The organism is Nocardioides immobilis, from assembly GCF_003515065.1.
Lineage (GTDB): Bacteria > Actinomycetota > Actinomycetes > Propionibacteriales > Nocardioidaceae > Nocardioides > Nocardioides immobilis.
This window is the reverse complement of sequence record NZ_QXGH01000010.1, coordinates 278626-335962: the sequence shown is the minus strand read 5'-3', so window position 1 is coordinate 335962 and position 57337 is coordinate 278626. Positions and strand designations below refer to the sequence as shown.

Below are 57337 nucleotides of genomic sequence, written 5' to 3'. Positions count from 1 at the left end.
AGCGCGAGAACCGGTGCGTAACCCATCAGCCCGGGCCCCATCGCAGCGGTGGCGACGTGCTCGAGCGCGACGAGCCCGGAACGACCCCTGTCGCGGGCGACGGATTCGCGGGCCAGCACCAGCGCGGCGGCCCCGTCGTTGATCCCCGATGCGTTGCCCGCCGTGACCGAGCCGCCCGCCTGGAACGCGGGTCGTAGGCCTGCCAGGACCTCGATCGTCGTGTCCGGCTTCGGGTGCTCGTCGACCGAGACCGTCGCTGGACGTCGGCCACCCAGTTCCACGGGCACGATCTCATCCGCGAACGCGGACCGGGCAGCATCCGTGGCGGCGCGCCGCTGCGACTCCACCGCGAAAGCGTCTTGCTCCTCGCGCGACACTGCGTATTTCGCGGCCACGTTCTCGGCTGTGACCCCCATGTGAGTTCCGCCGAACGGGTCGGTCAGCATCGAAACGGTCCCGTCGACCAAGGTCCGATCGCCTAGACGCCGCCCGGCCCGCGCCTCGAAGTCGTAGAACGGCATCCGCGACATCGACTCGTCGCCGCCGGCGACGGCCAGATCGAGGCCGTTCCATCGCATCTGTTGAGCGGCCGACCAGACCGCCTGCAGGCCGCTGCCGCACAGGCGGTTCACGGTGAACGCCGGCACGTGCTCGGGCATCCCTGCCGCGAGCGCCACTCTCCGTGCGTTGTACGCGTCGGGGCCGACCTGGCCGATGCAGCCCATGACGACCTCCGACGGCTCCGCTGCGTCGACGTCGGCACGTTGCAGCGCAGCGACCGTCGCCGCGGCCCCGAGCTCGTGCGCCGGCACACCTGACAGGGCGCCCCCGAAGCTCCCGATCGGGGTCCGCGCGCCGTCCAGAATCACAATTCTGTCATCAGTCGTCATGATGTTCCTCTCGAATGTGGGGCGCATCTGGTCGAGCTGCACGCCTTTGCCGGGCTACTGAATCCGGCCTGTTCGGCCACCTTGAGCGATGGCGTGTCAAGACCCGGGGGCGCCACCGTTCGCATGTCGATGTGAGAGGCCGTGCCCGTGCGCCCGCGCTCGATCCCACGACGCCTGGCCTTCCCGTGCCGCTCGGCGTCTCGCCCGTCCGCGGGTGGCAGGTGCAGGGACGTAGCCGCGCTCGTCGCTCATCTGCCCGGGCATCAAAGGTGGGAGTGGAGGGGCTTGCCGGCCAATACGAGCGCGGCCTCGCCGAGGGACTCGTTCTGCGTGGGGTGCGCGTGGATGAACGACACGTCGTCCGGCAGCATCGCGCGGTGGACGATGAGGGCGGCTTCGCCGACCTGCTCACCGAGGCGACTGCCGATCATGTGTACGCCGACGATGGGACCGTCCTTCTCCCGAACCATCTTGACGGTGCCCGCGGTTTGAAGAATCTGGCTCTTGCCGTTGCCGCCCAAGCTGTACTCGACGACTTCAACGTTGTTGTCGCCGTACTTCTCGCTGGCCTGCGGCTCGGTCACACCGACGCTGGCCAGCTCGGGCTCGCAGTACGTCACGCGCGGGATACCGGTGTCAAGGACTGGTCGGGGGTTCATGCCCGCGATCTCCTCGGCCACGAAGATGCCGTGCGCGAACCCTCGGTGGGCGAGCTGCAAGCCTGGAACGAGGTCGCCGACGGCGAAGACTCCTTGGACGTTCGTCGCGAGGCGCTCGTTCGTAAGAACCCAGCCACGGTCGGTTGCGATGCCGGCCTCCTCGAAGCCGAGGCCCTCGCTGCGCGGGCTGCGGCCCACGGCGACGAGCACGAGGTCAGCCTCGATCGTGTCGCCGCCCTCGAGCCAGACTGTCACCCTGGAGTCGGTCTGCTCGACGCCGGTGACCTTAGTGCGGGGCTTGAATGCGATCTTGCGCTTTCGGAACGCTCGCTCGAGCTGTTTGCTCAGCGCCGGGTCTTCGAGTGGCACGAGCGTGGGGAGAGCTTCGATGATCGTGACGTCTGTGCCGAACGAGTTCCAGACGCTGGCGAACTCGACGCCGATGACAGAGCCGCCGATGATGACGACGCTGCTGGGGACGTCGGTCATCTCCAGCACCTCGTCGGAGGTGAGGACGCGGTCGCCGCAATCCAGGTCTCGCGGCGTGCGCGCGTAGGAGCCGGTCGCCAGGACGATGTTGCGACCCGTGTACTGCTCATCATCCACCTCGATGGTGCCTCCGCCATCGGCATGCGTCGCGACGAGTTTGCCCTCGCCCTCGACGAGGGTGATGCCGGCCGACTTGATCAGGCCGTGCAGACCTTTGTAGAGGCGGTCGACGACGCCTGACTTGAAAGCGTTGACGGCCTTCATGTCGATCCCCGCGAGGGACGCCTGGACGCCAAAGGTCTCTGCCTTGCGGGCCGCGTCGGCGACCTCGGCGGCGTGCAGGAGCGCCTTGGTCGGGATGCATCCGCTGTGGAGGCACGTGCCGCCCAGCTTGCCTTTCTCGACCAGGGCCACCGTCAGCCCTAGTTGGCTGGCGCGCAGGGCCGCGGCGTATCCGCCGGATCCCCCGCCCAGAATCACCAGGTCATGCGTGGAGGCCATCTCGCTCCTTCTGGTCGGTGTCGCGCGCATTGAGAGCCTGTTGGTAGAGGCGGCCAGCTCGATACGACGAGCGGACGAGCGGCCCGGACATGACGCCCGCGAAGCCGACCGTTAGGGCCTCGTCCGCGAGCTCGACGAACTCCTGCGGCTTGACCCACCGTTCCACGGGGTGGTGCCGGTTGGAGGGGCGTAGATACTGGGTGATCGTGATGATGTTGCAGCCTGCTGCATTCAGGTCACGCAGCGCTTCGGAGACCTCCTCACGGGTCTCGCCCATGCCGAGGATCAGGTTCGACTTCGTGATCAGGCCGTAGTCGCGTGCCTGCGTCAGGACATCCAGGGAGCGGTCGTAGCGGAATGCCGGGCGGATCCGCTTGAAGATGCGCGGCACCGTTTCGAGGTTGTGCGCCAACACCTCGGGGCGCGACTCGAACACCTGAGCCAGCAGTGCGTCGCTGCCGTTGAAGTCCGGGATGAGGTTCTCCACGTCCGTGTCGGGGTTGAGCGCGTGGATCTGGCGGACCGTCTCGGCGTATAGCCAGGCACCGCCGTCGGGCAGGTCGTCGCGTGCGACGCCGGTGATGGTGGAGTACCGCAGCTGCATCTTCCGCACGCTCTCGGCGACCCGGCGGGGCTCGTCGCGGTCCAGAGCGGCGGGCATGCCGGTGTCGATCTGGCAGAAGTCACACCGCCGGGTACACCTTCCCCCGCCGATGAGGAAGGTTGCCTCGCGGTCCTCCCAGCACTCGAAGATGTTGGGGCAACGCGCCTCCTGACACACGGTGTGCAGGCCCTCGCTGCTCACCAGGCCGGTGAGCTCGAGGTACTCAGGGCCAACCTTCGCCCGGCTCCGGATCCACTCGGGCTTCTTCTCGAGCGGGGTTTCGGCATTGCGGGCCTCGAGGCGCAGCAACCTGCGTCCTTGGGGCGCGATCGTCACGTGGCGTCCTCACGTTGGGCGGCTCGGCCGCGGTGAGCCGAAGGCGGCGCATCGGCACGACGGCTCATTCGGTTCTCGCCTCCTTGCGGAGCTCACCCTTCGCGACCTTGCCGATCGAGGTCTTGGGAAGCGCATCGCGGATTTCGATGACTGTCGGGATCTTGAAGGCGGCAAGCCGCCCTTCGCAGTGTTCCCGGACGTCTTCCGCTGTCAGACGGCTGCCCGGCTCGAGCACAAGGACTGCCTTGACCGCTTCGTCGCGCAGCGGGTCGGGTACGCCGATGACGGCGACCTCGGCGACCTCGGGATGCTCGACGATGACAGACTCGACCTCGACGGTCGAGATGTTCTCACCGGCACGTTTGATCATGTCCGACCGCCGGTCGAACCAGTAGAAGTACCCGTCATCGTCGGCGTAGGCGTTATCGCCGGTCCAGAGTTCCCCGTCGCGGAGCGCGTCAGCAGTGGCCTCGGGGTTCCTGTAATAGCCCTTCATGAGGGTGCGGCCAGGAACGCCGTGGATGACGATCTCGCCAACCGTCCCTACCGGCACGTCGTTGCCGTCGGGGTCGACCAGCCGGATCGTGCGGCCCACTAGCGGCTTGCCGATCGATGGCCACTTCTTGGGGCCGAAAACCGGTGCGAGTGTCGCCAGAGTCATCGCCTCGGAGAGTCCGTAGGCGTTGATGAGCTCAACGCCGTAGCGGTCTTGGAACGCGTCCTTCTCCTCGGTCGAGATGTTGAGGGCGTAGAACGTGCGACGAAGCGCGTGGCTACGGTCGGTCTCTCTCTCGGGCTGCGCGAGAAGCGTGCGCACCTGCATGGCGACCAGGCTCGTCTGGGTCGCGCGGTGGCGACGCAGCTGGTCCCAGTACTTCGTTGCGCGGAACTCCTCCAGCACAATGCATGTGGCGCCCACCGTCAGGCTCGACAACATCGTGATCACCTGGGCGTTGACATGGAACAGCGGCAACGAGGTCATACAGCGGTCGGTGTCGTCGAGCAGCAGGCCGCGGGACTCACGCTCACCCCCGTGTAGGGCATTGGCATGAGTCAGCAGCACGCCTTTCGGGCGCGCGGTTGTCCCGGAGGTGAAGAGCATCTGCACGACGTCCTCGCTGTTCACTTTGGGCCGCGGAGCGACAGTCGTGGTGGACACCAGGTCTTCTAGGAGCAGCGTTCCGGGTGCCGCGGTGGCGGTCCTGGCCAGGATGCGGTGCCTGACTGCTGGCACCTCGTCCACGGCGGTGCTCACGGTCGACAGGAATGCCGGCTGGGTGACGATCGCGACGGCGCCGGAGAAGTCGAGGAGGTACTCGAGTTCGCCCGGCGTGTTGGCCGTGTTCGACGGCACCATCACGGCACCGAGCGTGCCGAGCGCGAACCAGACCTCGAGGATCTCCGGGCAGTTCGCGAGGTGTACTGCCACCTTGTCGCCTGGCCCCACCCCCAAGTCGGTCAGTCCTGCGGCCACCCGGTCGACGCGCGTCTGGAAAGCAGAGTACGTAGCCTCGCTGACGTTGCCGTCCTTGTCCTCGAACACGAGGAACGGCTTGTCGCCGTAACGGGCCACCCGTTCGTCCAGAAGGTCGCGCAGCGTGCGGTTCCCGACGATGTCCATGTCAATCCTCCAAGACTTCAGCTAAGCGTGCGCGCGATCGACCGGTCCTCCGGGCGAGCCGTCCAACGCTTCGTCGACCCACAAGAGGCCGTCGGGTTGCTCCACGGACCGGCAGATCTCCCCGAGGGCGCGGGCCGCGTCAGCGCCGTCGGTTGCGGCGTGGTCGAAGCTCAGGCTGAGCCCGATGTTGCGGGTCTCGGCAACCTGACCGTCAACGACGACGAACTCTTTCCGCACCGCTCCGACACCGAGGATCGCGAGTTGCGGCGGGTTGACGATGGGCGAGAACAGTTCGATGCCCAACGGCCCGAGGCTTGAGACCGTGAATGTCGCCCCCTCCACGTGCTCCGGGCGCAGGCTGCCGCTGCGTGCTACCTCGGCGAGCTCGCGGGTGCGTGCTGCGAGACCTGCCACCGACAGGTGGTCTGCCGCGTGGACAACGGGCACCAGGAGGGCACCAGCGACGTCGACAGCGACCCCGAGGTTCACAGACTGGTGAAGTCTGATTGTTCGGTCGGCCACCGTCCCGTTGACGCGGCTCGAGCGGAGGCCGCGCGCGATCGCGGCGAGCAACGCCGCAGAGAACCCCAGGTCGGCGTCATGATGGCGTGCCTTCGCCCCGGCGAGACTGGACTCGAGTCGCGTGACATCCGCGCGCCGGTGCAAGGTGACCTGGGGCTTGGTGATCACCGACTCGGTCATGCGTCGCGCGGTGGTGCGGCGGAATCGGTCGTAGACCAGCTCACGCACTGCCTCAGTCATCGGCCAGCCTCGCGACGACCTGACCTGGCACGACGTCGATGTTCTCCTCAACGAGGAGCTCTGTGACGGTTCCCGCGAAAGGCGACTCCAGCTCCGCAGTGGTCTTGTCGGTCTCCAGTTCGGCGATGGGCTCGCCTTCGTCGACGTGGTCGCCGACCTCCTTCAACCACGCGACGAGCGTGGCTTCCTCCATGGTCAGTCCCCACTGCGGGACCACGATGTCGCTCATGATGCCTTCCTCACGGTCTTGACGGTCTCGAGCACAGCGGAGGCGATGTCCTCCGGTTGCGGCAGGTAGGCGGCCTCGAGCTGGGGCGCGAAGGGCGCCGGCGCGTACGGCGCGCCGAGGCGCCGCACCGGCGCGCGGAGTTCGTCGAAGCACTCTGCCGCGACGGTCGCGGCTATCTCGGCACCGACACCGAACTCGACAACTGCGTCGTGCACCACAAGCAGGCGGCCCGTCTTGCGGACCGACTCGAGCACCGTGTCACGGTCCCAAGGGGAGATCGTCCGCAGGTCGATGAGCTCGACTCCCACGTCTTCCATCTGCTCTACTGCCGTGGCCGCGCGCGGCGCTGCGCCGCCCCACGTGACGAGCGTCAGGTCGTCACCCTCGCGTCTCACTGCGGCAGATCCGATCGGCACGATCTCGTCGTCATCTGGCACCTCCCCCCGGGTCGACCACTCGGCGAGGCTTTCGATCACATAGACCGGCCCGTCGTCGCGGATCGCGGCCTTCAGCAGGCCGCGCGCGTCCGCGGGGGTCGAGCCCCACACGACCTTGAGTCCGGGGACATGAGCCAGCCACGCCTCGAGGTTCTGCGAGTGCTGCGGTCCGGTGCGGCGTCCGCTCGCACAGATCGAGCGGATAACCATGGGTGCGGCGAAGTTGCCGGCAGACATGTACGACACCTTCGCGGCCTGATTCACGACCTGGTCCATGGCTACGGTGACGAAGTCGAGGAACATGACCTCGACGATGGGCCGATAGCCGGCCATGGCCGCTCCGAGAGCGGTCCCGACGATCGCGGCCTCGCTGATGGGCGAGTCTCGCACCCGCTCCGCGCCGAACGCCTCCAGCAGGCCCTTCGACGCCCCGAATGGTCCACCGGGTTCTGCGACGTCCTCACCGATCAGCAGCACGCGGTCGTCGCGTGCCATCTCCTCGTGCAGCGCGCGGTTGATCGCCTGCCAGTACTTGAGCGCGGTCATCTTGCAGCCTCCGGGTATACGTGTCGCGTGAGTCCGGCGGGGTCACTCGGTGCCATCGCCTCTGCTTCGGCCGCCGAGGTCAGCACGCGGTCGCGGATCTCAGCGTCGATGAGGTCGAGGTCGTCGCGCGTGAGGCCGTGCTCGCTGGTCAGCGTGGCGTGCCACATCTTCAACGGGTCTTGCTGACTCATGACGTTGAGCTCGTCGCGATGGCGGTACTTCTGGGGGTCTCCTTCGAAGTGCCCCCTCCATCGGTTGGTTCGCGCCTCGATGAACGAGGGCCCTTCTCCGGCACGGGCACGAGCAACGGCCTTGTGTGACGCTGCGAGTACGGCAGCGACGTCGTTGCCGTTAACCTTCACCGCCGGAATCCCGTACACGGCGGCGAGCGCTGCGACATCTGGGTTGGCCAGATGCACGCTCACCGGGGTCATCTCGGCATAGCCGTTGTGCTCGCAGACGAAGACGATGGGCAACTTCCACAGTGCCGCGATGTTGAGGCACTCGTGAAGCACCCCCTCGGCTGCCGCACCATCGCCGAAGAATGACACCGAGACCTGGCCGTCGCCCGTCAACTTCGCGGCAAGTGCGCCGCCGACCGCCATCGGGATGCCTCCGCCGACGATTGCGTTAGCCCCGAGGATCCCGACAGAGTTGTCTGCGATGTGCATCGAGCCGGAGCGCCCAAGGGCATAACCACCTTCGCGGCCGAACAACTCCCCCATCATTTCCCTCATCCGGCCACCCTTGGCGAGACAATGCCCGTGGCCGCGGTGGGTGGTCGTGATGTAGTCGGAGTCCTCAAGGGGCGCGCAAACCCCGGCCGCGACGGCTTCCTGCCCGATCGACAGGTGGATAAATCCGGGCAGCTTGCCGGCGGCGAAGAGATCTCCGGCAGTGGTTTCGAACTGACGGATGGTGCGCATGCTGCGGTACAGATCGATGGCGGTGTTCCGGTCGATGCCCGTCTCTGGGTCGTGGACGATCGTCATGCGACTTCCTCCTCGCGGGTCAGACGGACGACGGCACGCCCCGGAGCACACACCACGCCGTCCTGGTTGCTTGTCTTCAGTTCGAGCGTCCGGAGGTCACCGTCCGCGGCGGCCACCCGCCCGGTCACGGTCAGTGTGTCGCCGGTGGTCGCGAAGTGCCGGTTCTCCCAAGAGAAGCTCTCGATCCGGCCTTTCTCGCCTAACCATCGGTTGACAGCGGAGATCAACCAGCACCCGTGGAGGTGGCCCTGGACAAGCACTCCTGGGTACCCCTCGGTCGCGGCGTACGGCTTGTCGTAGTGGATACGGTGCGGGTTCCAGGTCACCGAGCTGAATCGGAAGAGGGAAATCTCCGTCGGGCAGATCTCGAGTTCGGGCAGTGTGGTCTCTACGTCAGCGAAGCTCATGCGAGGGCCTCCCGCCCCAGGAATGTCTCCCGGCACTCGATCACGAGACCGGTCTCGTCGAAGTACCTGCGATCAACGGACAGGACGAGCAGCGGTCCGCTGCTGGCGGGCTTGAGGTCTGCACCCGAGAGCTCGACCTCGACCGTCATCGACGCACCGGGCACGAGTTCGCGGTGAAAGACGAGCGCCTGCCCGCCGGCCATCAGCCGAAGACCCGCGACGTCGAACCCTGAGAAGGGGTCGGCGGCGTTGCCGTCGGGCAGAAGTTCAGACTCGTCCGGCCCAGCACCCCAGACGAGAACCGACGACAAGAACAAAGGTGTGGCGAGCCCGCGGACGTCCTCGCGCACGCTGCCGTCGACTGCGACGGCGAACCGTTCGAGATGGAGGGGGTCGATGCGGCCGAGGGCGGCCTGGCGCGACAGGCCTAGATTGTCCTTCGCCGCTCGCCAGACGCGCTCGATCAGGGATGGCTCGGTCACGACATCTCCCCCGCTGCCTGAGGATTCACCAGCAACTTGCCGAACACCCGCCGCTCCTCGAGGAGTCGTTGCGCGTCGGTGATGCCCTCCAACGGAAAGACCTGCTGAATGATCGGGCGCACGATCCCTCGGGCGGCAAGGCCGAGGATCGTGAGGAAGTCGTCACGGGAACCGGCGTAGGAGCCGATGATCGTGTGCTCCTTGATGAACAGGTGCCAAAGGTTGATGTCGACGTCGAAACCCGAGTGGCCACCGGAGGTCACCAGGCGACCGCCGCGTGCCATCGCGGCGAGGCTCCCCTTCCACGTGCTGAGGCCGACGTGTTCAAAGACGAGGTCTGCCCCATGGCCGTCGTTGAACGCTTTGACCTGTTGAGGCCACGTGGGGTCGAAATGGTCGACCACGAGATCGGCGGGGAGCAGGTCCCGCGCCTGGCGCACCTTTTCCGGACCGCCCACAGTCACGACGACCTGAGCGCCGCTGTGATGTGCGACCTGGGTGGCGAGGGTGCCGATGCCTGACCCCGCTGCGATGACGAGGACCGTCTCCCCGGCGCGCAGGTGGGCCCGGGTGTGCATCATGTGCCAAGTGGTCGGCCCGGTGACTGCGATGGCCGTCGCCTCGTCGTAGGACAGGGTGTCCGGAATGGGCAGCACCTGGCGGGCCGGCGCCACCACGTACTCGGCGTAGCCGCCCGGAGTCTGCACACCGAAGATGCGGCTTTCGCGGCACATGTTGGTCTGCCCCCGGAAACACGGCCGGCAACTGCCGCAGGAGAGGACGGGGTCGACGACGAAGCGGGACCCGAGGACCGAGTCGTCGACTCCCTCACCGATGGCGACGATGTCCCCTGCCACCTCGGTCCCGGAGATGTGCGGCAGCGGTACTGCCTGGGGGGTCTGGCCGGCTCGAGTCAGGAGGTCGACCTGGTTCAGGCCGCAGCTGCGTACCTTGATCAGCACCTCTTCCGCATTACAGGGCGGCACCTCGACGTCTTCCTCGACCCGTAGCACGAGTTTGCCGTCGTCGTCATGGAGACGGGCTGCCCGCATCGTCGCGGGGACGGCCTCGACCGTCCGCGGCTCAGCCACGATCACGGTCTGCTCCAAGCTTGGTGAGGTAGGCCTTCTTCTTGGCGGTGAACTCCGCGGACTGGAATGCCAGTCCGTTCGCGATCGCCTCGACCTGGAGTTGCTCGTGCAGGCTCGAGGTCGCGCCGAGGCGGACAACCGTCTTGAGCATTCGCACGGCGTCGGGTCCCTGCTCGCTCAGCCGGCCGAGGACCGCGTCGACCGCCGCCTTGAGAGCGTCGGCGTCTGCGAACACCTCGTTGACAAGGCCCCAGTGCCTGGCTTCCTCGGCCGTCACGCGATAGCCCATCAATGCCATGTGGAGCGCGCGGGACGGACCTACCTGACGCTGGACCAGCCAGGACAGTCCGAAGTCTTGCACCACGTCGAGTGCTCCGGGGACCATCCAGAATCGCGCGTCGGCCACCGCGAACCGCAGGTCGCAGGCCATCGCCAGTCCCAGACCGCCACCACCGCAGGCGTCGCCGTTTAGTGCAGCGATCGTCGGGATCGGCAGGTTGTAGATCGCCTCGATGACCTCGTGTTGCCAGTCCAGCAGGCGCTTGCCCGAGTACACGGACGAGTCGTCGACATGCTCCATGAAGAAGGGGGTGTCAAGATCGACGCCCGCCGAGAAGAGCCGGCCGCGGCCCGTGAGCACCAGCGCATTGGTCTCACTGCGCGCCACGGTCCCCAGAGCCTCCAACAGCTCTTCGAGCATCTGCGGGTCGAGCGCGTTGAGGCGCTCTGGCCGGTTCAGCGTCAGCAGCGCAGCCCCTGGCCGCAGTTCCAACTCGATCCGAGCATCACTCATCATCTGACTCCTTGACCATCCGCCACCGCACACGCCTCCTTCTAGCCCGACCGACTAGTCGGTCGATACCCACGGACACTAGTCCGCCCACTACGCGCCGTCAAGCAGGCGTCGGAAGGCCCAGGTCGACCGCCACTCGGCCAGCAGTTTGGCCGGACTCAACGGCGGCCACCGCCTCGGGCACGCACGCGAAAGAGACGACGCTCGAAACCACAGGGCGAATCCCTGCCTCACCCACGACCGCAACGAGCCGCTGGTACTCCTCAACGACAACGTCGGGCGCTTTGTCGCGGTACAGCCCCCAATGCAGCCCGACGACGGAGTAATTCTTGACCATCGCGAGGTCGGCCCTCACCGCCGGTACCTGCCCACTGGCGAATCCCACGATCACGATCCGGCCGTCGAAGCCGACCACACGCTCGGAGACGGCATGTGCAGCACCGCCGACCGGGTCGACCACGACGTGGACTGAGCCTCCCGCGGTCTCCTTGACGCGCCCGACGAGGTCGTCCCCGCCGCGCAGCAGAACCTCCGCGCATCCGGCCGCTTTCGCGACCTCGCGTTTCGCCTCGTCCCCGACAATTCCGATGACCCGCGCGCCAGCGGCATGCGCGAGCTGCACCGCGGCGAGCCCGACGCCGCCGGCAGCCGCGTGCACGAGGACGACATCCCCCGCCCTGACCCGGCCGCGGACGTGCACGGCGAACCACGCCGTCTGGAACGCAACGGGGAAGCAGGCGGCCTCCGGGTAGCTGTAGCTCGGCGGTGGGGCGAAGACACTGGCCCGATCAAGCACCGCGTACTCGGCGAAGGCCCCGACCAGTCCGGTCGTCAGACCCGCGACACGTGTGCCGGCCGAAAGGCCGGTGGCCGGGTCGTCACCTAGCGTTTCCCCGGCAACCTCCATCCCGGCGACCGCCGGCAACGGTGGACGGAGCTGGTAGGTACCGCGGACGATGAGGGCGTCGGAGAAGTTGACCGAGGCCGCCCGGACCCGGACCAGCACCTGTCCAGGACTGGGTTGAGGTACCGGAAGGTCCCGGAGGGCGAGCACCTCGCGAGGGTTCCCGGTGCGTTCGAACATCCATGCCCGCATGCGCGCGGGCGGCGACTCAAGCACTTGCGTTGACCTCCTCAAGAAGCGCCGGCAGATCCGTCTTGCGGAGTCTTCCCGGCGGCGAGTGCGGAAGGACGCCAACCGAAGGAACGCGAGGCAGACGCTCGTGGCCCTCGAACGGCCCAGGGCAGTGTTCGGCGTGTGCCGACCGACGACTGGCGCCGCCTACCGCAGCAACGACCGCCGCCAGGGCGAGGCGAACGGGTCGCGAGCTTCCCATGCGACCATGATCGATCACCGGACGTGATTGTGCGGCCCAGATCCTGCTCACCGGGCCGTCCGATGGCGTGGGGTGAGGATCCATGTGCGCGGGCGCACGGCACCCTTCGTGCCGGTCATTCAGAATGACCGACCCAGGCCAAAGGACTCTGCGATGAGATTTTTGCCCATCTCGTTCGTGATCGGCCCGATCCGGTAGAGGCGGACGTCGCGCCAGTACCTCTGCATGTCCGTCTCCTGGGCGTAGCCCATGCCGCCGAGGATCTGGATGCCGAGGTCGGCAGCCTTGGTGGCATAGTCCGAGGCGATCACCTTCGCCATGGTCGCCGCGGTTCCTACGTCCTGGCCGGTCTGCTGCAGCCAGGCGGCTCGATAGATCGCGAGCTCGCTCTGCATCTGCCACATCGCCATGTCGGCGACGTAGTGCTGCAGGGCCTGGAACTGGCCGATCGGCCGGCCGAAGGCGTGACGCTCCTTCATGTACTGGACCGCGTCCTCCAGCACGCCGTCGAGGACGCCGAGGCAGAGGGAGGAGACGATGATGCGCTCGTTGTTCAGGCTGGTCAGGATGCCCCGCCATCCGTCGTGCACGTCGCCGACGATGTACTCATCCGGCACGAAAACATCGTCGAGGAAGACTTCGCAGGACCCGACGGCCCGCATCCCGAGCTTGGGGATCTGACGGATCTCCAGCCCCTTCGACGGATTGGGGATCAGGAACAACGTCATCCCGCGACTCGGCCGTTCGGCGTCCGGGTCGGACTTCGCGAGGACGAGGAGGTAGTCGGAAACGTGAGCCGCGGTGGACCAGATCTTTTGGCCCCGGACCAGCCACCCGCCCTCGACCTTGCGCGCTGTGGTACGCATGCTGCCGAGCAGGTCGGTTCCGCCGGACGGCTCGGTCACGGCAATCGCGATCTTGATCTCGCCTCCGGCGAGACGTGGCAGCAGGTCGGCCTTCAAGGCCTCCGACCCCGACTCGGCGATGGATCGAGCGCAGAACGACGACAGACCCCAAATCCAGACGAGCCCACCGAGCGTGCGCGACAGCTCCCGACCGATGATGACCTGGGAGAGCACGTCGACCCCAGAGCCTCCGTACTCTTCCGGCAAACCGACGGCGTGCAGCCCTTGTTCGGCCATCAGGTCCCAGAGCTCGACCGGGTATTCGTGCTCGCGCGCCTCCCACTCGCGCGCTGCCGCCTTCGGCAGCTTGCTGTCGACCCACGAGTGCAGGTGGCGCTGGAAGTCGGCGAGCTCGGGCGTCAGGGAGAAGTCCATTTCAGTGTCCTTCGGTTTGTCGATGGGGGTGGTGTTGGGCGAGGGCTGGGTTCTGGCGGCGAGCGCGGCGGCGAATGCTGGCCGCCCCGGTCACGGCGCCACGACGGCACCCACGAGATCGGCGGCAGGGGCGTCGAGCGAGCCGAAGACGCATTCGACCAGAACCGTCAGGTCGATGCCGTCCGCCACTTCCTGCTGGAGCCGAGACAGACTGGCGCTCAGATCGTCACGGCCCCACGCCGCGGTGCTGCCGTCGCCGACGAGGCGTACCCAACGACCGTCGGTCCAGGTCACCTCGAGGACGAATTGGCGAGGTGCCAGATGCGGATCCGCGACGACCCTGACGCGACGTGTCGTGTCGATCCGCTCCGGCTCGGCCGACCGGAAGAGGTCGTCGACCGTCACGCCACCCCGGGTGAGCGCGGTCGCGACACAATAGGGCGCGCTCATCAGGGCGGCACCAGCGTCCTCGAACGGCGGAACCCCGTCCGTGCCCGGGTACTGCGCCTCCGCCGGCGTGAGAGTCAGCGTCGCTGCGGAGATCTCGGCCCGCGTGCAGGCGAGCGCGGCTGCTGCGGTGACAGGAGCTTGCAAGATGGCGCACACGGGGTGGGCCTTGAAGCTCACCTCTCGGGTCGCCCACCGGCTCCCGAGCCCTTCACCAACCTCTTCAGCGAGGGCGGAGTCTCTGGCGAATGCGTTGAAGAAGCCACTGCTGCCCTCGAGAGCACCTGTGGAGCCTGTCGCGCCGCTGTAGGCGAGGAGGGCGGCCTCCATACCGGAGCGGGACGCCGCGCCGAGTTGCATCTGCCACTCATTCGACCCGTCGACCCATGTCTGGTTGGTACCGGCCGCCATCGAGGCCGCGATGCCGACAGCATGGGCGCAACCTGCGGCGTCGAGCCCGAGAAGCAGAGCCGAGCCGGCGGCGGCGCCGAATACGCCGTAGATGCCGCTGCCGCGAAAGCCGTGGGCAGTGGTCGACGCGGCGGCGACGCGGCTGACGGTCGCTGCCACCTCATACCCTGCGACGATCGCCGTTAGCACCTCGCGCAGTGCTAGGCCTTCCGCTTCTGCGAGAGCGAGGACCGCGGGGGTCGTTGCTGCGCCGACATGCGTGAGGCCGGGAAAGTAGGTGTCGTCTTGTGCTCGAGCATGGATGAGCCACCCGTTCACGAAGGCGGCATCCGGGGGTGCGAGTTCGCGGCCCGACACGAAGGCCCGCGCACCCCGGCCGCCTCGTCGATGGCTCGCCCACCGTGCAGCGACCTCAGCGAGCCGGTCGCCCGCCGCCGCCACGGACAGGTTGTGGGTCAGTGCGATGCGTGCGGTCTCCATGACGTCGTCTGGGATGTCGTCGATCTTGAGCTCGGCGACGAACGCTCCCAGGGCGGCTGTCCTTGATTGGCTCATGTCACACCTTCACCGCTGCCACCCGACCGAGAACGCCGGTTGGTTTCGCCACGAGCACGACGATGAAGACGCCGAACACCAGGGTCGCTCGCCAGTCCGCAGAGATGTAGCCGGCGAAGAAGGCTTCGAGGAGACCCAGGAGCACGGAGCCGGCAATGGCGCTGCGGATCGTGCCGAGTCCGCCGAGGACCGCCCCGACGAATGCGATGAGGGCAAGGCGCGTCCCCATGTGAGGACTCAGTGACAGGATCGGCGCCGCGAGGATTCCGGCGGCTGCGGCGAAGATGCCCGACACTGCGAAGAGCCACAGCGTGACTCGGTTCGTCGGGATGCCAATCGTCTCTGCCATCTCCTTGTCCTGGAACATGGCGCGGATCGCCAGTCCGCCCCGGCTCGAGAGGGCGAGACCGAGCAGCGTGAACAAGATTGCGCTCACCACGAGCACCGTGACGCTGTGACTCGAAATCGACAGAGGCCCGAGCGTGTGCGCCTCGGTGCCCGCCGGGCTGCGCGCGGGCCGTGGGATTCCGCCCGCGGCGAGCTGTACGACCTCGGCCAGAACAATCGAGAATCCGAACGACATGATGACAGCGGCGAGGATGTCCTTCTCGGCGACACGGCGGTAGATGAGCACCCACGACAGGACCGACAGCACGACACTGCCGGCCAGGGCGATCACGATCCGCAGCATGACGGGAAGCGTGTCGAACCAGACGTAGGTGAGGTATCCGGCGACCATCGCCTGTGCACCGAGTGCGAAGTTCACAAATCCGGTAGCGGTGTACAGCACCGCATAGCCGGCGGCGACCAAGGCGTAGATCGAACCGGTCACGAGTCCGCCGGCGAGGAGGAGCACGAACGTTTCCAAGGTCAGCCGACCTTTCCGAGTCCACCGAGGTACAGGTCACGCATCTCGTCGGTCCGCTCCAGCTCTTCGACGGTGCCTGCGAGGACGACTTCGCCGTGTGCGAGCAGGTAGCCGCGGCTGCAGATTCGCATCGCTAGTCGCGCGTTCTGCTCGACGAGGAGCACGCTCAGTCCGCCTGCGGCGAGCTCACGCACGGTCTCGCCGACGTGCTGATAGATCACCGGCGCCAGCCCGAGCGACAGTTCGTCGATGATGAGCAGGCGCGGCCGCTGGGCGAGTGCGCGCCCGATCGCGAGCATCTGTTGCTCGCCACCGGAGAGCAGTCCCCCGAACGAGTGCTGTCTCTCCCGCAGCCGGGGAAAGAGGTCGAAGACCTCGTCGATCCGTTCACGCACTGCGGCGCGGTTCACAGCGCGCGCGGCCACCTCGAGGTTCTCCTGCACCGTCAACTGCGTAAACACGTGGCGCCCTTCGGGCACCACGGCGATTCCGCGGGCAGCGCGACGACTTGCCGGAAGGTGGGTGATGTCCTGGCCGTCCCACGTCATCGTGCCCGCCTGGAGTCCGTTGAGACCGCTGATGCCTCGTAGAGTTGTGGACTTTCCCGCCCCGTTGGGGCCGATCAGGAAGACGGATTCTCCGTCACCGACGGTCAGGTTGAGGTCCCCCACGACGGTGACCGGTCCGTATCCGATGCGGGCGTGCGTGAGTTCAAGCATCGTCGTTCCTTCCGAGGTAGGCCTCGATCACCTCGGGCGATTCGCGAACGACGGCGGGGACGCCGTCGGCGATGACCTTGCCCTCGCTGAGGACCGTCATCCGGTCGCAGATGGTCATGAGGAGTCCGATGTTGTGCTCGATCACGAGGATCGTGTAGCCGCTGTCCCGGAGCCTCCGCAGGACATCACCGAGCACGTCCACGTCGGACCCAGGAAGACCCGCCGCGGGCTCGTCGAGGACGAGCAGGGTCGGCTGGCTGGCGATCGCACGGGCGAGCTCGACGAGGCGGCGACGTCCGTAGGACAACTCTGCCACCTGCCGGTGCGCGTCCTCGGCGAGGTCGAGCTCTCGCAGGACGGCGTACACCTCGGTCCGGTGGCCCCGCTCCTCGCGAACGACGCGCGGTGTGTAGAAGAGGGTGTGCGGGAAGCGGTATCGGATGTGGCCGTGTCTGCCGGCCATCACGTTGTCGATGACGCTCTCGTCCTCGAACAGCTGCGAGGTCTGGAACGTACGTGCCATACCCTTCGATGCGAGTCGATGCGAGGCGAGTCCCGTGACGTCGTCGCCTTGGAACCTGACGCGGCCGTCGTCGATGCGGTCGACGCCGGTGATCATGTTGACCAAGGTGGTCTTGCCGGCGCCGTTGGGTCCGATCAGTCCGTGCAGCGATCCTTGGGCGACGGAGACGTCGACCCGGTCGACCGCCGTGAGGCCGCCCCACCGTCGGATCAGGCCGGTGGCCTCGAGAAGTGCGGTCATGCCCTTCCTCCGCCCCGGGAGCGAGAGCGGTGCGCGACGAGCCGCCGCACGCGAGCGACAGCCCGTGAGCCCGTCAGCCCGCCCAGCCCGAGCGGGAGGAAGCGCAGGCTGAGGACGATGAGCGCGCCGTAGACGAGCAGGACGTAGTCAGCCACCCCGAAGTCCGCTGCGGAGTTGCGGAAGTAGGTGAGCAGCGCGGCCACCACGAGGATCCCGGGCATCGATCGAAGTCCGCCGACGATGGCGATCGCGAGCACCGACAACGTCAGGTCGATGCTGAAGACTGAGGGGTTCACGACCAGCGACCACGCGCTGTAGAGGGCGCCCGCGATCGCCGAGAACGCCCCGGCCATAGCGAAGCCCAACAGCTTGTAGCGTCGGGCGTCCACACCGATACTGCGCGCGGCGATCGGGCTCTCGCGGACCGCCATGAACGCCCGGCCGATCTTGCTGCGGCGCATGCTGGAGATCATGATCATGAACAGCGTCAGCACACCCAGGCCGATCCAGCACAGCAGGCGGGGATCGTCGAGCGACCTTCCGAAGAACGTGATGTAGAACCCGGTTAGTCCTTGTGACCCACCGAGCCAGTCCGTGTTGCGGACGACGTTCTCGAGGATGTATCCAATCGCCAGGGTCGTCAGCGCAAGGTAGAGGTCACTGACCCGCAGGGTCACTGCGCCCATCACCAACCCGAGGAGGGCCCCGATGGCCGCGACCAGGACGAACCCGATCGCACCGTCGAGGCCGACGTCCTCGGAGACAACGACCGCCGCGTATGCACCTGTGCCGAACAGGGCAGCCTGTCCGAGAGAGAAGGTCCCCATCAGCCCCATCAAGAGGTGCAGGGAGAGCCCCAGCAGCGCGACGATGAGGACGTAGGCCATCAGATACGTCGTGGAGAAGTCGGTCAGTGCTGGCACGGCCGCCGCCACGATCAGTAGGACGGCGCCAGCCATCGTTGCCAGCAGACTCGCTCGACGCTCGGCGCCCGGACCCGGGACGGGAGGCGAGTGGGGCCGGGTGAGAGTGTCGGTCATCGTGGTCTCAGCGCTCCGGCCAGACGATCTCGTACTCGGTACCGTTCCACACGGCGATCTGGGACGTAGTGAGCCCCAGTCGGTCCTCGGAGGAGAAGTTCCATCCCTGCCTGGCGATGCCGTCGAACGACAAGGACTCCAAACCTTCCGTGATGTCCTCGCTCGAGGTTCCGTTCTCATCAATAACCTGGGCCAACGCCATTGTCGCGTCGTACGCCATGGCCGAGATCCAGCCCGGGGTGTCAATCCCCTGGGCGATGAGCTTGTCGGTCAACTCCTTGTTCGCAGTGGTGGGGAACCACGGCGACACCGTCATGTATCCCACCGCCGCGTCACCGGCGAGCTCGATGGATCCCGAGGCATCGGCGCCGATCCACTGCGACTCCAGGCCAAGTTCCTTGGCCTGACGCAGGAGCTTCGCGACGTCAGCCGGGTTGGAATCGCTCAACAGGACGTAGGTGGGGTCGGCCTCCTTGAGCTGGGTGATCAGCGGCGTGTAATCGGCCTGGTCGGGATCGTGCGCGATCTCAATCACGGGCTCGACCCCGATTTCGGAAAGCTGCTCCTTCTGCTGTGCTGCGCCGCTTGTGCCGAAGTCGGTCGTCGCGTTGACGATTGCTACGGTCTCGTCGGGCTGGAGCTTCGCCTCGATGTATTCGATGACAGTCTGGTTGCTCCGGTCGCTCTGGGTGCTGAACCGGAAGGTGTTGGAGTAGTCGTCTGTGATCTGGTTCAGGACCGCCATCACCAGGTGCGGCACGTCAGCCCGCTCCGTGACCTCCGCGGCCGGGAGTACGTCGACGCTCACGATCGGCCCGATCACCACTGGCATGCCGTCGGCGCTGACGGCCTCGCGCGCGGACTGGACGCAGATCGCCGAGTCGCTCTGGCAGTCGTAGACGACCGGCTCGAACTCGACGTCGTAGTCCCCCGAAGCGTTGATGTCCGCGGCTGCCGCCTCGACGCCTGCCTCCAACTGGAGCCCGTAGTCGGCGTAGGCACCAGTCTTCTCGGTCACGACCGCGAACTTGAACGTATCGCCGTCTGAACCGCCTACCGCGGAGCATCCCGCCACCGCGAGCGCCAGCGACGCTGCCGCAGCAGTCTCCTGAATCCCAGTCAGCTTCTTCATGCATTGACCCTTCTCGCGTGCCCGACCGGCCAGTCGGTCGACTAGGTCTACTGAAGCGCACGATCCGATGTACGTCAAGCGAACAAACGACGCGCAAGCGTCTAGACCGACTGGTCGGTAACTCGTCCGCGAGGGGATCCCGACCTCACCCGGAATACCCGGCGCCCTGACAGCGATCCATGCCGGCTGGCCGCACGGCTCGCCCCGCGGGGCCGACCCGCCGCTCGAACGAAGAGAGCGCAACCGGGCGCCACACCGGCGCTACTCATGCGTGTCGTGATGGCCCTCCCGCGCGTTCCCGCCTACACGATCAGCGTGGTTGAAGACAGGTTCGCGAAGCCACGCTCCCGCGCCCTGGACACACCCGGTCGCGGTTGTGGGCAGCCGACGACGAGCACGCACTGGCCGTTGGAGCCGATCCCGAAAAGGGTCAACGAGAAGTGTTGCATTCAGCGGGACGCATCGCTGCTCCGCTTCCGCTTCCGGGTCGCGGCCTCCGGCGATCGCAGGACCGTCCGCGTCCACCAGCCGGCAAGCTCTCGGAGCACGGTGGATATGACCGCAAGGCCGGAGGCAACATCGATAACAGGGATCGGTTCCGCCTCGCAGGAGCACGAGCAGGAGGAGCAAAAGACGTAGCCGTCGCCGTCGACCATGGGAATCAGTCCTCGTCGAAATGGGTGGCCGGCCGCCCGTTCGGACTATCGGCGGGGATCGGGCGTCCGATCGGTCCCCGGGGCGAGCGCTCCAGCGAGGAAGATCGAGCACACGTAGTCCCCGATCTCGCTGGCCGACCGCGAGCCTCCCGGTCGATACCACTGATATCCCCAGTTGCACATCCCGAAAAAGGCCATAGAGGCCAGGGTGGGGTTGCTAACGTTGAACTCGCCGGACTCGTTGCCGCGCTCGATCACCCGCCGCACGTTCGCCCAGTACTCGTCGCGCTTCTTGCGGATCCGCGACCGGGACCGCGGGTCGAGATCGCGGTGGTGCTCGAAGTACACCCGCAGATATCCCGGGCGGTCTTCCAGCAGTCGGAAGATGTCCATCGCGACACGTCGCAGGATCTCTGAGGCTGTGAAGTCAGACTTGAGATAGCTCTCCAGTGGCGGGCCGACAGCTTCGACACATTCGTCGTGAATCCAGGCGACGATCTGCGCCTTGCTCTTGACGTGGTGGTACAGCGTGGGCTTCTTGATGCCGACCGCCTTGGCGACGTCCTCCATCGAGGTCTCGTGGAAGCCCTGCTCGTTGAACAGTCTCGCCGCCACACTCGTGATCTGCGCCTTCCGACCTCCAGCAGGGGCCGTTATCGTCGACATCGCTTCACCCTTTCCCGTCGAGGGTACGCTCGGCCACCCGACCGAGTAGTCGGTCACTGTACCCGAGGAGATCCACAGAGAGCGCATCGCTGTCGTCAGTCGCGAGCTGGCAAGCACCTACGCCGCCACGTTGGCGCCGCAGAGGACCGGCTACTGGGAGCAACCGCATCGGGGAACTGAGCGTGCTGGGCCGCCGGGAAGCACCGCTGCGCTCACGAACTCTTCAACCTCGCCGAGCCGTCATCGATCTCAGTGAGACGTCGCCGATGCACCGATGGAGCATTGGTTCGGCGCCGGGAAAGCGAAGTTCGCCCGAGCGGGGGTCAAACATGTCAACGACCCTGCCCGCTTGGATCGGGACCGTTGAGTGGACCCGATGACGCTTCCCGAAGGCGCGGCGGTCGCAAGCTCCCGCCCGCGAAGCACCCAACGTGCCATCTCCGGGCGTCCGCGGACGTGAGGCGGCCCACGGCTGCTTTAGTGGAGCAGAGCGTTGTTTTCGATCCCTGACCCCTTTGGTGACCGGCGTAGAATCGTACCGACCGGCTAGTCGGTCTGTACGATGGAGGCGCCATGCGCCAAGCCGATTGTTTGATGACAGCTCGTCTGGGGACTGTACGACGAGATCCATCGGGCAGGTCATTGACCCACTCCCCCGCCTCGTTCTGGATCCGGCGGTTGACCAGGACCCGGCAACTGACGAACGGCTCTTGGTCGTGGGTGTAAAGCAACTCGGGGTCCTCGGCGAGGTTCCCCGCGAAGGTGACGGTGGATGACATGTATTCCTCCTCGGTGACTGCGGAACACCGCGGATACGGATCCCGCAGTCACCCAGCTCGGATCGACCCTGGCAGCGATCACCTAGCCGCAAATCCGGCGACCGCAAAATGGCGGGGCCCTCCCCTTTCAGATCCGGCCGGACGCGCGTCGTCCCACAAGTCACCCTGGTCGCCGGAGCACCTGCGGCGATCAGTGCCGGCACTGATGGGGCCTGGGCGGCCCCGAGCACCAGAACGCCCCGATCCGGCTCCGGGTACCGGATCGGGGCGTGCGCCTGAGAGTAGCCGCGGCCTCCGGCGCAACGGGGCGATTTCGAACAGATCGACCGGACGGTGCCGTGCTCGAGCGCGGCTGGCTCAGCGCTGGCGCGCCGTCGACGCCGCGGCGGTCGGTTGCTGAGCTTCTGCGGCGGCGGAGGAAGCTCTCGACCCAGACGGCGTGCCACCGAGGCCGAGGAGTTCCGCACGCCGATCAAGGAGCGCGGCGTGCTGGAGGCCGTGACGGTCTACCGCAACGAGGACGGGCAGTAACTTCCTGCTGCGCGGCCAGCGCCGGACTGTGGCCGCCGCCGAGGTCGGCACCCCCGTCCCCGCGCCGGACTCGACCAAGATCTCGTAGCCGAGCTTGATGAGTTGGTGGACGGTCGCCGGGGTCGCCGACACCCTCCTCGGGGCGCGCCTCGTTGATGACTCCAATGATCATGTTTCTTCTCGCATAACGTCGGGCCAAAGTTTGGGCTTCACTTTGGTGCGTCCGGGCTGGCGTGGAGTGTGATTAGGGGATGTACCAGTTCCAGTTGTGGGCACCGGTATGACGCCGCCGGTCGCGACCCTGACGCATCGCGAGGCGCTCTCGCTGACGGCGCGGTGAGTGCTATGTCGCCCAGTGCGCGATCCGCAGTCAGATGGCCTGGTCAGTGAGGCTCACGAAGGAAGGGGCTCAACACCTGCCAGAGGGAACGCCAGTGGATCTTCACGTCCGACCCGCGTGCGCTCAACCCAGCCAGCGCAGCTGCCGTTGCTTGGCTTCGTCGTAGGACGCCCGCCCGGAGAGCGACTCGGGCACGCCGGTCTCCCACCACGCACCGGCTTCGGTCCAGGTCGCGTGGTGAACGTTGCAGACGACAACGGCTGGACGCCGCTCGGTGCGAGCCGCCTCACGGGCACGCTCGTAGGCAGCCCTGAGGCCGTCGACTGAATTGCTTTCGCGCACGTCCTCCACGTGGACGCCGAGTGAGGCGGCGTGGGCTACGAAGTCCACTCGCACCGAAATGTCGCCTCGGGAGTCGGCCAGCAGGTTGTTGAAGCCCTTGGCCCCCTGGTTGGTCTGGAGCCGGTGGATCACGGCGAAGCCAGCGTTGTCGCAGACGACCGCGACGTAGGGGTGGCCGGCGAAGGCGGCGCTGTAGAGCTCGGAGTTGAGCATCAGGTAGGAGCCGTCACCGCAGATTGACGTGACGAGTCCGTCGGGGTGGGTCTGCTGGCGGGCCATCGCGGCACCCCACGGGGCGACGACCTCATAGCCCATGCAGGAGAAGCCGTATTCGAGGTCCATGGTGCCGCCCGAGGTGGGGCCGGATCCGTGCTTGACCTCGCCGGTCCGCCAGCCGCCATGCAGCTCGCCCGGCATGCCGCCGGAGGCGGTCAGCACATAGTCATCGGGGGTGCTCAGGTCGTTCACGACGCCGGTGACCTGGGCGTAGGTCAGCGAACCGTCGGGGGTGTGGCCGCCGGCCCGCAGGCTATCGATGTGGACGTCCCAGGCGGCCTTCCCCTCCGCGGCCCGCGCCGCCCAGTCCGGCCCGGACTTCCAGCCGCCGAGGCTGGCGCTCAGCTCGACCAGCGTCTCGCGGGCGTCCCCGACGACTGCGTGTGAACCGTGCTTGACCGCGTCAAAGCGAGCTGCGTTGACGGTGATGATTCGGACATCGGCGGCGAAGGCCGTCCACGAGGCGGTGGTGAAATCCTGCAGTCGGGTGCCAACGGCTAGTACGACGTCGGCGGCGGCAGCGAGGTTGTTGGCCGAGGTGGAGCCGATGATGCCCAACGGGCCGCCGTATAGCCGGTGGTCGTGGGGCACCAGTGTGCGGCCGGCGACGGTCTCGACGGCGGGGATGTTGTGGGTTTCGGCGAAGGCGAGCCCCTCGGCGCCGGCCCCGGAGTAGCGAACGCCCCCGCCCAGGACGAGCAGCGGACGCTCCGCCTCGCGGAGCAGGTCGGCTGCCGACGAGAGAGACGACACGTCGGGGCGGGCGCGTGGCACGCGGTGGACCCGGGGCGCGAACATGGCCACGGGGAAGTCATAGCGCTCGGCCTGAACGTCTTGAGGGAGGGCGAGTACGACGGGCCCGGTGTCGGCCGGGTCGGTGAGGACACGCGCCACCTGCGGCAGCGTGCTGATGAGTTGCTCGGGGCGGGTGATCCGGTCGAAGTAGCGCGACACGGGGCGGAAGGCGTCGTTCACCGTCGTGGTGGGGTCACCGAAGTGTTCGACCTGCTGCAGCACGGGGTCCGGGGCACGACCGGTGAACGTGTCGCCCGGGAGCAGCAGGACCGGCAGCCGGTTGGCGTGTGCGACGCCAGCGGCGGTGACCATGTTGAGGGCACCCGGGCCGACGGAGGAGGTCGCGACCATCACCTGGCGGCGGTCGGTTGCCCGGGTGTAGGCGACGGCGGCGAGCGCCATGCCCTGCTCGGTCGAGCCACGCCACGTGGGCAGTTCATCGCGGACCTCGTACAGCGCGGCGCCGAGGCCGAGGACATTGCCGTGCCCGAAGATCCCGAAGACGCCCGCGAACAGCGGGACCTCGGTGCCATCGAGCAGCTCGGAACGCTGGGCTAGCATCCAGCGCACCAGCGCATGGGCCGTGGTTAGCCGGACGGTCTGATCGTCAGTCTGGCCAGACTGGGGAATCATCAAATGTGCCTTTCCCTGGGGCTGGAGTGGAGCGCGTCGAGCCGGCCGTTGGCTGAGGTGACCGGGCAGCGTGGGTCGGTCTCCATCCCGGCCCAGGTGTCGCGGACCCATCCGTGGGTCGGGTCGTCGCAGAAGGCGAGAGCCCGGTCGTGGGCGGGCCCAGCCATGACGTTGAGGTAGTACATCGGATAGCCCGGGGCGGCGATGCAGGGTCCGTGGTAGCCGTGCGGGACCACGACGACGTCGTGGTCCCGCACCTCGATCAGCTCGTCAAGCGGGGCCAGGCCCGCGGCGGCGTGCTCAGGGCCGGTGTAGGTGCGGTGGTAGCCGAACCCGGTCCGCGACGGGGTTATCTGGTCGGCGCCGGCGATCCGGTAGTAGTAGATCTCCTCGTTGATCACCCGGCAGGGTTCGCTGGCGTCATGCTTGTGCGGCGGGTAGCTGGACCAGTTGCCCGGCGGGGTGATCAGCTCGCAGCAGATCAGCTTGTCGGCGTGGTCCCACACGCCGGGGACGCCGAAGTTGGTCACCTGGCGGGTGGCGTTGCCGGCTCCGCGCACCTCGACGGGCACATCGGCGGCAGCGCCGCACTTTGGTGGCAGCCGGCGTTCGCAGCGAGAGGCCGGCAGGGCTACCTCGGCGCCGGTCTCCGACGTCAGAGTGACCAAGCTGTCACGGCCGACGTAGGCGAAGTCCGATACCGCGGTGAAGACGCTCTCCCGCCCGGCCAACTCGAACGTCCCCAGCTTGGTACCGCGCTGGTCGTCCACCGTGACGGTGAGGCTGCCTGCCAGTGGGAGGACGAAACACTCGCTGTCGCCGGTCTCGACGATCTGATCGCGCCCCGGCCCCAGACGGACAACTTGGAGACTGGTCCACCTCCAGCCCGCGTCCGCGGGACGCAGCCGGACCACGTGCCCCGGCGCGTTAAGGGACGGGTGGGGACGATGGAGCTTCACGCGACGTCCTCGGTGTGCGCAGCACGGAGCACTTGGGCGGCGGCGTCCACAGCGGCGTAGACGTTCCCGTCGGGCGGGTAGAGCAGCGCCCGTCCGACGACCAGGCCGCGGACGGCGGGCTGGACCAGGGTCTGGCCCCACGACGCGAGGTCGGCCCCCGGGTCGGGTCCAGGTACGCCGCCGAGGACGACACAGGGCAAGGTGGTGGCGCTGAAGACGACATCCGGCTCGTCGCAGGAGGGCATCTTGAGCCAGGTGTGCGCGCTGGTGGTCCCGAGGGCGGACCCCACGGTGATCGCCCGGGCCAGGGCCTGGGAGGTCTTGAGCAGCTTGAGGCTGCCGTCGTCGTTGCGGTGGTAGGGCAGCGGTTCGACCATGGCCATCAGGCCGGCCGCGGCGAGTTCGCTGACGGCGCGGGCGCATCCCTCGAGGGTGCCAGCGGTGCTGGCGTCGCGGTCGTCGATGCGCAGCAGCATCTTGCCGCCCTCGAGGCGGTTGGCCCGGATGCTCTCCGCGTCGTATCCGGTGAACCGGTCGTCCATCGTCCAGCTGGCGCCGTCGAGGCCGCCGCGGTTCATCGACCCGATCACGACCTTGCCCTCCAGCGCGCCCAGGAGGAGCAGCTCCTCCACGATGTCGGGTGAGCCGAGGACCCCATCGACGTCCGGGTGCGAGAGTGCCGCCACGAGCCGGGCCAGCAGGGAGCGTCGGTTGGCCATCGCCATCGAGTCGCCACCGGTGCCCAGCGCGCCGCGGGCGGGGTGGTCGGCGGCCACGAGGAACAGGGTCCCCCGCTCCGAGAGGAGCCGCTCGGGACGGCGGCGCTCGGCGTACGCCCGCGAGACCGCGTCGGGATCGGTGGCCCGGATGCGCAGCAGACGCTCCCATTCTGCGTCGGACAGTAGGGGCCTGCGGTCGGTGCCATGCGTACTGGTGGTGGTCATGCGTGTGCTCCTGGCTGGCGAGTGGGCTGGCTGATGGGCTGGCGTGTGACGAGGGCGTCGAGTTCCTCGATGGTGGGCATGGCGTCGGCACAGGCGAGCCGGGACACGACGATGGCGCCGGCGGCATTGCCGTACTCGGCAATCCGTACCGGGTCCCACCCGGACAGCAGTCCGTGCACCAGGGCACCTCCGAAGGCGTCCCCGGCCCCCAGCCCGCAGACCAGGTCAACGAGGTGGGGGGCGACCACCGAGCGGCTCTGGGGCGTGGCGACGAGGACACCCTCGCCGCCCATCTTCACCAGGGCCAGCGCCACCCCGCGGTCGAGGAGCCGGTCGGCGGCCGGGTGCGGGTCGCTGGTGCCGACGGCGACTTCGACCTCGGCCCGGTTGCCGACCACGACGGTGACGTGGTCAAGCATCTGGTTGTATTCCGCGCGAGCCTCCTCCGGCGACGGCCAGAACATCGGCCGCCAGTCCAGGTCGAGCACCGTGTGCCTGCGGCTCCCGGGCTTCGGCCGTCCGCGCCGGGCCAGCATCTCCAGCTGGGTGCTGCGGGCGGGCTCGACGCTCACGCCCGTGCCGGTCACCCAGAGCACGGGCACCTCGGCGACGACGTCCCAAGGGACGTCAGAGTGCTCCAGCGTCAGGTCCGGCGCGACCGGCTGCCGGTAGAACAGCAGCGGCGGGTCCTCGGGAGGGTTCAGCTCACAGAACACCACCGGCGTGAGCAGGTGCTCGGCGGTCCCGACGTACGACGCGTCCACGCCGAACCCGGTCAGCGCCTCTCGCACGTAGGTGCCGAAGCCGTCCGGGCCCACCTTGGTGAGGACGGCGGTCCGGTGGCCGAGCCGGGCCGCGCCGACCGCGACATTGGTGGCCGTGCCACCCAGCGACTTACCGAAGGAGGTGACGTCCTTCAAAGCGCCGGACTGCTGGGGGTAGAGGTCCACCCCTACGCGGCCGACGGTCAGGAGCTCGAGGTCAGTCATCGCACGCTCACCTGGCTGTCGGGAAGTGGTAGCTGGCCTCGGAGGCGTGGTCGACGTGCGGCCAGCGGGTGGTGATGACCTTGGCGCGGGTGTAGAATGAGACTCCCTCGGGGCCGTGGATGTGCTTGTCGCCGAAGAGCGAGTCCTTCCACCCACCGAAGGAGTAGAAGGCCATCGGCACCGGGACCGGCACGTTGATGCCGATCATCCCGACGTCGACTCCGCGCTGGAACCGGCGGGCCGCCTCACCGCTGTTGGTGAAGATCGCCGTGCCGTTGCCATACGGGTTGGCGTTGATCAGCGCGATCGCCTCGTCGACGTCGTCGGAGCGCACGACCGAGAGCACCGGCCCGAAGATCTCCTCGCGGTAGACGTCCATGTCGGTGCTGACCTGGTCGATGACCGTCGGGCCGACGAAGAACCCGTCCTCGTGACCCGGGACCGTGTAGCCACGACCGTCTACTTTGACCTTCGCCCCCTGGGCCTCACCGGAGTCGATCAGGCCGACGATGCGCTCCTGCGCCTGGCGGGTGACCACCGGGCCCATCTCGCTCGCGGCGTCCCGGCCGCTGCCGACCTTCACCGCGCGGGCCCGGTCGTTGACCGCGGCGACGATGCGGTCCGCGGCCGAGCCGACGGCCACCGCCGCGGAGATCGCCATGCACCGCTCCCCCGCCGAGCCGAACGCCGCCGCCGCGAGATGGTCGGCCGCGAAGTCGATGTCGGCGTCCGGCATCACGATCGCGTGGTTCTTGGCGCCCCCCAGCGCCTGCACCCGCTTGCCGGTGGCGGTGCCCCGCTCATGGATGTAGCGGGCGATCGGGGTCGAGCCGACGAACGACACCGCAGCCACGTCCGGCGAGTCCAGGATGGAGTCGACCGCGACCTTGTCGCCGTGCACCACGTTGAACACCCCGTCCGGCAGGCCAGCGCGCTGCCACAGCTCGGCGATGAAGTTCGCGGCCGAGGGGTCACGCTCGCTGGGCTTCAGCACGAACGTGTTGCCGCACGCGATCGCGACCGGGAACATCCACATCGGCACCATGGCCGGGAAGTTGAACGGGGTGATGCCGGCGACGACACCGAGTGGCTCGCGGAACGAGAACGTGTCCACGCCGGTGGAGACCTGGTCGGAGTAGTCACCCTTCAGCAGGCTCGGGATCCCACAGGCGAACTCGACGACCTCGAGGCCACGCTGCACCTCACCCAGGGCGTCGGACAGCACCTTGCCGTGCTCGTCGGTGATCAGCTCGGCGATCTCCCTGGCATGCCGGTTGAGCAGCTCGCGGAACTCGAACAGGACCTTGGTACGACGGCTGATCGAAGTCTCTGCCCACGCCGGGAAGGCGTCCCGGGCCGCCGCGATGGCAGCCTCGACATCCTTCACGGAGCCGAGAACCACCTCGGCCTGCTGCTGCCCGGTCGCCGGGTTGAAGACCGGGGCAGTGCGGTCGGCGGTCCCGGCGGTGGCCCTGCCAGCGATCCAGTGCTGGATTGTTCTCATGGTGAAAGCTCCTGACGTCTTGTGGCCGCATAGACAGTCGTGCTTGCGACGAGGTCCTCGGCGCCGAAGGAATTGAGGGTCTTGTTCTTGCGTTTCAGCCGGAGGTCGGTGCGGCCCCTCGGGTTGACACCCAGCCCTGCCCCTCGGAGGACCGGACCATCGCGTCGAGTGCCTCGGCGGAGGCAACCGCATCGGGGAGTTGGGGCCCTTCGGCCTGGCCGGTCTGGATGGACCGGACCAGCCCGGCCAGCTCGATGACCTTGGTGTCGTCGTAGCTCATGGCGAGGCCTGCGCCGGGCTGGAACCGTGCGTAGTCACCGGCGCCAGGGCCGACAAGCAGCCGTTGGGCCGGCTGGTTGGCGTAGTCACTCCCGGTGGAGAGCTTGAGCTCCCCGGGGATTCGGAAGTCCCAGGCGACCAGGCCACGCGTGCCGTGCACCTCGATGCCGTAGTTGTTCTGCTCTCCTACCGCGACACGACTGCACTCAAGGGTGACCAGCGTGCCGTCCACAGTCCGTGCCAGGGCCGCGACAAAGTCCTCGTTCTCGACGGCGCCGGTCGGTGCGTCCGGGGCGCCCAGCCCGTGACCGTAGGTAGCGGCATCCGGGTCGAGAATCGGCCGCTGGGGCAGGAACACTGCGGTCTCGGCGACGAGACGGTCCAGGTCACCGAGCACGAAGCGGACCAGGTCGACGGCGTGCGAAGCGAGGTCGCCGAGCACACCGTGCCCGCCTGACTCCAGCGTGTAGCGCCAGGTGAGCGCCCCGAGCGGATGCGCGGCGTAGTCGGTGAACAGATTGACGCGGGCGTGGGTGGGCGTACCGATCTCGCCTAAGGCGACCAGTTCTCGCAGATGCGCGACCGCCGGCACGGCGCGGTAGTTGAATCCCACGGTGGCGTGCACGCCAGCCTCCGTCACCGCGCCGGCCACGGCCCGAGCATCGTCCGGGGTCAGGCCGACGGGCTTCTCGATCCACAAATGTTTGCCGGCCCGAGCCACGGCGACGCCGATCTCCCGATGGAAGGCGTTCGGCGCCGTGACGCTCACGACCTCGACCTCCGGGTCGGCGATCAGGTCGCGCCAGTCGGCGTACGCCGTGTCGAACCCGTGCTTGGCCTGGGCTGCCGACCTGGCGGCCGCAACGCTGTCGGCGACGGCTACGAATCGCGGCGCCACGCCGAGATCGGTGTAGTGGTGGCGAAGACGCGCCCACGCACGGGCGTGGACGTCGCCCAGCCACCCCGCGCCGATCACCCCCACCCCGAACATGCGGGGCTGCTCCTGCATTGTCGTGCTCCTCGGGTCTGTGTTGGTCACGATGCGCCTCCGACGGACGATGGCAGCGTGAGGGGGGCGGGAAGGCCGGTCTCGAGCTCGCGCCGAAGGCTGGCCAGCTGGTCCGCGAGACCGAAGGGCCGCACCCCGAGCACCTCGTCGGTGCGTGGCGTGGCAAGGCTGGTGTCGTACGGCATCGGCGCAGGCAACATCTCCCCGGCCGGCACCGGTCCGGTGCGCAGCAGACCCGGGTCGAGGTCGAAGACCCGGCAGGTCTCCCGGGCGAGCTCCTGGCGCTCCACGGCCGTTGCTCCGACGACATGGAGGATGCCGTCGGCTCGTCGGTCGAGCGCGAGCAGCAGCCTGGCCCCGATCTCGGCCGCCGTGACCGGGCTGGCCACGCCGTTGATCGCACCGTCCTGCCACACGGTGAACTCTCTGCCCGCCGAGAGGGCGTCCACGAGTGACAGCACGAAGTAACCGAAGCCGCAGTCCTGCTGTCGAGGTGCCGCAGGCTGGGTCAGGTGTCTGCCCTGGACGCCACCCACACGCGCCACGAAACCGCCGTCGGCCCGGTCGAGCACGACCTGCTCCGACTGCGCCTTGAACAGCCCGTACAGGTTCAGCGGGTTGACCGGTTCGTCCTCGTCGACGAGATGTCCGGTGCCGTCGAAGACCCAGTCGGTCGACAGGTAGCCGACCTGGGCACCGTGGGCGTTGGCTGCGTCGACGATCCGGCGGGTCATGCCGACGTAGGCGTCGAAGCCGGCGCGTCGGTCCCGGTACAGGCCCTGCAGGTCGTTGTCGATCGCCATGTGCAGCACCGAGGTCGCCCGGTGCTCGGCCAGCGCCTCGGTGATGTCAGACGGGTTCCGTAGATCGGTCAGGCGCCAGGGCCACGGCAATGTCGGCCCAGGGTCACGGCGTACGGCACACAGCAGCTCGACGCCGCGATCCGCGAGTACCGCAGCCACATTCCCACCGACGAACCCGGTCGCTCCGGTCAGCAGCACGCGGTGTGTCACTGGTCCACCTCCTCGATCGCGACCGGACGCCCTTCCCGCAGCGACCTGGTCGCCGCGAGCCCGATGACGACCGGCGCACGGCCGGAGGCAGCGTCGACAGGCGACGGACCCCCGTCGCGAACGAAGGAGACGAACGCGGCCCACTCGTTGCGGTAGGACGGCAGATAGCGGTCGAGGAAGAACCAGGGCAGCGGTTGGCCCGTGGTGGCCCCGGCAGTGCGGATCCAACCGGCGTGACGCGGCGGATTGTCGGACACTGCCATGCCTGCGGCACCGAAGGCCTCGAGGCGCTGATCGAACCCATAGACCGCCTGACGGCTGTTGTCGATCGTAGTGAGGGTGCCATCGGCATGGGTGAGTACGACGACCGCCGTGTCCACGTCGCCGGCGTCGCCGATGCGCGGGTCGATGCGCACCGCACCTCGGGCGAAGACCTCCACCACCTCCGAGCCGACCACGAAACGCGCCATGTCGAAGTCGTGGATGGTCATGTCGAGGAAGATGCCCCCGCCGACCGCGACGTACTCCGGCGGCGGCGGCGCTGGGTCACGGCTGGTGATGCGCAGCATGTGCAGATCGCCCAGCGCGCCTGACCGGACCGCCTCGCGCACCGAGGCGTGGCCCGGGTCGAACCGGCGGTTGAAACCGACCATGAACGGTACGCCGGCGGCCTCGACCGCGCTGAGCGCACGGTCCACCTCCGCCAGGTCGAGGCTGACCGGCTTCTCGCAGAAGATCGCCTTGCCCGCCTCCGCCGCGCGCACGACGAGGTCCACGTGGGTGTCGGTGCTGGAGCAGATGGCCACGGCGTCGACATCCGACGACGCCAGCACTTCGTCGATGCTGCCAGCGTCGACCCCGAGGTCGGCGCCCAGACGGGCCGCCACCCCGGGGACGACGTCGGCCACCGCGGGCACCGTCGCACCGTGCACCTCACGCGCCAGGAGCTCGGCGTGCATGCGACCGATCCGGCCGGTGCCCAGCACAGCAACCCTGACAGGCGGCCGGGTGTCCGCCTCGGCGAGCACGAAGCCCGCATCACGCATTTCCGTGGTCACAGCTGGGTCTCCCTCATCTCAGCGATCTCCTCCTGGGCCGCCTCCGCGACCTCACCTCCGAGCGACTTGAGCTCGTGCGCGAGACTCTCGAGCTCGGCACCGCCGGCCATCGCCTTGACCAGGGCGTCGAGGCTGACCTCGTCGCGCTCCCAGTCCTCGATCATCCGACCGCGGTTGAGCAGGAAGAAGTGGTCACCGACCAGGTAGGCGTGGTGCGGGTTGTGCGTGATGAAGATGACCGCGACGCCGCGCTCCTTCGCCTGAACGACGTACTTCAGGACGACACCGGACTGCTTGACACCCAGGGCACTGGTCGGCTCGTCGAGGATCAGCACCTTCGCGCCGAAGTAGACGGCACGGGCAATGGCCACGGCCTGCCGCTCACCTCCGGAGAGGGTGCCGACCGGCTGCTCCACGTCACGGATGTCGATCCCCATCGCGAGGAGCTCCTTGCGCGCAATCTCCTTGGCACGCCTGACGTCGATGAGACGCAACGGGCCACCTCGGGTTGGTTCCGACCCGAGGAAGAAGTTGCGCCACACCGACATCAGCGGGACGGTCGCGAGGTCCTGATAGACGGTGGCGATGCCCTTGCCGAGAGCGTCGCGCGGTGAGGAGAGGTTGACCTCCTCGCCCTCGATCCGGTAGGTGCCGCCCGACGGCTGGTGCACGCCGCTGAGGGTCTTGATCAGGGTGGACTTGCCAGCGCCGTTGTCACCGAGCACGCACGTGACCGTCCCTGGACGGACGTGCAGCGAGATGTCTCGCAAAGCGATCACACTGCCGAACTGCTTGCCGACCCCCTCGAGCTCCAGGATGGGCTCGGACTTGGTGGTGACTGCGATGGTGGTCATCCGCGGCCTCCGCTCGCGCGACGAGAAATGATCGTGTTGACCATCACGGCCATGAACAAGATCACCCCGAGGAACAGGAAGCTCCAGTCGGTGTTCCAGCCGGCAAAGGCGATACCGATAAACGCCATGCCGATCACCGAGGCACCGACACTGGCGCCGATCGCGGAGCCGAATCCGCCGGTGAGCAAGCAACCGCCCACGACTGCAGCGATGATGTAGGTGAATTCCTCGCCGACGCCTTGTCCTGCCTGGACCGACCGGAGGCGCAGTGCCGTCATAATCCCAACGAGGGCGGCCGACATGGAGGTGAACATGAACAGGAGGATCTTCGTCCGGGCCACGGGCACGCCGGTGTTGCGGGCGGCATTGGCGTCCCCGCCCACTGCGGTGATCCAGTTGCCGAATCGGGCCCGGGCCAGGACCACCGTCGCCAGGATGGTCAATCCGATCCACCACACGACCGCGATCCGGAACTTGTAAGGCTCCCAGAAGTCGGTGGCGAAGACGGCGCGCGCGCTGTCGAAGCCGGGGATGTCGTCGATTCCCGACACGCGGACGGTGTCGGTGATCATCTTGGTGAGGCCGAGGTTGAGCCCCTGCAGCGAGAAGAAGGTCGCCAGGGTCACGATGAAGCTGGGCAGTCTCGTCTTGACGACCAGCCAGCCGTTCATCGCACCAATCGCGGCGGCGAAGACCAGCGTCAAGAGGATGGCGGGCCACATCATCACGTACAGCTCGGTGACCAGCAGGCCGAGAACGAGGCCGCTGGAGCCCACCATCACCCCAGCCGATAGATCGAACTCCCCCCCGATCATCAGCAGGGCGACGGCCACTGCGACGATGCCGATCGTGGCGGCGGAGTCGGACCAGCGGGCCAGCCCGTGCAGCGATGCAAACTGACCGGTCTGGTCCACGACGGCGAACAGGACGAAAACGCCGACGGCACCGATGAGAGCGCCGAGCTCGGGGCGGCGGAGCAGGCGGGCCAGGCTGGCGGTCTGGGCGACCCGCTCGTCGCGGGCGGGGGGCGACGTGGCCGTTGGGGTGGTCGTTGTCGACATTTGCTGCCTCCTTGAGGGTGACTCGATGCTTCGAGGCGCGGCTGGCGGGGGCCGCGTGTCCTCGGCAGGCGACCGGCTCTGTAAGCCGCCCGCCGGGGACGTTGGGATTAGCGCGTGCCCTCTTGCGCGAGGTCTGCGACGGTGGACGCGTTGTCTTGGGTGACGAAGCCGGGGCCGGTCAGGATGGGCTGGCCGCCGCCGACGGTGTTGGCGTTGGTGTTGTACAGCGTGAGGAATGCGACCGGCAGGTAGCCCTGCAGGTACTGCTGCTGGTCGACCGCGAACAAGATGTCGCCATCCTCGACCGCGGTGACGACGTCGCCGGACAGGTCGAACGTGGCCAGGTTGGCGTCCGAACCGGCGGTGCTGAGGGCCTCCACGGCCGCCGTGGCGATGTCGGGATTCAGGGCGAGCACGGAGTCGATCGAGGGGTCGGCCTGGAGCTTGGCGGCGATCTCGTTGGCCGTCTTCGTCGGGTCGGCGGTGCCGGTCACCTGGAAGTCCTCGACCTCGCCGCCAAATGCGTCCTCGGCGCCGGCGCAGCGGTCCTGCAAGCCCACGTTGTTCTGCTCGTGGATGACACAAAGCAGCTTGGTGCCGCCGGCGGCGGCAAGTTCCCGACCGGCGCCTTCGCCGGCGATCCTCTCGTCCTGGCCGACGTGCGTGATCGCGCCGAGGTCCTGCCACACGGTCGCTCCGGAGTTCAGCGTGACGATCGGGATGCCCGCGTCGCGTGCCTTGGCCAGGGCGTCCTCGATCGCGTCCGGGTTCGGGACGGACACGGCGAGGCCGTCGATGTCCGAGGTGATCGCCGCCTCGATCAGCTGAGCCTGCTTCTGCGGGTCGTTGTTGGACTCCTGGTAGTCGAGCTCGACGCCCATGTCGGCCGCTGCGTCCTCCGCGCCGGTCTTGGCCACCGACCAGAACGAGCCGCCGTCGCCGTGGGTCACCATGGCGATTGTGACGTCAGACCTGTCTGCGCCACCGCCGCCCGAGGAGCCGTTGTCGTCCTCCGGCGACGCGCACGCCGCCAGACCCAGGACGCCGGCGACTACGAGCGCCGACAGCTTGATTGTCTTCATGGTTGTGGGTTTCCTTTCCCGACTCTGCTGTGGATGTACAACTAGGGAACCTGTGCCGCGGGCAGCCGCGACGTCACTTGCTGGAGGTACTCCAAGCACGCCCGGACGTCCTGCACCGGCCCGCTACCTTCGGCGGGCACACCTTGGGTGAGGGCGGTGTCCTGCTCAAGGACGTACCAGCCCTGATAGCCGAGACCCTCGAGAGCGAGCACCACGTCATCGACGGCGACGTCGCCCGAGCCCAAGGGCTGGAAAAGCCCATGTTGCACCGCGCCGAGCAGCGACAGCTCTCGGGTCAGCACGCGGCCTGCGAGGGAGGTCTTGACGTCCTTGAGGTGGACGTGGCCGACACGGTGCCCGTGTTCGCGAGCGAACTGCACGGGGTCGACGCCTCCGATCCTCAAGTGCCCGGTGTCGAGGCACCATCGGACCGCGGTGTGCTCGAGCGCAAGCTCGACGTCGGCTGCGGTCTCAACGAGGGTGTCAACATGCGGGTGCAGCACCTGGGTCAATCCGTACTCGGCGCACAAGTCATCGACAGCCGCAAGGCCCTCGGCCAGCACCTTCATCCCCTCGGCATCAAGAGCCTCGGGTCGGGACCAGTCGTAATCCTGCACCACCGCCGTCACGAACATCGCCGCTCCGGCCGCCTGAAACAGCTCCGCCGTCGCCCGCGCCATCCGTAGAGTCTCGGCACGCTGGCCGGCGTCATGCAGCACCAGCGGCACGAAGCCGCCCACCAAGGACATCCCGTAACGATCGAGCTCGCCGACCAGGGCACCAGCACCGGAGGGAAGGAATCCCGGGGCGCCCAACTCAGTGGCGGACAACCCGAGCGAACGCATCTCGGGAAGGACCCGCGATGGCGGCAACATCTCCCCCCACCCAGGCACCTCGCACACGCCCCACGAGATCGGAGCTGCGGCAACCCTCCCGTCGAGGGCTCCGAGACGGTTCGACATGGCATCTCCTTCTGCAATGACATTCAGGCCCAATAGGCCGGGCTACTGGGTGGATTCGCCCCGATCTGGGAACGTGACCACCCTCACAGTGGGAACGTTACCAGCACCTCGGACTTCCCTGTCAAGCCCTAGTTTCTGTTCGCTAGACGAGCACTTCTGCGGGAGACTTCGGCTCGGAGGTTTGACAGTGACGCGGCACCCTGGGATCGTTCCCAGCATGGGACGCGCACCGACAATCATTGATGTCGCAGCGCGCGCTGGGGTGTCGAAGTCTTCGGTGTCCCGGGTACTCGCTGGCTCACCACTAGTGAGCGAGGAAGCGCGGTCGGCCATCCTCCGCGCGATGGAAGAGCTCGGCTATCGCCCGAACGCGGCGGCACGAACCCTGCGCCACCGCAAGTCGCACTCCATCGGCGTGCTCGTCAGCGAACTACACAACCCGTTCTTCAGCATGATCCTCGACGGCATCGACGCGGTAGCCGAGGACCACGGGTACACATCCCTCATCGTCAGAGGCCAGCGGCGCAGCCAAACCGAAGAGGACATGCTTGGGCGCCTGCTGGAGCTCCAGGTGGACGGCATTATCGCCGTAACCGAAAAGCTGCCCCGCTCGGTCCTGATCGAGGCAGCACGCTCCGCTCCCCTTGTCACCCTGACCCAGACCCCACGGGTCCCGCGCGTCGACACGGTGGTCAGCGACAACCGCGCAGGGGCGAGACTGGCCGTCGACCACCTTGTGGCGCTCGGCCACACCCGGATCGCGATGGTCGCCGACGAAGGCGAGCACGCAGGGACCGAGCGGATCGAAGGCTACCGAGCCGCCATGCTGCACCTCACACTGGAGGACCTGGTGATCCACGCGCCGATGACCGAGATGGGCGGGTACGAGGCGACTCGCCAGCTCCTTGCAAGCCCCGAACCCGTGACCGCCATTTTCGCAGGCAACGACGTGTGCGCCTTCGGAGTAATCGACGCGCTCACCGAGGCCGACATGCGAGTTCCGCACGACATGTCGGTAGTCGGATACGACAACACCCCCGTCGCGGCCTTCCAAACGATCTCGCTCACGACCGTCGACCAGTTCGCCACCCAGATCGGCGCAGAAGCCACCCGATCCGTGCTCACGCGTGTGAAACGACGGGAAGCACCTGCCCGCCACGTAGTCGTCCCACCCAGCCTCGTCGAGCGCGCCACCACCGCGCCACCGCGCGAACTCGCCAGGCCGCGCTGACCAAGAGCCGTTCACGCATCATGCCTGAACCTTCCGGACGTGGTGCCCGGAACCCAAGCAACCCCGGACCTACGGTCTGCGACCAGCGGATGAGCATCACTGGCAAAGCGCTCCCGGTATGGAGGCCGAGCGGCAGGCCACGAGGCTGCCGTGGACGGCCTCGACCAGGGCCAGACACCGTCCGCGGCCCGCGGCACGCTCGGCCGCTCGAGGACGTAGGTGTCGAACGCCTGCACGACAAGGAAGTCCAGCGGGACGCTGCGCTGCCGGCGCGACTTCGCCCATGCCCCATTGGGATTGTCCTCACGGCGCACCACATGCAGGTGCGCCCGAGCGACCTCGCATGCCAATGCTCGGGAGTTGGTGAGCAGGTGCACGTCGCTGCGCCGCAGCCGCACAGCTCGCCGCGGCGCAGCCCGGCGCGTGCCATCAGCGCCACGATCAGCCGGTCGCGCGCCGAACGACACGCGTGCAACTGCGCGACGATCTCGGCGTCACTGGCCCGCTCGACCGGACGCTCGGGCTCGAGCAGCCGGTGCCGGGCCCGCATCCGCCACGCCATCCGCCCGTCGCCGTCGCGGGCGGCAAAGGTACCAAGCGCTCCCTGTTGAGCGACACAGGCGGCATCCCGCTGGGCTGTGTGGTCACGCACGCCCGGATCTCGGTGCCTGTCGGCGCCCAGCGCGAGGGCCTGAACGTGAAGAGCCACGGCGTGCCCGGCGAAACGCGGCGAGGGCAATGAGTCCGCTGGCAAGCACGAGGCCATGGGTCCAGCCCCGCGCGTTGCCCTCGATGATGGCGTAAACCAGGTCTCCGATGCCGATCGAGCTCAGGATCGCGCCGGCGAAGTCGGTTCGCCGACGCTCGTCCTCCTTGATGTTGGGAGCGAGTACGACGGCCGACTGCCCGTCGATGTCGGCGAGGACTGCCGAACGAGACGAAAATGGAGGACCAGTCTCACCGCTCGAGAAGCGCACCTGCCGCCAAGAGGCCGAGGATCACGCCTGCGGCCGCGAAGCCCGACCAGATCGCCACACCGTGCGCCCGCCGATCCAACGGGAAGGCAGCGGTGATCGTCGACAGCGTGCCCGGCATGATGATCGCAGCGCCGACACCCAGGAGCGCCCGCCAGCCGATCAGATCGCTGCTCGAGTCCGCGCTGGCCGCGCCAACGAAGCAGCCCCGAAGACCCCCCGTTCCTGCTACCAGCATGTGGCGGCGCCCCCAACGGTCATTCCTCCCTCGCCAACGCGAGGTCGGCGCGCCCCGGGAAGAACGGGTCCCGGATTGGGGGTGATGTCCGCGATGTCCCGGTCCCGGTCGCTGACAATCACTGGCGGGTCATCGGCGGGCATTCGGAACCGCTCCGCGTCTCCGGGCATGCACCCAACGCTGCGGCTGCAGGGCGTCGTGCCTTTAGAAGATCTGCCCGGCTGCCCGGTTTCGTTTCGGCGTGACTCCGACCGGTTCCGGTATCCGGCCCTCGCCCGCGACCCTTCGCGTTTGGTCACCGCCGCGGGGTCCGGGACAGGTCCGGCGAAGGAGTCATGATCATGAGCGCCTGACGGGGTTCGTTTCCCATCGCATCCTCATCGCCGGGCACGCCCGTCGCCGGTCGCAGAGCCTGCGTCCCAGCGGCAATCGCGTTGGCCGCGGCCACAGAGCTGCGGCTCGCATTCGACGCTGCTTCCTCCAGCGCGTCGAGCAACTGCACCGGCACCGGTCCGGGCCGGTTGCTGCGGGCCGCGATCGCGATGAGGTCACTGCGTAGGGCGTCGGAGTTGTCTGGGAGGAGGCCGTCTTCGATGTCTTGGGCGAGACGTCGTGCGACGGCTCGGGACGGCGCGAGGAGGTCGGGATCGCGGAGCGCGGGCTTGGTGGCCTCGGCGAGCTCGGCCGCGGCGTCGACGTAGCGGGCGAGGACGGGCAGGGCCTCTGCCAGGTCGACGCGCTGGGCGATGGTGGCCGCGTCGGCGAGTTGGTCGTTGTCGTGGGTGAGTTCGCGGCAGGTGGCGCGCAGCTGGCCCGCGGCCGCACCAAGCGCGGGGTCGAGGCGGGTGCCCTGGGGCATGAGGTCGCGCCAGCGGCGCGCGAGGCCCATCCAGGCTTCTCCTGCGGTGGTGAGGCCGCGTTCGAGGCGAGCGGGGTCGACGCCTGTTTGGTCGAGGTGCCCGGTCTCGGCCGCGGCCCGGGCGAGGACGATCGCGGCAATCCCCTGAAACCGTAGAGACCTGAATTTGTCGGATCTCGGGGGCCGGCATCCCGCTCGTCGCTCGGCGACCGCGCCCGGAGTCGGGGTCAAGGCTGGCCATCGGCCACCCGGAGGGCTTGGCCTTGACGTCGACGAGGACGCGGTCACGCTCGTTGCGCGGGTTCCGGTCGTTCATGCCGCCTGCTCCTTGTGCTGCGCGAGGTCACCGGCGCGCAGGGCGAGCTCGTAGCCGATCGGGGAACGCATCCCCAGGGAGGAGTGTCGCCGGTCGTGGTTGTACTCCTCGATCCACGCCGCGACCCGTCGACGGGCCTGGGCCTGGGTGGGGAAGTGCTCGAGCTGACGCAGCTCGAACTCCACGGTGGAGTGCCAGCTCTCGATGACCGCGTTGTCCAGCGCCGAGCCGACCCTGCCCATCGACTGGGTGACCCCGACCCGGCCGCAGGCGGCCTGGAAGTTCTTCGCGGTGTACTCGCTGCCCTGGTCGGTGTGCATGATCACCTCGCCCAGGTTGTCCTTGCCGCCACGGACCGCGACCGCCATCCGCAGTGCCGCGGTGGCCAGGTCGGCGTCATGGTGCTCACCGATCCCGAACCCGACGATGCGCCGCGAGCCCATGTCCAACACCGAGTCGAGGTAGAGCTTGCCCTCATCGGTGGGGATCTCGGTGCCGTCCCCGTACCACTTGTGGTTGAGCCGATCGGTGCCGAAGTTCCGGCCGATCAGGTCCGGTGCCCGCCACTTCCGCGGCCCTGCCGGGTGGTCTGCTTGCGGCGCCGTTTGCGCCGAGCAGCCAACCCGAGCTCACGCATCAAGGCCGCGACGGTGTTCTCGCTGACCCGCCAGCCCTCATCACGCAGGTCCGCGGTGATCCGCGGGGACCCGTAGCGGCCACGATGCTTGGCGAACAGCCGAGCGATCTCGACCTTCAGCTGCTCGCGGCGGGCGTGCTGCGGCGAGGGGTCGCCATGCCTCTTGTAGAACCACGCCGGGCTGACCGACAGCGCCCGGCACGCGGTCGCGTGTGGCACCCCGTGCTCTGCCCTCTGGGCGGCGATGAAAGTGGCCACCGCTACCGGCCCATCGCCTCGTCCACCCAGAGGGCCACCGAACGCTTGAGCACATCACGCTGCATCCGCAGCTCGGTGTTCTCCTTGCGCAGCCGGGCCAGCTCAGCCCGCTCGGACTCGCTCAACTCACCATTGCCCTCGCCGGCAGCAGCGCGGGCCTTGGCACACCAGTTGCCCAGCGTGCCGTCATTGACGCCCAGGTCCCGGGCCACCTGCGCGATCGGCTTCCCGGTCTCGATGACCAGCCGCACCGCGCCCTGCTTGAAGTCCTCGTCGTACTTCCGATAGTTCCTCGTCGTCATCGCCAACTCATCTCCTCAAAGGCGATGTCTCCACGCTACGAGGGGAAGCCCAGCGCATCCTGTTCAGGTTGTCGAGGGGGTCGGGAGGGGCAGTCGCTCTCCTCACGGAGTCGTCTCGGTGGAGCTTGGTGGGGGCTTGGTGGACGTGGCTCGCATCAGTGCCGGTGCTTTGCCGTGGGGAGCAGGCCAGTGTGGCTGCTCGGTCATCCCTTCGCCGCGTGATCGGCCCTGTTGGTCGTGGCCGGGCGGCATGATGGGGTGCGCCAGTCCGGTCGGTCGGGGTCAATCTGAAAGCGCGACCTCGCCGTGGACGGGGGTCATGACCTGCACGGCCTCGCGACCGACCGGGAACCTGTCGGGGCCGTTCATGCCGACTCCCGCGATGGGTGCTGCAGTGCGCGGACGTGACCGTCGCGCAGCGCGTAATAGACGTACTCCATCTGCAGCCGGGCCGCGGCGACCTTGCCGATGTTCCTCCCGCGTCGTGCCGCGACCCGGTCCCGCAGCGCGCCGACCCGGGTGCGGGGGCCGACCAGTTGGACCGACTCCACCGCAGCCCAGCGCACCAGCCGGGATCCCTGCTTGGTGATCCGGCCGCGGTGCACGTGGGTGTCGGACTCGTGGTGCTTGGGGGTCAGCCCGGCCCAACAGGCCAGCTGCGGTGCGGTAGCGAACCGAGAGACGTCGCCAACCTCGGCGAGGAACACTGCCCCGAGTACCGGGCCTATCCCGGGGATCTGCTGCAGCGCCACGTAACCGGGGTCGGTACGGACCTGGCCTTGGACCAGATTGGTGAACAGGTCGATCTCGAACTCCAGGTCCTCCAGCAGCCGGCGCAGCGAGGCGATCCGGGCCGCATAGGGGGCGGGCAGTTGCAGCCGGTCCAGCAACGCGGTGCCGTCGATGCCGAACAGGTCGCTCATCAGCACCTGGATCCCGCACTTGGCCAGCACCGCGTGTACCTCGGCCTTGCAGTGGCTGCGCAACGCGACCAGCTTGGCCCGGTGCCGCACCAGCTCGCGCAGCTCCCGGGTGGCCGGTGGTGCGATCCACGCCTCGGGCAGCCGGCCCAGCCGCAGCAAGTCAGCCAGATCGGTGGCGTCACGGAAGTCGTTCTTCACCCGGCGGTACTCAAACGCCTTCACCCCCAACGGGTGGGCCAGGTGCACGTTCGCGCCCGCAGCTTGGAGAGCGTCGACAGCCCAGTACCAACCGTAGGTCGCCTCCAGGACCACCTCCGGATCCTCCCCGCCACGCGCGATCACCCGCTCCAGGCTCTCGACGTCGTTGAGGATCCGGACCGACTCCAACACCTCACCGGACTCGGTCGTCCGGACGATCACACTGCGCCGCCGGTGAAGATCGATACCGACGAACTGCTTACCTGCGTACTCTGACATGAGGGGCCTCCTTCGTCGTCGACGTTGAGTACACCCCCAGCATCCGCGGGGGACGCACGAGGAGCGAGGCCCCGCTCCTTCATCGCATCAGAGGAGTGATTGGAGCTGACCAGCAAGCCGCGATTGGAACCTGATGGACAAATACGCGTCCGCGTAGGCCATACGAATATCGTCGGGATACACGGTCTCGAACCCTAGCCGCGCCTTGCAGACGTTCACCAAGGGCCACACGAAGCCCCAAAGTGTGTAGTAATCGATCTGAGCCTTCGTCAGAGCTCTACCTCCGGCTTCTAGGTAGGCGGCCATGAAATCACTCCAGTCGCAGATCTGAGTCACAGCTGGATACACGTAGCCAAGGTCCTGAGCAGGAGTGCCGATCCTGGCTGACTCCCAATCAATGATCGCGGCGACGCGGTCATTCGCCACGAGCATATTGTGGCAACCCAGATCACTGTGGACGAGTGCACGCGGTCCGTCGGCCAGTTCTATGTTGTCCTTGAGCCAGGCAAAGGCAATTTCCAACGTTATGGAGGGACTATCCAACGCGCGCCAATCGCGTTCGCACTCATTGATCTCGCGGAGCAACCGGTCACGAACACTCTCATGAGCACCGGTGACACGGTCGCCGAATTCTGAGTCCGGCACGGCATGCAATGCTGCCATCTCCCGGGCAAGGTCGAGGGCGACATCCGTGCCGCCGCCGCTCACGTCAAGAAAATCGCCGATATGCGCTCCTTCAACCCTGTCGAGCAAAAGGAATGGGCTTCCCAGTACGGCACCGGTGGTTTCCAATGCGTGCAAGAACGGCACCGCGACACCTGCGTCGAGAAGCGTCTTAACGATATCGAACTCGTCTACGACAGTGGTATCGACGGGACCTTCGGGCCAGTCCATTCGTACGACGAGCATCTCCGGCACGCCTTCTGCGCCCTCGATGCTCAGGAACAGAGTTTGCTTGGAAAATCCGCCGGGAATAGCCCTTACATTGCTGATCGTGAGGTTCGGACTGCTCGGGAACTGTGTGCGCAGCCACGATGTCAGCCTGTCGATCTTCTCTGAATCAAGCACCTCATCGGTTACGTCGACGTTGTCCTTTATCCCCAGCAGGTCTTCGTTCGCCGACATGAACTTGGTATCGACACACTGCTGGACGGCTGCGGCCTGACGGAGCAGTTCGCCCGCGAGGTCTTTCCCGTCTCGCCGGGTCGATTGCACGGCAAGGCGTGCGCAAACCTCCTGTACTGCGACTTCGGTACCGGCGTAATCGCGAGCCTCCAGGTGACGCTCCAGCTCCGTGACGAGATCTGCGTCCCCGGTGGCGCGTAGGAATGGGGCTGCGTCGGCGAGCCAACGCGCATATTCGTCCATAGCCTCTGATTGCAGGTTGGGGAGCCGGTCGGCGTCCGCGACCATGCGAGCCAGGATGCGACGCGCTAACAGCGTTGACATCTGCCGCGTCTCGAGCGCCGCGCCCGGGAGTGAACTGGCACTGATGGTGTTCATCGTGACCCTGATGAACGGTGTCGTCTGAAGCGCCTTCATCGCCCCACTCCTTTGCCATAATTCCGCGAATCAACGTGACCTATCAGTCGATCAATCTTCCACTGCCCACGTTCATTTACTGTCGTGAATTCGTAGCACCCAGTCGTCACGAGTGACGAAGCGTCATGTTCCGTCGAATAGAGCAACACGTATGCCTGCCCTGAGGCCGCCTGTGCGCCCTGGGCATCGAAGCGGACTGCCGTCAGTACATGCCTGCGTTCGACATTGTCGCGCTCGAATGCCTGCTGACGGGCGATTACCAGGTCCCTGAATTGCTCCCAACCTTCAACCAGAAGATCCTTACCGCACCACATCTCGACAGTCGGACGACTGCTGAACAAGCCGCAGAACTCTTCAAACCTAGAATGGTCGATAAAGAAGCCGTAACTGCTCAACACATTGATGATCGCGAGCCGGTCGCGAACATCAAACGTCGTATCCCCTGCTGAAACCAGGGTGGAGGCATCCATGATATGCCTTCTCTCATTGCATAGTTATATGATCCGCATAGGATTGAATGCGGAAGGCCAGCGGCAGGGTCAGAGGCAGTCTTGTGAGAAAACTCTACGACCGTCCCTTCCTGAAGCGGGAGGACCGCGGCCCGGAATCTACGAGGCGAGTCGGCGCCGCCGCCCGGCCAACTCCTCGCCTGGCGCGAGAGCTGCACAGTTGGCCCGGGCAGGTGCCGATGCCCTCGAGCCGACACCGACACCGAGTGGCGGGACGCCAGGTCGTTCCCGGGACACAAACCGCTCGCGTCCCGGGAACTCCTGGGTCCACACGTCGGCTATGCCGGTCGAACCCAGTGGCCGGTCTCCCCGCCCTCGTAGCCCAGAGCCCGGTACACGGCGTCGACGAGTGCCTGGCCGCGGTTGCCGACCGTGGTGCGGGAACTCATCTTGTTGTTCGTGTACCCGAAGGAGATCCGCGCACCCGGATCGGCGAACCCGAGGCGGCCCCCGAAGCCCGGGTGACCGAAGGCCTCGGTCGAGAGGACCATGCTGTCCGTGCCCGTGACCCGGCTGCGGCGGTTGTCCATGCTCCGCCAGAAGCCCAGCGTGTACGTCATGGGAACCAACAGCATCGCATCGACGCCGGCGGCCTGGGGAAATGCGAGCCGTGCCACGTCGCCGGGCCCCATCAGCCGGACTCCCCTGAACGCACCTCCAAGCGCCAGAGGCGCGTACATCCCCGCGATCGACCGCGCGTTTCCGATGCCGCCCGTGGACGCCATCTCGGCGGAGTAGGCCTCGGGACTGTCGGCCAGCCCAGCGCCGAAGTAGGCACCGCCGTTGAGCACCAGCATGTTCTGCAGGCTGCCCGGCTCCATCATCAGCTGGTGGACTGGATGGTCGAGATCCGGCGGCCCCGCGATCGCGGGCGCGACACGCGCGTGATGCTCGAGCGGCAACCCGATCCAGAAGTCGAGCCCAAGCGGCTCGGCCACTTCCTCGCGGAAGAACCGCCCGATCGACCTTCCGGTCACCCTCCTCACGATCTCCCCGACCAGGTACCCGTAGGCGAAACCGTGGTATCCGCTGCGCGTCCCGGGCTCCCACAGGGGCTCCTCGGCGGCGAGGTCGGCAACCACCTCATCCCAATGCAGTAGCGCATCGGCCTTCTGCGGCCTGCGGATGACGGGGACGCCGTCGAGGTGACTCAGCACCCATCGGACGGGAATGGTCTCCTTGCCCGCCTGAGCGAACTCGGGCCAGTACGTCGCGACAGGTGCGTCGAGGTCCAGCTCGCCCCGTGCCACGAGCACGTTCGCGCACAAGGAGACCGCCCCCTTGGTCACCGACTGCAGGACGGAGAGGGTGTCGGCCTCCCACGGCCGCCCGGTGTCGGGATCGGCGACACCGCCCCACAGGTCGACGACGGGCTCGCCGTCAAGGAAGACCGCGACCGAGGCCCCGATCTCGCCTCGCTCCTCGAAGTTGCGCTCGAACTCCTCTCGGACGCCGGCGAACCCCGGGGCGCAGTCACCACGCGCCCCGGACGTCGCCTGTGGGGCCGACATCAGACCATCACTCCCGCGGCCGAGGTCGTGAACTCGGGCATGACCTCGGCGCCGAAGAGCCGGAGCGAGTCCTGGATCTGCTTGTTCGTCATGTCGCCCAGCTGCGCCATCAGGATCAGCTGATCGACGTCCCGGTCCGCGTAGTACTGCACCACGTTCCGACAGGTCTCAGGCGAGCCCACGCAGAACAGGTTCGACTTGACGCCTTGACGGATGACCTGAGCCTGCGGGCTCAAGCCCCGCTTCTCCTCGTCGGTCAGCTCCGGCAGCGAGATGATGTCCGTGCCGACGCGCTTGTAGAACTCGTAGTCACGCGAGTCCGACTTGGACCAACCCTTCACGAAACCGTAGTTGCACTCCAGCCAGAACAGGAGGGAGGGAGCAGCTGTCTCCAACGCCTCCTCGTCGGTTTCCGCGCAGTAGAAGGTCGGTGCAAACGCAACGGTGTTGTTCACCAGGCCGTACGGCGTCTGCGCCTGGGCGGCAGCCGTTCGGTAAGAACGGATCGCAGCGTCGAGCTCGTCGGGGGTCCCGAGGCCGAACGCCAGCACGCCTGCGCCCAACTGTCCGGCGAGCTCCCAGCTTGAAGGCTGGGTGGCAGCCATCCACATCGGCGGGTGCGGGGTCTGGATCGGCTTCGGGTGGAGCCGCCTGGGGGGCATCGAGTAGAACTCGTCATTGAGCTCGAACTCGTCTTCACACCACAACTTCGGCAGGTTGCGCATGCCGTGCTCTTGCATGGGACGGGTGTCGTCGGGATCCACCCCGAACGCCACGACCTCCTCGTTGGTGAAACCCCGCCCTGAGCCGACGTCCAGGCGGCCGTCGCAGATGAGGTCCAGTGCGGCGGTCCGCTCCGCGATGCGCACCAGGTGGTTGACACCCTTGGAGAACTGCAGCACGCCGTGCCCCAGCCGGATCCGGGATGTCTGCGCGGCCAGCCACCCGAGGAACACCTCGGGGGCGGACGACGACGAGTACCCGGTCAGGAAGTGGTGCTCGACGACCCACGCGTAGTCGAAGCCCAGCTCCTCCGTCAGGACGACCTGTTCGGCCGCTTCGTGGTACACGTCGTACTCACGACGCTCGGGCCACGGCTCCGGCCCCGGCTCCAACTCGTACAGCGTTCCGAACTTCACGACGTTCCTCGCTTCTTCGTAGGGATCGGCATCGCGCCGGGGCGGCCGCCGCCCTGAATGCTGCTGCGGAAGCTCGCTTGTGTTCCGTGACACGGCCGGTTGCGCGACGACGCCAGAGTCGCACGGCGAAAACTGAAAAGTGTGTCTCACTTCACTACACCCGGCCCCGCTCGGCCGAGGAGCGCGGCACCGATCACCCAGCCCGGGCCAGCGGCCCGTCAGGCAAGCGAGCGCGGGCCGGTCCGGCGCTCGGATCCCGGTACGCACGGTGTCGTCCAGCCGCCTGGAGCGGCTGGCGGTCGGCTACCGGTGGTACCGATCCCTCGGCTTGGTGCGCCTACGCTTGCCGACGTGTACAGCGATGCGGACGGCCGGATGTGGCGGGACTACGACAAGGCCGGCCTCGATCCGATCCTGGAGGCAGCCCTCCAGGTCTTCGCGGCCAAGGGGTACCACGGAACCACCATCCGCGAGCTCGCGGCCGCTGCAGGCCTGTCGGTCGCGGGGCTCTACCACCACTACGCCTCCAAGCAGGACATCCTCTTCGCCCTGGTGACGTCGGTCATGACAGACCTCCTCGAACGGGTTGAGGGCGCGCTCGAGGACTCGCCGCCCGATGTCGGATCGCGATTCGCGCGCGTGGTCGAGTGCATGCTCCACTTCCATCTCTTCCAACGCGAAGCAGCGTTCGTCGCTTCGACCGAGCTGCGCAGCCTGGAAGGGTCCCACCGTCAGGAGTACGTCGCCATGCGTGACCGCGTCCAGGCAGCGATCGAGACGCAGATCGTGGCTGGACTGGACGCCGGGGAGTTCTCGACGCCCTTCCCTCATGAAGCCGCGCGCGCCGTTGCGACGCTGTGCGTGGGTGTCGCGTCGTGGTATCAGCCGGACGGAGAGCATTCGCCGGCGGAGGTCACGCGGAGACATCTGGAACTCGCTCGCCGTCTCGTTATGTGAGACAAAACCGATCGATCGATCGGTCGGCCGGGTAGGTTCCGTCACATGTCAGCTGATGGGCACACCGAAGGATCCCCGTTAACCCGATCGGTCGAGGTCGAGGCCTTGGTACGCCGGACATCGGCGTTCGTTCGCGAGCACGTGCTGCCGGTCGAGGACGAGTTCGGCGGGGACATCGAGCGTGCGGGCGGCGACGGGGTTCGGCGCGACCTGCAGAAGGCGGCGCGAGCGGAGGGTCTGCTGAGCCCGCACGCACCAGTGCGCTTCGGTGGCCTTGGGCTCGGCATGGTGGATCGTGCCCCGGTGTTCGAGGCGGCGGGCCACTCGTTGTTCGGCCCACTGGCGATCAACGCGGCCGCGCCGGACGAGGGCAACGTCCACCTGCTCGCCGAGGTGGCGACGCAAGGCCAGCAGGAGGAGTTCCTCCGACCGCTGGTGCTCGGGGAGGTCCGCTCCGCCTTCGCCATGACCGAGCCGGCGCCCGGCGCCGGTTCGGACCCGACCGCGCTCCGCACCGAGGCCCGCCGAGCTCCTGGCGGATGGCGGATCACGGGCAAGAAGTGGTTCATCACCGGTGCCGACGGGGCGGGCTTCTTCATCGTCATGGCTCGGACGTCGGGCGAGCCCGGGTCCGCCCACGGCGCAACCATGTTCCTGACGCCATCGAGCGCCGGTGGCATCGAGGTCGGGCGCCACATCCGCACTCTCGACCGATCCATGGTCGGCGGGCACTGCGAGGTGACGTTCGACGATCTGTTCGTGCCGGACGAACGGGTGCTGGGCGAGGTCGACCGTGGCTTCGCCAACGCGCAGGTGCGCCTCGGCCCGGCCCGGATGACCCACGTGATGCGATGGCTCGGCGCGGCCGTTCGCGGTCACGAGGTCGCCCTGCAGCACGTGGCAGAACGCACGGGCTTCGGGAGCCGGCTCGCGGACCTCGGCATGGTGCAGCAACAGGTTGCCGACAACGAGATCGACATCGCCGCCACCCGAGCACTGCTCGTCCACGCGTGCTGGGAGCTGGACCAGGGCGGCAAGGCGTCGATGTCGACATCGATCGCCAAGACCTTCGGTGCAGAGGCGATCGGACGGATCGTCGACCGCTCGATGCAACTGTGCGGCGGCCTCGGAGTGTCCGACGACCTACCGCTCGCCCGACTCTCTCGTGAGGTCCGGCCGTTCCGCATCTACGACGGCGCCTCCGAGGTACACCGCTACTCGATCGCCAGGCGGGCGGTCCATACGGCCACGAGGCAGTCAGGCGGGTCCGCGTCATGACCCAGCTCAGCGAACGTGAGCTCGCCGGGGTCGCGTCCCTCCTCATCGACGCTGGCGAGACGGTGGCTGGACAGCTGACGGCGACTCTGGTCGCTGGCGGACGGTCCAACCTCACCTACCGGCTCGACGACGGCACGTCGGCGTGGGCGCTGCGGCGGCCTCCGGCGGGTGCGGTGATCGAGTCCGCGCACGACGTGGCCCGGGAGTACCGCGTGATGGCGGCCCTCCGGTCGACCCCGGTACCGGTGCCGCGCGCGGTCGTTTGCGACGCGACCGGGGCCGTGCTCGGGGTACCAGCCGCTGTCGTGGCGTGGGTTCCCAGCCACACCGCTCGCAGTCGCGAGGACGTGGCCGACTGGTCGGGGGACGACTACCAGGCTTGCGCGACGGGACTCGTCGACGCGCTCGCGGCACTGCACGAGGTCGACCCAGCCGCCGTCGGCCTGGGCGAATTCGGACGCCCAGGAAGCTACGCCGCCCGCCAGCTGCGCCGCTGGTCGGGTCAGTGGCTGCGGATGGACGCACGGGACGTCCGGGCGGACCGGCTGCACGCGATGCTCGTCGACATGGTGCCCGACCAGGCCCGAACCTCGATCGTCCACGGCGACTACCGCGTGGACAACGTCCTGCTCGCTACCGGTGAATCTGGTCGTGTGCTGGCCATCGTCGACTGGGAACTGTCGACACTCGGCGACTCCGTCGCTGACGTCGCGACCATGTGCGCCTATCGTCACCCTGCTCTCGATGGCGTACTCGGGCTCGAGGCGGCTTGGACGAGTGAGGTGTTCCCGCGCCCCGAGGAGCTGCGCACCTCCTACGAGGAGCGCACCGGACGATCGCTTCTGGCGTTCGACTTCCATCTCGCACTCGCGTTCTACAAGCTGGCGGTCATCGCGGAGGGGATCGCCTACCGACATCGTGCCGGCGTCACAGCCGGCGATGGCTACGAGAGGGTCGCGGCCATGGTGCCGATCCTCCTCGAGCAGGGACTGGAGGTGGCAAGCCGTGGTGGCTGACCGTTCATCCCTGGGGACGGGCGCGTCCAAGGACTCGCCACGGCCGGGGCGCGTCCCGGCCGTGGCCACACGACCGCCGCGCGAGGCCAGAAGCGCCTCGGACAACAGCAGCAGCCCTGACCCAGCGCCCTGGTTCGACAAGAGGTGAGCGCACGTTCCCGGCTCGTTCGTGCTGCTCTCGGGCTGTCCGCCGTTGCTGCGACCGGTTCCGCGGTCGATCCTGACCACGGCGCCGGTGTGATCGTGCCGTCCTCGACCACCGGCGCCGGGCCTAGCCCGGCGTCTCGGCGTACGGCGCCTCGAAGGAAGCGCTGACCTCGCTCGTCGAGACGCTCAACGCAGGGGAAGCCCGGCAGCGCGGTGAGCGCCTCGCCTTCCGTCCCGTGCCGGCCTCGCGACAACCACGACCTGGCGATGCTGGCAAGCAGACACGTCCTTGCCAGACCCTCGACCGACGACGGATGGGGTGTCGGCTGTGGCCCCCGCCTGAGCGACCCATGACTCCGCGGACTGCACCTGCCGGGGCTGCCAGTCCGCGCAGCGGGCACCGTCGCGAGCAGCTGCAAGACCAATGAGCTCGACGTCATGACCTCGACCTCGAACACCTGCCCTCGCACCGGGCACGACCGAGGACGCTCTATCGTGGCGCTGCAGTCCTGTCCGCGCGGATCGTCCCATGATGCGACAACGCCAGGTGTGGCGTCACTGACAGACTTCGAGGCGCATCCCACGACCAACATGGGAATCGCGTCCCGTCAGCAACGCGCGTCCGAGGAGGCTGAGAGTGAACATCGCCTGGTGGCTCGAGCGGGCCGCTGACGAGTATCCCGACCACGTCGCGCTCGTGGACGGACGTTCGGGTTCGAGCTGGACCTACGCCGAGCTGCGGGACAACGCCGATCGCGTGGGCACCGTGCTGCGCGACCGGTTCGGCGTCCGGCCCGGCGAGGTCGTGGCTACGCTGCTACCCGACGACCTCTGGCACACCGCTATCTTCTTCGGGCTTCTCCGCATCGGGGCCGTCTTCAGCGGCTTCAACCGCACGCTCGGATTCGACAAGTTCGCCGCGGACGTCACGCGACTCGAGACTGAGACCCTTGTCGCCGGCCCCGACTATCTCGAGGTGGCGCACCGACTCGTTGCGGAGACCGGCGTGGGGCAGGTGATCGACGTCGGGACCGGCAGCGCCACTGACCTGCTCGACTTGGTCGTCACTGCTCCAGTCGGAGCTCCGGTCATCCCCCGTGTCGGGGACGACCCTGCCGCGGTCAACTTCACGGGCGGCACCTCGGGCGTCTCGAAGGGTGTCGTGTTCACCCACGGGAGCCTGAGCCTGTCTGCACAGGGCTCCTTGGTCCTCGACCGGCTCCGCTCGAGCGACGTGAACCTGTCCTGCATCTCTCTCTACCACTCCGGCGGGATCCATGATGCCGTGAAGTGGACGATGGCGGGTGCGACCAACGTCCTCACGGGTGGATGGGACGCCGACGTGGCCGCGCGCCTGATCGAGCACCATGCGCCGACCTGGATCTACTTCTGGGTTCCGACCATGGTTCGGGACCTCGAGCGGCATCCACGTTGGGGTGAACTGCCGTTGGCGGGCGTCCGCACGATCCTCTGCGGCGAGCCGGTCTCGGCCGAGCTGCAGGGCCGGCTGATCGAGCGCGGCATGGTCGCCCAGGATTCCTATGGCATGTCCGAGACGATGCCCGTCGGGATCCTCAAACCGCTCGTCGCGCACGGGGAGAGGCCGCCGCTGGGCTCGTGCGGCCGCCCGGTACCAGAGCTGTGCGAGACGGTCCTGAAGGACCCGGAGACCGGAGCACGCATCACTGAACCGGGGATCGTCGGGGAGGTCTGCGTCCGGGGCGGAGTCGTGTCGCCGGGGTACTACAACGACCCCGCGCGCACCGCCGAGGCGTTCGATGCGGAGGGCTTCCTGCACACGCGCGACGTCGCTTCCTTCGATGCGGACGGATGGTGGTTCCTCGGCGGAAGGACCGATGACATCATCAACTCGGGCGGCGAGAAGTTGTCGCTTGTCGAGGTCGAAGCCGTGCTGCGAAGCCACCCGGACGTGCTCGACGTCGCGTGTGTCTCCGTCGCCCACGAGCGCTTCGGTGAGGTCCCGGCCGCTGTGATCGTCACTGGACTGGACGAGGCCGCCGCCGCCCAAGCGCTCGACGCCCACTGCTTGCACCACCTCGAGCGATGGAAGCGTCCTCGGCTCTATGCGGCCGTCGAGTCCGTTCCTCGAACGATGCCCAAGCGCACCAAGGACATGAGGGCATTGCGCGATCTGGTCGCCGACATCGTCCTCTCCGATGCCGACAACGTGAGCCACCTGTCGAAGATCACCGTCCGGCCCTGATTCGGCTGCCGTACGCCACCCAGCGCCCTGCGTCGATGATTCGTGTGCCGGAGCGGGCGACGACGTCGAGATCTGCACAGCAGAGTTGATCCACACGTAGCGGCGACCGGACACACCTCGGCGGCGCGTTCGAATACACCGCCTTGACAACCGTGGTCGTCGGCGAGATCCCCGACGGCACCGCCATCCGTGCCTTCGACACCCCGTCAGCGGCCAGCCTCTTGATCGGTACTCAGTCCTCCAAAGTGATCACACTCCAATCGTTGAGTGCTCACTTTTCACCGCCGAAGCGGTTCAGCTTTCGAGCGCCGCCGACAACTCGATGCACGATGTCGGGCGTGCAGCAAGCTTGATCCCGCCCGTGGTCAGGTTCACTGCCCGTAGAGCTCGATAGAAATCGACGCGCCGCCTCCACGGATCCCCTGTCATGATGGCCCGCGGAATTCGAGAATGCCCACGACGCGGCACGCAACCGGATCCGCAGCTCGCGTGCCGGCAATCAAGGCCGCTGACGACGGCCCCATGCCGATGTGGCCACGGAGATGAGTATTTCGAACGGCAAACGAGCGCCGCTACGAAAGGCCAGGCTGCCGCCGATCCTGAGCCGAAGTCGCCCGATCACGGGATCCCGAATGCCATCACGGCGAACATGGTGCGTTCTCGTCGCCGGTCACGAAGCCTCCATGACAGACTCTTCGGTTTCCAGCCGCCGGAAGCGGCTGCCGTGAAACACCAGCGGCGCGACATCGGGCATCGCCTGCAACCCGAGAACGGCCAGCAGCACCATGGTGTGGTCGCCGGCCGGCACTTCGGCGTGGATGGCGCAGTCGAACGACGCGGCGGCGCCAGATACGAACAGCGCGCCCTCTGGGCTCGCGCTCCAAGCCATGCCAGCGAAGCGGTCACCGGTCTTCATGGACAGCCTGCGGCCCGACACAGCTTGATGCTCGGCCAGGACGCTGACGCCCAGCCTCGGGCTCTCGCGAAGCTTCGGCCAGGTGCTCGAGCTGCTCTGCACACACACCGACAGCAACGGGGGGGCCAGCGACACCGAGGTGAACGAGCTCACGGCCATCCCCACCGGCCCCTCTTCTCCGACAGCACAGACGGCGGTCACACCGCTGGGGAAGCAGCCGAATGCCTGGCGTAGCACGTCAGCGCGTTGGGGTAATGACTCGACGGTGATCACGGTTTCTCCTGGTCTAGTTGCGGGGTAGTCCGAGCACGCGTTCGCCGATGTAGTTCAGGATCGACTCGTTGTTCAATGGGGCGATCTGGAGGACGCGCAGCATCGGCCACAACGTGACGACATCGCTCTCGTAGACAAAGGCCGAGCCTCCGTGCGTCTGTATCGACGCCTCGACCGCGGCCAGCGCGGCCCGAGTACCCAGGAGCTTCGCCATGTTGGCCTGCTCGCCCGCATCCTTGCCACTGTCATAGGCGGCCGCGGCCGAGTACATGACCTGGCGGGCGGCTTCCATCTCAGCCTTGGCCAGTGCCAAGGGGTGCTGTACAGCCTGGTGCGCACCGATCGGAGTGCCGAACGGTGCGCGCACCTTGGCGTAGTCGACAGCCTTACGCAGCGCATACTCCCCAAGTCCCAATGCCCAGGCGGCGACGGTCACCCGTTCCTGGTTGAGGCACGAGAGCAGGTGGTCGAACCCGAGCCCTTGTTCCCCGATCAGCGCCTCAGCCGGCACCTCGACGTCATCGAAGAAGACCTCGTACTGGTTCTCCGGCGCGTACCACTGGATGTCGAGCCGACGCAGCTCGATTCCGGGCAGGGACATGTCCACGAGGAACAGCCCGAAACCTTGGCGGCGGCCCACCTCCTCGTCCGGCGCGGCGGTCCGCGCGAGGAGCAGTATGTGGTCCGACTCGTCTGCACCCGAGATGAACACCTTCTGGCCCTTGATGCGGTAGCTGCCGTCGGGCATCTGCCGAGCCAGCGTACGCGCGGCGAAGGAGTTCGTGCCGGCCTCCGGTTCGGTGACACCGAGACAGATCTTGCGTTTGCCCGAGATCGTGGCGACCACGTGGTCCTGGATCTGCTGGTCCGACCCGTGCTTCAGGATCGCTTCCCGGGAGAACGTGGTCAGCGAGTACTGCAGCGGAGGCACGCCGACACGCGCCAAGGCTTCCATGACTGCCGTGGTGCCGGTGAGGCCGCCACCGGCGCCACCAAGCTCTTCGGGCACGCCGATGGCGAGCAGGTCCGCCGCTACCAGTGCGTCCCACAGCTCCCTGGCATGCCCTCCTTCCCGTGCTCGTTGCAGGAACAGCGACCGCGGGAAGACCGCTGCCACGCCCTTGACCGCGTCGAAGACCGAAGCAACGAGCTCTCGGCTGTCCGGGTGCACCGTCGGCATCGCATCAACGTTCACATCGTTCTCCTGGATGGTCATCGGTTTCGGTAGCGCGGGGAGCGCTTTTCCATGAATGCGCGGGGGCCTTCCACCGCGTCCTCGGTGCGGAGAACCCGCTCGTTGAGCGCCAACTCCAGTGCGAAGCGAGGTTCGTTGCCGAGCGCCCGTACGGCGATCTCCTTGGCGGTCCGCACCGCGACCGGGGCATTGCGAGCGATGTCGCCTGCAACCTCCATCGCCCGCTCCCGCACTCGGGCAGCGGCGACCACCTCGGTCACCAGACCGTGCTGGGCGGCTCGCGGGGCGTCGATGTGGTCACCGGTCAGCAAGAGGTGCATCGCAATGGCCCACGGGACCTGCTGTGGCAGCCGCACGTGCGTGCCGCCGCCGGGCACCAGGCCCCACCGCACCTCGGGGAGCCCGAACACCGCATGCTCGGCCGCGACCCGAATGTCCGTGCCGAGCAGGATCTCGAGGCCGCCCGCCAGGCAGATGCCGTTGACGGCGGCGACGATCGGTTTGAACGCATCCGAGAAGAAGCGCTTCGCTGGATCCGGGACCAAGATCTCGAGCTCGCCCTTGGTGAGGCGGGGAATCAGCTCCCCGAGGTCTCCGCCCGCGCTGAAGGCCTTCTCGCCTGCTCCGGTCAGCACGATCGCCCGCACCTCCTGATCGCAGCAGGCAGCGTCCATGGCCTCGGCCAGCCGACGGATCATGTGCACGTTCAACGCGTTGTGCGCCCACGGACGGTCCAGAGTGATGACCGCGACCGCGCCATCGACCGCGTAGCCGACGTCGCCGTCGGCGACCGGGCCCTCAGTGTCGATGATGGACCCGCCATTGATTGCCGACATCGGCCTCGCCTCCTCGTCCCTTCGAACGATAGGGCCGGCAAGGCCGCCAGGATTGTCGCATCGTGGCACACGATGGCGGTGTGCGCGTCGGTGTGCCGGCGCACCGGCACGCATCGGATGAGGGAGCCGAAATCCGTCCTGCCCCATCGTGGAACACCCGGACGTGACGCCCTCGCGGGTGCCTCCTGCGGAAGTCCGGGATCATCGACACCCCTCGCCAGAAGGCCATCCGCGACTTCAGCTTCCGACAGGTCCATCCGCCGCACGCTCGACGTCGCCGTGGACCCATCGGCGGTCGCCGGTCGCATCAGCGAAGGCGCCGATGCGGTCGCGGGCGACTCGATTCAGGACCTGGTGCCGACCGCGTAGCCGTTCCCTGCTACCTGCCGAGGCGCCCGGACAGACGTGGCACGGGGGCAGGTGAGCAACGCCGTCGGGCTCGCAACCTGTGCCGTCACGACGGTCGCGGGGGACGCGGCTGTGCTCCAGCTCGTTGGCGCTGGTCGTGGTCACGAGATCAGGTCGCCGCGAGAATGCGGCGTCAGAAGATGGTGTAGCCACCGTCGACGACCACCTCGTTGCCGGTGTGGAACGTCAGCGCCGGATCGGCCAGGAAGGCCGCGACCTCATGGAACTCCTCCGGTTCGGCCCATCGCCGCACGGGTGTGCGTCGGGTGGTCGCGCGCATGAACTTCTCATCCTCACGCAGGTGGGTGTTCATCGCGGTCGCAGTCCAGCCCGGGATGAGGATGTTGACGCGGACCCCGTGCGGGGCCAGTTCGACGGCGAGCGTGCGACCCAGACCGATCAGTCCGTTCTTGCTGGTGGTGTACGCCGCCTGCCCGGCACCGCCGTACCGCGCGATCATCGAGGACACGACGATCATCGACCCGCCCTCGCCCCGTTCGACGAAGTGTCGCGCGGCCTCGCGCGTGCACAGGAAGCTGCCGTCGAGATTGGTGCGAAGCACGCGGTGCCATTCCTCGAGGTCGGTGTCCACGAAGGGTGCAGTCGACGCGATGCCCGCATTGGCGATGAGGCAGTCGACCTTGCCGTAGCGGGCGACCGTCTCGCGCATCGCCTCGGCGACGTCGAGCTCGTCGCCCGTGTCACAGGCGACCGCCGAGCTTTCGATCCCGGCCTCGCGCAGCTCGGCGAGGGCCTCGTCGTTCCGGGTCTTGGTGCGCGACCAGATCGCGATCGCTGCACCTTGTCGGCCCACGCCGTGAGCCATGCTGAGGCCGAGGCCGCTGTTGCCTCCGGTGACGACGATCGTGCGGCCGGTGAGGTCGACCATCAGTACGACCTCGGGAGCCCGACCATGCGCCCGCCGATGTGGTTGAGCACACCCCGCCAGCAGCTCCACTGCGCCTGCATCGGTTCACCACGGCGCCCACGCTCCTGGACGAGGGCACGCCCGAGGCCGATCACGACGTCGCGCACGACGCCGCGAAGT

The 57337-nt window shown here is 67.6% G+C and carries 54 protein-coding genes and 2 pseudogenes (2 of these 56 running past the window's edge); 7 read left to right on the top strand and 49 right to left on the bottom strand.

The genetic code is table 11. From position 1 onward, the window contains the following. The 21 genes from D0Z08_RS05330 to D0Z08_RS05225 all read right to left on the bottom strand — a co-directional run. Positions 1 to 890, bottom strand: partial view of a thiolase family protein gene (locus D0Z08_RS05330; RefSeq protein WP_118923537.1) — the 5' portion only. 295 nt of this gene lie to the left of the window's left edge; the window shows 890 of its 1185 coding nt (coding positions 1–890); its start codon is at positions 888 to 890; its stop codon lies off the left edge, out of view. Positions 891 to 1153: 263 nt separating this feature from the next. Next, a complete protein-coding gene (lpdA, locus tag D0Z08_RS05325) occupies positions 1154 to 2539 on the bottom strand; it encodes a dihydrolipoyl dehydrogenase (RefSeq protein ID WP_118923367.1) in 1386 nt (461 codons plus the stop codon). Further along, the gene (lipA, locus tag D0Z08_RS05320; RefSeq protein ID WP_118923365.1) at positions 2523 to 3479 is read right to left on the bottom strand and encodes a lipoyl synthase; all 957 of its coding nucleotides are present in this window, start codon (positions 3477 to 3479) and stop codon (positions 2523 to 2525) included. The genes lpdA and lipA overlap by 17 nt, the downstream gene beginning before the upstream one ends. Before the next feature lie 64 nt (positions 3480 to 3543). After that, positions 3544 to 5100 (bottom strand): AMP-binding protein, encoded by a 1557-nt coding sequence (locus D0Z08_RS05315; protein WP_118923363.1) that lies wholly within the window; start codon positions 5098 to 5100, stop codon positions 3544 to 3546. Between the two features lie 21 nt (positions 5101 to 5121). After that, positions 5122 to 5862: a 2-oxo acid dehydrogenase subunit E2 gene (locus tag D0Z08_RS05310; protein ID WP_118923361.1), complete on the bottom strand. Its 741-nt coding sequence runs from the start codon at positions 5860 to 5862 to the stop codon at positions 5122 to 5124. Further along, positions 5855 to 6091, bottom strand: a complete 237-nt coding sequence (locus D0Z08_RS05305; protein WP_118923359.1) for a lipoyl domain-containing protein — start codon at positions 6089 to 6091, stop codon at positions 5855 to 5857. Before D0Z08_RS05305 ends, D0Z08_RS05310 begins: the two co-directional genes overlap by 8 nt. After that, positions 6088 to 7074 carry an alpha-ketoacid dehydrogenase subunit beta gene (locus D0Z08_RS05300; protein WP_118923357.1) on the bottom strand — a complete coding sequence of 329 codons (987 nt, stop codon included), beginning with the start codon at positions 7072 to 7074 and terminating at the stop codon, positions 6088 to 6090. Before D0Z08_RS05300 ends, D0Z08_RS05305 begins: the two co-directional genes overlap by 4 nt. Beyond that, positions 7071 to 8066 carry a thiamine pyrophosphate-dependent dehydrogenase E1 component subunit alpha gene (locus D0Z08_RS05295; protein WP_118923355.1) on the bottom strand — a complete coding sequence of 332 codons (996 nt, stop codon included), beginning with the start codon at positions 8064 to 8066 and terminating at the stop codon, positions 7071 to 7073. Before D0Z08_RS05295 ends, D0Z08_RS05300 begins: the two co-directional genes overlap by 4 nt. Next, entirely contained in the window at positions 8063 to 8473 is a 411-nt protein-coding gene (locus D0Z08_RS05290; protein ID WP_118923353.1) for a hotdog family protein, read from the bottom strand. Before D0Z08_RS05290 ends, D0Z08_RS05295 begins: the two co-directional genes overlap by 4 nt. Then, positions 8470 to 8955 (bottom strand): hypothetical protein, encoded by a 486-nt coding sequence (locus tag D0Z08_RS05285; protein WP_118923351.1) that lies wholly within the window; start codon positions 8953 to 8955, stop codon positions 8470 to 8472. The genes D0Z08_RS05290 and D0Z08_RS05285 overlap by 4 nt, the downstream gene beginning before the upstream one ends. Next, positions 8952 to 10052: an alcohol dehydrogenase catalytic domain-containing protein gene (locus D0Z08_RS05280; RefSeq protein WP_220454054.1), complete on the bottom strand. Its 1101-nt coding sequence runs from the start codon at positions 10050 to 10052 to the stop codon at positions 8952 to 8954. The genes D0Z08_RS05285 and D0Z08_RS05280 overlap by 4 nt, the downstream gene beginning before the upstream one ends. After that, complete coding sequence (locus D0Z08_RS05275; RefSeq protein ID WP_118923349.1) at positions 10039 to 10842, bottom strand: enoyl-CoA hydratase/isomerase family protein; 804 nt, start codon at positions 10840 to 10842, stop codon at positions 10039 to 10041. Before D0Z08_RS05275 ends, D0Z08_RS05280 begins: the two co-directional genes overlap by 14 nt. Positions 10843 to 10939: 97 nt before the next feature. Then, positions 10940 to 11923, bottom strand: a complete 984-nt coding sequence (locus D0Z08_RS05270) for an NADPH:quinone oxidoreductase family protein (protein WP_245993677.1) — start codon at positions 11921 to 11923, stop codon at positions 10940 to 10942. A 372-nt stretch (positions 11924 to 12295) separates the two neighbouring features. Further along, positions 12296 to 13456, bottom strand: coding sequence for an acyl-CoA dehydrogenase family protein (locus D0Z08_RS05265; protein WP_118923345.1), 1161 nt, complete (start codon positions 13454 to 13456; stop codon positions 12296 to 12298). Between the two features lie 90 nt (positions 13457 to 13546). Beyond that, positions 13547 to 14869, bottom strand: coding sequence for an MmgE/PrpD family protein (locus D0Z08_RS05260; protein WP_118923343.1), 1323 nt, complete (start codon positions 14867 to 14869; stop codon positions 13547 to 13549). 1 nt (position 14870) lies between these two features. Then, positions 14871 to 15725, bottom strand: a complete 855-nt coding sequence (locus D0Z08_RS05255) for a branched-chain amino acid ABC transporter permease (protein WP_281271709.1) — start codon at positions 15723 to 15725, stop codon at positions 14871 to 14873. 14 nt (positions 15726 to 15739) lie between these two features. Continuing rightward, complete coding sequence (locus D0Z08_RS05250) at positions 15740 to 16456, bottom strand: ABC transporter ATP-binding protein (RefSeq protein ID WP_118923339.1); 717 nt, start codon at positions 16454 to 16456, stop codon at positions 15740 to 15742. Further along, positions 16449 to 17219 (bottom strand): ABC transporter ATP-binding protein, encoded by a 771-nt coding sequence (locus D0Z08_RS05245; RefSeq protein WP_118923337.1) that lies wholly within the window; start codon positions 17217 to 17219, stop codon positions 16449 to 16451. The genes D0Z08_RS05250 and D0Z08_RS05245 overlap by 8 nt, the downstream gene beginning before the upstream one ends. Further along, positions 17216 to 18178, bottom strand: coding sequence for a branched-chain amino acid ABC transporter permease (locus tag D0Z08_RS05240; RefSeq protein ID WP_182481162.1), 963 nt, complete (start codon positions 18176 to 18178; stop codon positions 17216 to 17218). Before D0Z08_RS05240 ends, D0Z08_RS05245 begins: the two co-directional genes overlap by 4 nt. An 88-nt stretch (positions 18179 to 18266) precedes the next feature. Next, entirely contained in the window at positions 18267 to 19391 is a 1125-nt protein-coding gene (locus D0Z08_RS05235) for an ABC transporter substrate-binding protein (RefSeq protein WP_118923333.1), read from the bottom strand. 701 nt (positions 19392 to 20092) lie between these two features. Continuing rightward, a complete protein-coding gene (locus D0Z08_RS05225; RefSeq protein ID WP_182481161.1) occupies positions 20093 to 20770 on the bottom strand; it encodes a TetR/AcrR family transcriptional regulator in 678 nt (225 codons plus the stop codon). Between the two features lie 1115 nt (positions 20771 to 21885). Here D0Z08_RS05225 and D0Z08_RS32880 point away from each other — a divergent pair. Beyond that, positions 21886 to 22023 (top strand): hypothetical protein, encoded by a 138-nt coding sequence (locus D0Z08_RS32880; protein WP_245993679.1) that lies wholly within the window; start codon positions 21886 to 21888, stop codon positions 22021 to 22023. A gap of 87 nt (positions 22024 to 22110) precedes the next feature. Here D0Z08_RS32880 and D0Z08_RS33575 read toward each other — a convergent pair. The 13 genes and pseudogenes from D0Z08_RS33575 to D0Z08_RS05155 form a co-directional block, all read right to left on the bottom strand. Next, positions 22111 to 22155: pseudogene (locus D0Z08_RS33575) on the bottom strand (hypothetical protein); the annotation flags it as partial. Between the two features lie 331 nt (positions 22156 to 22486). Beyond that, positions 22487 to 24409 carry a 3D-(3,5/4)-trihydroxycyclohexane-1,2-dione acylhydrolase (decyclizing) gene (iolD, locus tag D0Z08_RS05210; protein ID WP_118923325.1) on the bottom strand — a complete coding sequence of 641 codons (1923 nt, stop codon included), beginning with the start codon at positions 24407 to 24409 and terminating at the stop codon, positions 22487 to 22489. Beyond that, positions 24409 to 25368: a 5-deoxy-glucuronate isomerase gene (gene iolB / locus D0Z08_RS05205; protein ID WP_118923323.1), complete on the bottom strand. Its 960-nt coding sequence runs from the start codon at positions 25366 to 25368 to the stop codon at positions 24409 to 24411. The genes iolD and iolB overlap by 1 nt, the downstream gene beginning before the upstream one ends. Then, positions 25365 to 26312 carry a Cgl0159 family (beta/alpha)8-fold protein gene (locus tag D0Z08_RS05200; protein WP_118923321.1) on the bottom strand — a complete coding sequence of 316 codons (948 nt, stop codon included), beginning with the start codon at positions 26310 to 26312 and terminating at the stop codon, positions 25365 to 25367. Before D0Z08_RS05200 ends, iolB begins: the two co-directional genes overlap by 4 nt. Then, positions 26309 to 27301 carry a 5-dehydro-2-deoxygluconokinase gene (gene iolC, locus D0Z08_RS05195; RefSeq protein WP_118923319.1) on the bottom strand — a complete coding sequence of 331 codons (993 nt, stop codon included), beginning with the start codon at positions 27299 to 27301 and terminating at the stop codon, positions 26309 to 26311. Before iolC ends, D0Z08_RS05200 begins: the two co-directional genes overlap by 4 nt. Before the next feature lie 7 nt (positions 27302 to 27308). Continuing rightward, positions 27309 to 28805 (bottom strand): CoA-acylating methylmalonate-semialdehyde dehydrogenase, encoded by a 1497-nt coding sequence (locus D0Z08_RS05190; RefSeq protein ID WP_118923317.1) that lies wholly within the window; start codon positions 28803 to 28805, stop codon positions 27309 to 27311. Between the two features lie 94 nt (positions 28806 to 28899). After that, positions 28900 to 30093 carry a Gfo/Idh/MocA family protein gene (locus tag D0Z08_RS05185; protein WP_220454051.1) on the bottom strand — a complete coding sequence of 398 codons (1194 nt, stop codon included), beginning with the start codon at positions 30091 to 30093 and terminating at the stop codon, positions 28900 to 28902. 26 nt (positions 30094 to 30119) lie between these two features. Continuing rightward, positions 30120 to 31106, bottom strand: coding sequence for an SDR family oxidoreductase (locus D0Z08_RS05180; RefSeq protein ID WP_118923315.1), 987 nt, complete (start codon positions 31104 to 31106; stop codon positions 30120 to 30122). After that, positions 31103 to 32164, bottom strand: a complete 1062-nt coding sequence (iolG, locus tag D0Z08_RS05175; protein WP_220454050.1) for an inositol 2-dehydrogenase — start codon at positions 32162 to 32164, stop codon at positions 31103 to 31105. The genes D0Z08_RS05180 and iolG overlap by 4 nt, the downstream gene beginning before the upstream one ends. After that, complete coding sequence (locus tag D0Z08_RS05170) at positions 32161 to 33018, bottom strand: ATP-binding cassette domain-containing protein (protein WP_118923311.1); 858 nt, start codon at positions 33016 to 33018, stop codon at positions 32161 to 32163. Before D0Z08_RS05170 ends, iolG begins: the two co-directional genes overlap by 4 nt. After that, positions 33015 to 33932, bottom strand: a complete 918-nt coding sequence (locus D0Z08_RS05165; RefSeq protein WP_245993660.1) for an ABC transporter permease — start codon at positions 33930 to 33932, stop codon at positions 33015 to 33017. The genes D0Z08_RS05170 and D0Z08_RS05165 overlap by 4 nt, the downstream gene beginning before the upstream one ends. A 254-nt stretch (positions 33933 to 34186) precedes the next feature. After that, positions 34187 to 35161, bottom strand: a complete 975-nt coding sequence (locus tag D0Z08_RS05160; RefSeq protein WP_118923307.1) for a sugar ABC transporter substrate-binding protein — start codon at positions 35159 to 35161, stop codon at positions 34187 to 34189. A 41-nt stretch (positions 35162 to 35202) separates the two neighbouring features. After that, a complete protein-coding gene (locus tag D0Z08_RS05155) occupies positions 35203 to 36006 on the bottom strand; it encodes a TIM barrel protein (protein ID WP_245993658.1) in 804 nt (267 codons plus the stop codon). Between the two features lie 115 nt (positions 36007 to 36121). Between D0Z08_RS05155 and D0Z08_RS05150 the strand changes: the two genes are divergently transcribed. Next, on the top strand, positions 36122 to 37354 hold the full coding sequence (locus D0Z08_RS05150; protein WP_118923303.1) for a LacI family DNA-binding transcriptional regulator: 1233 nt from the start codon (positions 36122 to 36124) through the stop codon (positions 37352 to 37354). Positions 37355 to 37823: 469 nt separating this feature from the next. Then, positions 37824 to 38096 carry a hypothetical protein gene (locus tag D0Z08_RS31930; RefSeq protein ID WP_182481159.1) on the top strand — a complete coding sequence of 91 codons (273 nt, stop codon included), beginning with the start codon at positions 37824 to 37826 and terminating at the stop codon, positions 38094 to 38096. A gap of 215 nt (positions 38097 to 38311) precedes the next feature. Here the strand turns inward: D0Z08_RS31930 and D0Z08_RS05140 are convergent. From D0Z08_RS05140 to D0Z08_RS05100, 10 genes and pseudogenes are all read right to left on the bottom strand, one after another. Next, positions 38312 to 38578, bottom strand: a pseudogene (locus D0Z08_RS05140) (MFS transporter); the annotation flags it as partial. 283 nt (positions 38579 to 38861) lie between these two features. After that, the gene (locus D0Z08_RS05135) at positions 38862 to 39455 is read right to left on the bottom strand and encodes a PDDEXK family nuclease (protein ID WP_118923299.1); all 594 of its coding nucleotides are present in this window, start codon (positions 39453 to 39455) and stop codon (positions 38862 to 38864) included. 282 nt (positions 39456 to 39737) lie between these two features. After that, positions 39738 to 40289, bottom strand: a complete 552-nt coding sequence (locus D0Z08_RS32580; RefSeq protein WP_245993674.1) for an IS3 family transposase — start codon at positions 40287 to 40289, stop codon at positions 39738 to 39740. Then, on the bottom strand, positions 40289 to 40636 hold the full coding sequence (locus D0Z08_RS32575; protein WP_220454049.1) for an IS3 family transposase: 348 nt from the start codon (positions 40634 to 40636) through the stop codon (positions 40289 to 40291). The genes D0Z08_RS32580 and D0Z08_RS32575 overlap by 1 nt, the downstream gene beginning before the upstream one ends. Positions 40637 to 40638: 2 nt before the next feature. Next, the gene (locus tag D0Z08_RS05125) at positions 40639 to 40938 is read right to left on the bottom strand and encodes a transposase (protein WP_118923297.1); all 300 of its coding nucleotides are present in this window, start codon (positions 40936 to 40938) and stop codon (positions 40639 to 40641) included. Positions 40939 to 41303: 365 nt separating this feature from the next. After that, a complete protein-coding gene (locus D0Z08_RS05120; RefSeq protein ID WP_118923296.1) occupies positions 41304 to 42338 on the bottom strand; it encodes an IS110 family RNA-guided transposase in 1035 nt (344 codons plus the stop codon). A gap of 87 nt (positions 42339 to 42425) precedes the next feature. Then, positions 42426 to 43880, bottom strand: a complete 1455-nt coding sequence (locus D0Z08_RS05115; RefSeq protein WP_118923294.1) for a phosphotransferase family protein — start codon at positions 43878 to 43880, stop codon at positions 42426 to 42428. Next, entirely contained in the window at positions 43877 to 44350 is a 474-nt protein-coding gene (locus D0Z08_RS05110; protein WP_118923292.1) for a nuclear transport factor 2 family protein, read from the bottom strand. The genes D0Z08_RS05115 and D0Z08_RS05110 overlap by 4 nt, the downstream gene beginning before the upstream one ends. A 317-nt stretch (positions 44351 to 44667) precedes the next feature. Next, positions 44668 to 45900, bottom strand: a complete 1233-nt coding sequence (locus tag D0Z08_RS05105; protein ID WP_118923290.1) for a serine hydrolase domain-containing protein — start codon at positions 45898 to 45900, stop codon at positions 44668 to 44670. Beyond that, positions 45900 to 47039: an LLM class flavin-dependent oxidoreductase gene (locus D0Z08_RS05100; RefSeq protein ID WP_182481158.1), complete on the bottom strand. Its 1140-nt coding sequence runs from the start codon at positions 47037 to 47039 to the stop codon at positions 45900 to 45902. Before D0Z08_RS05100 ends, D0Z08_RS05105 begins: the two co-directional genes overlap by 1 nt. A gap of 351 nt (positions 47040 to 47390) precedes the next feature. On the opposite strand from D0Z08_RS05100, the gene D0Z08_RS05095 reads away from it, so the two are divergent. The 4 genes from D0Z08_RS05095 (at position 47391) to D0Z08_RS05080 (ending at position 52661) form a co-directional block, all read left to right on the top strand. Next, entirely contained in the window at positions 47391 to 47996 is a 606-nt protein-coding gene (locus D0Z08_RS05095; protein WP_245993655.1) for a TetR/AcrR family transcriptional regulator, read from the top strand. Between the two features lie 45 nt (positions 47997 to 48041). Next, entirely contained in the window at positions 48042 to 49274 is a 1233-nt protein-coding gene (locus D0Z08_RS05090) for an acyl-CoA dehydrogenase family protein (protein ID WP_118923286.1), read from the top strand. Further along, on the top strand, positions 49271 to 50290 hold the full coding sequence (locus tag D0Z08_RS05085) for a phosphotransferase family protein (RefSeq protein WP_118923284.1): 1020 nt from the start codon (positions 49271 to 49273) through the stop codon (positions 50288 to 50290). Before D0Z08_RS05090 ends, D0Z08_RS05085 begins: the two co-directional genes overlap by 4 nt. A gap of 784 nt (positions 50291 to 51074) precedes the next feature. Further along, a complete protein-coding gene (locus D0Z08_RS05080) occupies positions 51075 to 52661 on the top strand; it encodes a class I adenylate-forming enzyme family protein (protein ID WP_118923282.1) in 1587 nt (528 codons plus the stop codon). Between the two features lie 670 nt (positions 52662 to 53331). On the opposite strand, the gene D0Z08_RS05075 is transcribed toward D0Z08_RS05080, so the two are convergent. The 5 genes from D0Z08_RS05075 to D0Z08_RS31925 form a co-directional block, all read right to left on the bottom strand. Further along, positions 53332 to 53850 carry a flavin reductase family protein gene (locus D0Z08_RS05075; protein WP_118923280.1) on the bottom strand — a complete coding sequence of 173 codons (519 nt, stop codon included), beginning with the start codon at positions 53848 to 53850 and terminating at the stop codon, positions 53332 to 53334. 13 nt (positions 53851 to 53863) lie between these two features. Next, complete coding sequence (locus D0Z08_RS05070) at positions 53864 to 55066, bottom strand: acyl-CoA dehydrogenase family protein (protein WP_118923278.1); 1203 nt, start codon at positions 55064 to 55066, stop codon at positions 53864 to 53866. Continuing rightward, positions 55063 to 55881 (bottom strand): enoyl-CoA hydratase/isomerase family protein, encoded by an 819-nt coding sequence (locus D0Z08_RS05065; protein ID WP_118923276.1) that lies wholly within the window; start codon positions 55879 to 55881, stop codon positions 55063 to 55065. The genes D0Z08_RS05070 and D0Z08_RS05065 overlap by 4 nt, the downstream gene beginning before the upstream one ends. A 541-nt stretch (positions 55882 to 56422) precedes the next feature. Further along, on the bottom strand, positions 56423 to 57178 hold the full coding sequence (locus D0Z08_RS05060; protein ID WP_182481157.1) for an SDR family NAD(P)-dependent oxidoreductase: 756 nt from the start codon (positions 57176 to 57178) through the stop codon (positions 56423 to 56425). Next, on the bottom strand, positions 57178 to 57337 hold the 3' portion of the coding sequence (locus D0Z08_RS31925) for a hypothetical protein (protein WP_182481156.1). The gene runs 14 nt beyond the window's last position; 160 of the gene's 174 nt are visible here — the last part of the coding sequence; the start codon falls outside the window, past its right edge; its stop codon occupies positions 57178 to 57180. Before D0Z08_RS31925 ends, D0Z08_RS05060 begins: the two co-directional genes overlap by 1 nt.

Bases quoted from the DNA above. Each gene is read 5' to 3' on its own strand.
- lpdA (WP_118923367.1), bottom strand. From the start codon at position 2,539: ATGGCCTCCACGCATGACCTGGTGATTCTGGGCGGGGGATCCGGCGGA.
- D0Z08_RS05315 (WP_118923363.1), bottom strand. From the start codon at position 5,100: ATGGACATCGTCGGGAACCGCACGCTGCGCGACCTTCTGGACGAACGG.
- D0Z08_RS05310 (WP_118923361.1), bottom strand. From the start codon at position 5,862: ATGACTGAGGCAGTGCGTGAGCTGGTCTACGACCGATTCCGCCGCACC.
- D0Z08_RS05305 (WP_118923359.1), bottom strand. From the start codon at position 6,091: ATGAGCGACATCGTGGTCCCGCAGTGGGGACTGACCATGGAGGAAGCC.
- D0Z08_RS05300 (WP_118923357.1), bottom strand. From the start codon at position 7,074: ATGACCGCGCTCAAGTACTGGCAGGCGATCAACCGCGCGCTGCACGAG.
- D0Z08_RS05295 (WP_118923355.1), bottom strand. From the start codon at position 8,066: ATGACGATCGTCCACGACCCAGAGACGGGCATCGACCGGAACACCGCC.
- D0Z08_RS05290 (WP_118923353.1), bottom strand. From the start codon at position 8,473: ATGAGCTTCGCTGACGTAGAGACCACACTGCCCGAACTCGAGATCTGC.
- D0Z08_RS05275 (WP_118923349.1), bottom strand. From the start codon at position 10,842: ATGATGAGTGATGCTCGGATCGAGTTGGAACTGCGGCCAGGGGCTGCG.
- D0Z08_RS05270 (WP_245993677.1), bottom strand. From the start codon at position 11,923: ATGTTCGAACGCACCGGGAACCCTCGCGAGGTGCTCGCCCTCCGGGAC.
- D0Z08_RS05265 (WP_118923345.1), bottom strand. From the start codon at position 13,456: ATGGACTTCTCCCTGACGCCCGAGCTCGCCGACTTCCAGCGCCACCTG.
- D0Z08_RS05260 (WP_118923343.1), bottom strand. From the start codon at position 14,869: ATGAGCCAATCAAGGACAGCCGCCCTGGGAGCGTTCGTCGCCGAGCTC.
- D0Z08_RS05250 (WP_118923339.1), bottom strand. From the start codon at position 16,456: ATGCTTGAACTCACGCACGCCCGCATCGGATACGGACCGGTCACCGTC.
- D0Z08_RS05245 (WP_118923337.1), bottom strand. From the start codon at position 17,219: ATGACCGCACTTCTCGAGGCCACCGGCCTGATCCGACGGTGGGGCGGC.
- D0Z08_RS05240 (WP_182481162.1), bottom strand. From the start codon at position 18,178: ATGGCTGGCGCCGTCCTACTGATCGTGGCGGCGGCCGTGCCAGCACTG.
- D0Z08_RS05235 (WP_118923333.1), bottom strand. From the start codon at position 19,391: ATGAAGAAGCTGACTGGGATTCAGGAGACTGCTGCGGCAGCGTCGCTG.
- iolD (WP_118923325.1), bottom strand. From the start codon at position 24,409: ATGATTCCCCAGTCTGGCCAGACTGACGATCAGACCGTCCGGCTAACC.
- D0Z08_RS05200 (WP_118923321.1), bottom strand. From the start codon at position 26,312: ATGACCACCACCAGTACGCATGGCACCGACCGCAGGCCCCTACTGTCC.
- iolC (WP_118923319.1), bottom strand. From the start codon at position 27,301: ATGACTGACCTCGAGCTCCTGACCGTCGGCCGCGTAGGGGTGGACCTC.
- D0Z08_RS05190 (WP_118923317.1), bottom strand. From the start codon at position 28,805: ATGAGAACAATCCAGCACTGGATCGCTGGCAGGGCCACCGCCGGGACC.
- D0Z08_RS05185 (WP_220454051.1), bottom strand. From the start codon at position 30,093: ATGCAGGAGCAGCCCCGCATGTTCGGGGTGGGGGTGATCGGCGCGGGG.
- D0Z08_RS05170 (WP_118923311.1), bottom strand. From the start codon at position 33,018: ATGACCACCATCGCAGTCACCACCAAGTCCGAGCCCATCCTGGAGCTC.
- D0Z08_RS05160 (WP_118923307.1), bottom strand. From the start codon at position 35,161: ATGAAGACAATCAAGCTGTCGGCGCTCGTAGTCGCCGGCGTCCTGGGT.
- D0Z08_RS05155 (WP_245993658.1), bottom strand. From the start codon at position 36,006: ATGCGTTCGCTCGGGTTGTCCGCCACTGAGTTGGGCGCCCCGGGATTC.
- D0Z08_RS05150 (WP_118923303.1), top strand. From the start codon at position 36,122: ATGGCATCTCCTTCTGCAATGACATTCAGGCCCAATAGGCCGGGCTAC.
- D0Z08_RS05135 (WP_118923299.1), bottom strand. From the start codon at position 39,455: ATGGGCCTCGCGCGCCGCTGGCGCGACCTCATGCCCCAGGGCACCCGC.
- D0Z08_RS05125 (WP_118923297.1), bottom strand. From the start codon at position 40,938: ATGACGACGAGGAACTATCGGAAGTACGACGAGGACTTCAAGCAGGGC.
- D0Z08_RS05120 (WP_118923296.1), bottom strand. From the start codon at position 42,338: ATGTCAGAGTACGCAGGTAAGCAGTTCGTCGGTATCGATCTTCACCGG.
- D0Z08_RS05115 (WP_118923294.1), bottom strand. From the start codon at position 43,880: ATGAAGGCGCTTCAGACGACACCGTTCATCAGGGTCACGATGAACACC.
- D0Z08_RS05110 (WP_118923292.1), bottom strand. From the start codon at position 44,350: ATGGATGCCTCCACCCTGGTTTCAGCAGGGGATACGACGTTTGATGTT.
- D0Z08_RS05105 (WP_118923290.1), bottom strand. From the start codon at position 45,900: ATGTCGGCCCCACAGGCGACGTCCGGGGCGCGTGGTGACTGCGCCCCG.
- D0Z08_RS05090 (WP_118923286.1), top strand. From the start codon at position 48,042: ATGTCAGCTGATGGGCACACCGAAGGATCCCCGTTAACCCGATCGGTC.
- D0Z08_RS05085 (WP_118923284.1), top strand. From the start codon at position 49,271: ATGACCCAGCTCAGCGAACGTGAGCTCGCCGGGGTCGCGTCCCTCCTC.
- D0Z08_RS05070 (WP_118923278.1), bottom strand. From the start codon at position 55,066: ATGACCATCCAGGAGAACGATGTGAACGTTGATGCGATGCCGACGGTG.
- D0Z08_RS05065 (WP_118923276.1), bottom strand. From the start codon at position 55,881: ATGTCGGCAATCAATGGCGGGTCCATCATCGACACTGAGGGCCCGGTC.
- D0Z08_RS05060 (WP_182481157.1), bottom strand. From the start codon at position 57,178: ATGGTCGACCTCACCGGCCGCACGATCGTCGTCACCGGAGGCAACAGC.